The organism is Streptomyces sp. NPDC005195 (genome assembly GCF_040608315.1).
Taxonomy (GTDB): Bacteria; Actinomycetota; Actinomycetes; order Streptomycetales; family Streptomycetaceae; genus Streptomyces; species Streptomyces kaempferi.
Genome location: NZ_JBEXHZ010000024.1, coordinates 1 through 57,256, shown reverse-complemented (window position 1 = coordinate 57,256; position 57,256 = coordinate 1). Strand labels below are relative to the sequence as shown.

Genomic DNA, 57,256 nt, shown 5'->3' with positions numbered 1-57,256 from the left:
ACGGTGCTGGAGTGGCCGTTGTGACCCCGGGGGCCGCTACCGGGAGGCCGCGACCCGGAAGGTGATCCCCGCCGCGCGGAGCCGTGCGAGGAGCGCGTCGCCCATCGCCACCGCCGTCGTGACCTGACCGGCCGTCCGCGGCAGGTCGTCGAAGGCGAGCGACAGCGCGGACTCGGCGAACATCTTGGCGGTCTCGTCGTAGCCGGGGTCACCGCCCGCCACCTCGGTGAACACCCGCTTCCCGCCGCCCTCGCCCACGAACCGCACGGAGAACCAGCTTTTGGCCCGAAGTGCGGCGCTCGGCCCCTCGCCCGGCTTGATCCGGCCGGACAGCCACCGCCGCGCGGGCGGCAGTTGGGCGGCCGCGAACACCGCGCCGACGGCCGCGACCCCGCCCACCGCGATCGGCAGCCGCTGGACGGCCGCGTAGTGGCGGTAGCGGAAGTCGGGCCCGTACCGCGGTAGTGCCCGCGCCGAACGCCGCACGATCTGCGGGTCGATCGTGGGCAGCGGAAGGGCCCAGGCGCCGACCTCCTTGGCGTACCGGGGCGCGCTCACCGGCGCGGACGCACGCCGTTCCATCAGCCGCGGCTCGTGCCGCCCGCGGTCCCGTGCCGCGGTCAGGATCTGCCGGCCGCGCGCGAACTGGGTGAGCGCCGAGGCGAACGTGCCGCCCGAGAACATCGCCTGGGCGCGCACGAATCCGTCGACCCTCAGCGGTACGCCCTCGGGCAGCTGCCGCACCGTGAAGTACGCGCCCAGGTCGTGCGGGACCGAGTCGAAGCCGCAGGCGTGCACGAGCCGGGCCCCGGTCTCCCGGGCGCGCGCGTCGTGCCGGACGTACATCAGGTCCACGAACTCGGGTTCACCCGTGAGGTCCAGATAGTCGGTGCCCGCGTCGGCGCAGGCGGCGACGAGTTCCTCGCCGTGCACGATGTACGGCCCGACCGTCGTGGCCACCACGCGCGCGCCCCGGGCCAGTTCACGCAGCGACGCCGGATCGGAGACGTCCGCCCGGATGACGTCGGGGGTACCGGCCAGCCGTTCGCGCAGCCGCTCCAGTTTCTTCGGGTCGCGCCCCGCGATCGCCCAGCGCAGCCCCTCCGGCGCGTGCGCGGCGAGGTACTCCGCGGTGAGTGCCCCGACGAAGCCCGTGGCTCCGAAGAGCACGATGTCGTACGCGCGATCCGTCTCTTTCGCCCTGGTCATGACACTCCCACTCTCGACCGCGCGCGAGCGGGCGGTGCCCCCGCTGCCGTGCGCGAAGCGCCGTTGTCGGTGGCTGAGGCTAGCGTGAGGTGCGAACAGCCGGACGACGAGGTCGGGCGAAGAGGCCGGAGGTGACCGTGGCCGTGCCGGGGAGCACCGTGAGACGGTGCGCGCGTGTGCGTGAGTCCGGCCGCCCGCTGACGAGAGCCGGCCGGTCCGCCGGCTCCGTCCGCGCCGTGCCGGCCGCTCCGGCCGCCCCCGGCCGTCTCGGATCCGGTCGGACCCGGATATCTCCGCCAGGGGCCGGTGCCGGGGCCGTGGAGTACGGAACCCGCTGATACGCCCGTGTCCGGCGTGTTTCGGCAGGGTACGGACGGCCTCTCCGTGGTTTCCTCCCAGGGATTTAACTAAGCGCTTGCTCGCCAGGGCTTGCCCGGCGTGGAACACGTTCTTAACATCTCTGATGTCACATCAGTGGTGTCACAGTGCTGGGGGCTTGATGGCAGTGGCAGGGACGACGGCGCACGGCCCGCTGGACGGGGTGCGCGTGGTCGAGCTGGCCGGCATCGGTCCCGGCCCGTTCGCCGCCATGCTCCTCGCCGACCTCGGCGCGGACGTCGTCCGCGTGGACCGGCCCGGCGGTCCGGGGCTCGGGATCGATCCGGAGTACGACGTCACCAACCGCAACAAGCGGTCGGTCGTGATCGACCTGAAGTCCGACGACGGTCCGGCCCGCGTCCTCGACCTGGTCGAACGCGCGGACATCCTCGTCGAGGGCTTCCGCCCCGGTGTGGCCGAGCGCCTCGGTGTCGGCCCCGGGGACTGTCACGCGCGCAACCCCCGGCTCGTCTATGGACGCATGACCGGCTGGGGCCAGCAGGGCCCGCTCGCCCAGCGCGCCGGGCACGACATCGCGTACATCGCCCCGACCGGCGTCCTCGGCATGATCGGCGGGCCGGACGAGCCCCCCGCGGTCCCGGCGAACCTCGTCGGGGACTACGCGGGCGGCTCGCTCTACCTCGTCGTCGGTGTCCTCGCCGCGCTCCACCACGCCCGCGCGACCGGCGCCGGACAGGTCGTGGACGCCGCGATCGTGGACGGCACCGCACACCTCTCCTCGATGATCCACGGCATGGTCGCCGCCGGCGGCTGGCAGGACCGGCGCGGCGCCAACCTCCTGGACGGCGGCTGCCCGTACTACGGGACGTACGAGACGTCCGACGGGAAGTACATGGCGGTGGGCGCCCTCGAAGCCCGGTTCTACGACGAGTTCGTGCGGCTGCTCGGCATCGAGGAGCACGCGGGCGCCCGCACGGACGTGGCCCGCTGGGGCGCGCTGCGCGCGACGGCCGCCTCGCGATTCAGGACCCGTACCAGGGAGGAGTGGACCGCTGTCTTCGACGGCTCCGACGCGTGCGTGGCCCCCGTCCTGTCGCTGGGCGAAGCTCCCGCGCACCCCCACCTCGCAGCCCGCGGCACCTTCACCGACCACGGCGGTATCACCCAGCCCGCGCCCGCGCCCCGCTTCTCCGTGACCCGCACGTCCGTCCGCTCCGGCCCCGCCCTGCCCGGTACGGGCGCGGCCGACGTGGCCCGCGACTGGGGCGTACCCCGCCTGGCCGAGGCCGAGGCCGAGGCCGAGGCCGACCGGACGAAGGACGGCGACTGATGCGGCTCGCCCTCCCGGCCGGCCCCGCGGGCGAGGCCCGGCAGGCCCCCGCCGCGGCCGCCGTCCCGAGGAAGGAGGCCGGCGCGGCCGTCCCGGACGCCTGCCGCGAGCCGATCTCACCGCACGGGCCCGAAGGCCACGTACGCGAGCGTGTCGAGGCCTTCCGGGGGGCCGGGGCCGACATGCTCGACGTCATCCCGGTCGGGGTCCGGTACCGGGCCGGCCGGCCGAGACCGTCAAGAGCCGGCTCCAGGAGGGGACACGCATGAAGCGGCAGATCTTCGGTACCGAGCACGACGCGTTCCGCGCGACCGTGCGCACCTTCCTCGCCAAGGAGGTGACGCCTTACTACGAGCAGTGGGAGAAGGACGGCATCGTCTCGCGCGAGGCCTGGCGGGCGGCCGGAAAACAGGGACTGCTCGGACTCGCCGTACCGCAGGAGTACGGAGGCGGCGGCAACGCCGACTTCCGCTACAGCGCCGTACTCGCCGAGGAGTTCACGCACGCGGGAGCCGCGGGTCTCGCCCTCGGCCTGCACAACGACATCATCGGGCCGTATCTGACCGGTCTGGGCACCGAGGAGCAGCGGCGGCGCTGGCTGCCCGGCTTCTGCGACGGCTCGCTGATCACCGCGATCGCGATGACCGAGCCGGGCGCCGGATCCGACCTCCAGGGCATCAGGACCCACGCCGAGGACCGGGGCGACCACTGGCTGCTCAACGGCTCCAAGACCTTCATCTCCAACGGGATCCTGGCCGACCTCGTGATCGTCGTCGCCCGTACGACCCCCGAAGGCGGTGCCCACGGCCTGTCCCTGCTGGTCGTCGAGCGCGGCATGGAAGGCTTCGAGCGTGGCCGCAACCTCGACAAGATCGGACAGAAGGCCCAGGACACGGCCGAGCTGTTCTTCCACGACGTCCGCGTCCCCAAGGAGAACCTGCTCGGCGAGCTCAACGGAGCCTTCGTGCACCTCATGACGAACCTCGCCCAGGAGCGCATGGGCATCGCCGTCGCCGGGATCGCCGCCGCCGAACACCTGCTGGACATCACCACGCGGTACGTCAAGGAGCGCGAGGCCTTCGGGCGGCCGCTGTCCAAGCTTCAGCACGTCCGCTTCGAGATAGCCGAGATGGCGACCGAGTGCGCCGTCACCCGGACGTTCCTCGACCGCTGCATCGTCGACCACTCGAACGGGGAACTCGACGCCGTGCACGCCTCGATGGCCAAGTGGTGGGCCACCGAACTGCAGAAGCGGGTCGCCGACCGCTGCCTGCAACTGCACGGCGGCTACGGCTACATGACGGAGTACCGCGTCGCGCGGGCCTTCACCGACGGCCGCATCCAGACCATCTACGGCGGGACCACCGAGATCATGAAGGAGATCATCGGACGCTCCCTGCTCGGCTGACCCTCCGCACCCTCCCTGAAAGGCTCACCGTGACCACCGAAGCGTACGTGTACGACGCGATCCGCACCCCGCGCGGCCGCGGCAAGGCGAACGGCGCCCTGCACGGCACCAAGCCCATCGACCTGGTCGTCGGGCTCATCCACGAGATCCAGCGACGCCTCCCGGGCCTCGACCCGGCCGCGATCGACGACATCGTGCTCGGCGTCGTGGGCCCCGTCGGCGACCAGGGCTCCGACATCGCCCGTATCTCCGCGATCGCCGCCGGACTGCCCGACACGGTCGCGGGCGTCCAGGAGAACCGCTTCTGCGCCTCGGGCCTGGAAGCCGTCAACCTGGCCGCGATGAAGGTCCGCTCCGGCTGGGAGGACCTGGTGCTGGCGGGCGGCGTCGAGTCGATGTCGCGGGTGCCGATGGCCTCGGACGGCGGCGCCTGGTTCGCCGACCCGATGACCAACATGGCCACCAACTTCGTGCCCCAGGGCATCGGCGCCGACCTCATCGCCACCATCGAGGGCTTCTCGCGGCGGGACGTCGACGAGTACGCGGCCCTGTCCCAGGAGCGTGCCGCCGCCGCCTGGAAGGACGGCCGGTTCGAGAAGTCCGTCGTCCCCGTCAAGGACCGCAGCGGGCTCGTCGTCCTCGACCACGACGAGCACCTGCGCCCCGGCACCACCGCCGACTCGCTCGGCAAGCTGAAGGCGTCGTTCGCGGACATCGGCGAGCTCGGCGGCTTCGACGCCGTGGCCCTGCAGAAGTACCACTGGGTCGAGCGGATCGAGCACGTGCACCACGCGGGCAACTCCTCCGGCATCGTCGACGGCGCCTCGCTGGTCGCCATCGGCTCGAAGGAGGTCGGCGAGCGTCACGGCCTCACCCCGCGCGCCCGGATCGTCGCCGCGGCCGTCTCCGGCTCCGAGCCCACCATCATGCTCACCGGCCCCGCGCCCGCCACCCGCAAGGCGCTCGCCAAGGCCGGACTGACCATCGACGACATCGACCTCGTCGAGATCAACGAGGCCTTCGCCGCGGTCGTCCTGCGCTTCGTGAAGGACATGGGCCTCTCCCTGGACAAGGTGAACGTCAACGGCGGAGCGATCGCGCTCGGCCACCCGCTCGGCGCCACCGGCGCGATGATCCTCGGCAGCCTCGTCGACGAACTGGAGCGCCAGGACAAGCGCTACGGCCTCGCCACCCTGTGCGTGGGCGGCGGCATGGGCATCGCCACCATCGTCGAGCGCGTCTGACCTTTCCCACGGATCAACGGACCCACGCATCTAACGGAGCACCCCTGATGAGCACTGAGCCCACCACCATCCGCTGGGAACAGGACGAGACCGGCGTCGTCACCCTCGTCCTCGACGACCCCAACCAGTCCGCCAACACGATGAACGAGGCGTTCCGCGCCTCCCTCGCCGCGATCACCGACCGGCTGGAAGCCGAGAAGGACTCGATCCGGGGCGTCATCCTCACCTCCGCCAAGAAGACCTTCTTCGCGGGCGGCGACCTGCGCGACCTCGTCCGGGTCACGCCCGAGACGGCCCAGGACCTCTTCGACGGCGGCCTCGCCATCAAGCGCGACCTGCGCCGCATCGAGACCCTCGGCAAGCCGGTCGTCGCCGCCATCAACGGCGCGGCCCTGGGCGGCGGGTTCGAGCTCGCCCTCGCCTGCCACCACCGGGTCGCCCTCGACACCTCCGGCACCAAGATCGGCTGCCCCGAGGTCACACTCGGCCTGCTCCCCGGAGGCGGCGGAATCGTCCGCACCGTGCGCCTGCTGGGCATCGCCGACGCCCTGCTGAAGGTCCTCCTCCAGGGCACGCAGTACAACGCGACCCGCGCCCGGGACAACGGCCTCGTCCACGAGGTGGCCGCCACCCCCGATGAACTGCTCGCCAAGGCCCGCGCGTTCATCGACGCCAACCCCGAGTCCCAGCAGCCCTGGGACAAGCCCGGCTACCGCATCCCCGGCGGCACCCCGTCGAACCCGAAGTTCGCGGCCAACCTGCCCGCGTTCCCGGCCAACCTGCGCAAGCAGACCAACGGCGCGCCCTACCCGGCCCCGCGCAACATTCTCGCGGCCGCCGTCGAGGGCTCCCAGGTGGACTTCGAGACGGCTCAGGCCATCGAGGCCCGCTACTTCGTCGAGCTGGCCGCGGGCCAGACCTCGAAGAACATGATCCAGGCGTTCTTCTTCGACCTCCAGGCCGTCAACTCCGGCGCCAACCGGCCCCAGGGCATCGCACCGCGCCCGGTCCGCAGGGTCGCCGTCCTGGGCGCCGGGATGATGGGCGCGGGCATCGCCTACTCGTGCGCCCGCGCGGGCATCGACGTCGTCCTCAAGGACGTCTCCGCGGAGGCGGCGGCCAAGGGCCGGGCCTACTCCGAGAAGCTCTGCGCCAAGGCCGTGTCCCGGGGCCGTACGACCCAGGAGCAGGCCGACGAGCTCCTCGCCCGCATCACCGCCACCGCCGACCCGAACGACCTGGCCGGCTGCGACGCCGTGATCGAGGCCGTCTTCGAGGACACCGCGCTCAAGCACAAGGTGTTCCAGGAGATCCAGAACGTCGTCGAGCCCGACGCGCTGCTCTGCTCCAACACCTCGACCCTGCCGATCACCGCGCTCGCCGAGGGCGTGGAGCGGCAGGACGACTTCATCGGACTGCACTTCTTCTCGCCCGTCGACAAGATGCCGCTGGTCGAGATCATCAGGGGCGAGCGGACCGGGGACGAGGCACTGGCGCGCGCCTTCGACCTGGTACGCCAGATCAAGAAGACGCCGATCGTCGTCAACGACTCGCGCGGCTTCTTCACCTCCCGTGTCATCGGGCACTTCATCAACGAGGGCGTCGCGATGGTCGGCGAGGGCATCGAGCCCGCCTCCGTCGAGCAGGCCGCCGCGCAGGCGGGCTACCCCGCGAAGGTCCTGTCCCTGATGGACGAGCTGACGCTCACCCTGCCGCGCAAGATCCGCAAGGAGTCGAAGCAGGCCGTCGAGGAGGCGGGCGGCACCTGGACGACGCACCCGGCGGAGGCGGTCATCGACCGCATGGTCGACGAGTTCGGCCGCCCCGGCCGCAGCGGCGGCGCCGGCTTCTACGAGTACGGCGAGGACGGCGGGCGCGGTGGGCTGTGGCCGGGACTGCGCGAGCACTACACCAAGCCCGGGTACGAGATCCCGTTCCGGGACATGCAGGAGCGCATGCTCTTCTCCGAGGCGCTGGACACCGTCCGGCTCGTGGAGGAGGGCGTGCTGACCTCCGTCGCGGACGCCAACATCGGGTCCATCTTCGGCATCGGCTTCCCGGGCTGGACGGGCGGTGTCCTGCAGTACATCAACGGCTACGAGGGAGGACTGCCCGGATTCGTGGCCCGCGCGCGGGAACTGGCCGACCGCTACGGGGAGCGGTTCACCCCGCCCGCGCTGCTCGTCGACAAGGCGGCGAAGGGCGAGCGGTTCAGCGACGGGAAGAGCGCGGCGTCACCCGCCGGAAAGTGATCCGCCACTGAGCGGTACGCCACTCCCGCTCCCCGGGGGCGGGGACCGGACGCCGACCGGCGGGCCGGCTCCCTCCTCCGGGAGTGCTCACGTGGTGTCGCGGTCCGGCACACGCGTGAACCGTGCTGTCGTTCCGGCCTACCCGCTCATCCCGGCAGGCCTGTCGTCCCGGCCTACCCGCTCGTCCCGACCGGCCTGTCGTCCCGACCGGCTCAGGACTCCTCCTCCAGCCACTCCCGCAGCTCCCGCTTGAGGGAGCGCTGGAACGTGGTCAGCAGCGCCTGCACCACCAGCGGCTGCATGTGCGCCGACAGCGATCGCACCGCCGCCGCGGACTCGTGCGGGCCCACCGCCTCCCGCAGCAGCGTGGACAGTTCGTGCGCCACGGCACGCGAGTGCTCCAGCAGGACACCCTGCGCCGCGAGAATCGTCCCGTGCGCCAGCGGTACGTCGAGGAGCTGGACGCCGAGCCCCAGAAGCCCGGGGTCGACCCGGAAGGAGTCCCCGGCCCGCTCGACGACGTTCATCGCCACGAGCCGCTCCAGATGCTCCTCCTCCAGCGGCCGGCCCGCCCGCCGCTCCAGCTCCTCGTGCGTCACGTCCTCCGCCGCGTCCGGTGCCCAGGAGGCCACCACCGCACGGTGGAGAGCGAGATCGCGGGCGCTCAGGTCGGACGGCAGCTGCCGCAGATGACGCTCGATCGCGGCCAGGGTCATGCCCTGGCGCTGCAGCTCCTCGATGAGCGCGAGCCGGGCCAGGTGCTCCTGGCTGTAGTGCCCCACCCGGCGGGGGCCGATCACGGGCGGCGGCAGCAGACCCCTGGTGCTGTAGAAGCGGACCGTACGGACCGTGACGCCCGCGCGCGCGGCCAGCTCGTCGACCGTGAGCGCCGGCCCCTCGGTGTCCGTCGTCATCGCAGGTCCTCGCCTCTTCGGTGGTACAGCGATCAGGTGCAACAGTATTGCTGTACCACCGGTGTTGTGAAAGCGTCCGGAGCGGTTCCCGCCCGACACGCTCCGTGGAACCACCGGCACGCTCCGTACGTTCATCCGTCAGCCCGGCAGGACGGCCGGGACGCGCGATGCCGAGCCGATGGCGCCAGGAGGCGGTCATGACCACGATCCCGCGACTCCCCGGGGAACCAGCCGAACTCACGCTCCCCGCCCTGCTGTTGCGCAACGCCGAGGACCACGGGGATCTCCCGGCCCTGTCCTGGCGCACCGACGCCGGTGCCGGCTGGACCACGCTCACCTGGAGCGAGGTGCGCCGAGAAGCGGCCGTCCTGGCCGCCGGGTACGCGGCACTGGGCGTCGAGCGCGGCGAGCACGTCCTGATGATGATGACCAACCGCCCCGAGCACTGGCTCAGCGACCTGGCCCTGACCCACCTGGGCGCCGTCCCGGTCACCGTCTACGGCACCGCGGCACCCGAACAGGTCGCCCACATCGCGCGGCACAGCCGAGCCCGTTTCGCGATCGTCGAGGGCGCTCGCGAACTCGGCTGCTGGGAGCCGCTGCTGGCGGACCCCGGCACCCGACTGGAGCGCCTCGTGGTGGCAGAGGCGGCACAGGCGGGACCGCACCGGACGTACGAATCGCTCAAAGGGCACGAGATTCTCGGGCCGTGGGGGAATCTGGGCGTCCTGGAGAAGAACGGCGGGGTGCTGGAGCAGAGGGGCCTGCTGAGGGCGGGCACCCAGGGACGGACGGACCTCTTCGAGAAGGCCTGGCGCGAGACCCGTGCCACGGACCCCCTGACCGTCGTCTACACCTCGGGCACCACCGGAGAGCCCAGAGGCGTACGCGTCACCCACCGCAACGTCGTCCTGAACGCGCACGCCCTGAGCCGGCTCGTCGACCTCCCCGACCACGTCGAGCACCTCTGCTACCTCCCCCTCGCGCACATGGCCGAGCGCATGCTCGGCATCTACCTGCCGGTGTTCCGCGCCTCGCACGTGTACCTGTGCCCCGACCCGGCGCGGGTCGGGGCGATCGCCCGGGAGCTGCGTCCGGCCCAGTTCTTCGGGGTCCCGCGGGTGTGGGAGAAGCTCGCCGCGGCCGTACGGACCGCGCTCGCGGGACTCCCGGCGCGACGCCGCGCGGACGTGGACGCGGCCATGGAGACGGCACGCGCGCGCGTGGCGTGCCGTGAACGGGGCGAGGAGCCGCCCGCCGAACTGGAGGAGGCGTACCGGACGGCGAAGGAGCGGGTGCTCGACCCGATCCTCGCCCTCGCCGGATTCGACCGCCTGGTGTGGACGGCGAGCGCCTCGGCGCCGATGCCCCCGGACGTGGCGGACTTCTGGGCGGGCTTCGGCCTGGTGATCATGGATGCCTGGGGGCTGACCGAGACCACAGGCGTCGCCACGGCCAACGGTCCCGCCGCCTTCCGCCGCGGCTCGGTCGGCAGACCTCTGGACGGCCTGGAACTGCGCACCGCCGAGGACGGCGAGATCCTGGTGCGCGGCGCGACCGTCTTCGACGGCTACCTGCGTGCCGACGGCACGGTGGAGGACGCCCGCGACGCGGAGGGCTGGTTCGCCACCGGCGACATCGGGCGGATCGGCGAGGACGGCTTCCTCCGCCTGACCGGCCGCAAGAAGGAGATGATCGTGACCTCGACGGGCAAGAACGTCTCGCCTGCCCATGTGGAGAACACGCTCAAGGAGCATCCGGTCGTCGACCAGGCCTACGTCCACGGCGACGGCCGCCCGTACCTGGTCGCCCTCCTCGTCCCGGACCCCGCCGCGGCGGGGGATCCGGCGGACCTGGCGGAGGCGGTCGCGCACGCCGTGGCGCAGGCGAACACCCGTCTGAGCCGCACCGAACAGATACGGCGCTACCGCGTCCTCGACGCGGAATGGAGCCCCGCGACGGGTGAGCTCACCCCCTCGCTGAAGCTGCGCCGCACGGCGGTACAGGAGCGCTACAGGGACGTGATCGAGCAGCTGTACACCTTCTGACCTGCGGCGGGACCGATTTGATCATCATGTGAGATGTTCCCCGATGTGAGGTGTGCCATCGCGTACAGGTGGTCTCGTGGGGAAGGTGGCTCCTTGGTCCGTGCCGCGACAGGGGAGGTACGGGCCGGGACATGTCCGGACCCGCGTGCACTGTGCGTCGGGCGCACCAGAGAGTGGATCCACCCGTGAGCAAGGACGCCGTAGACACGGCCAAGGCCGCCGCAGCCCGCACCGATGCGGCCCGCACGCCCGCGGACGCGGGCGACGCCGGATACAGCAAGGACCTCAAGCCGCGTCACGTCAACATGATCGCCATCGGCGGCGCGATCGGCACCGGACTCTTCCTCGGCGCCGGCGGACGCCTCCACACCGCGGGCCCCGCGCTGGCGATCGCGTATCTCGTCTGCGGCACGTTCGCCTTCTTCGTCGTACGCGCCCTCGGTGAGCTGGTCCTCTACCGGCCCTCCTCCGGGTCCTTCGTGTCGTACGCGCGCGAGTTCCTCGGCGAGAAGGGCGCCTATGTCGCCGGGTGGATGTACTTCCTCAACTGGTCGACGACCGGCATCGCCGACATCACCGCGATCGCGCTCTACACGCACTACTGGAGCTTCTTCACCGACATCCCGCAGTGGGTGCTGGCCCTGATCGCCCTCGCGGTGGTCCTGGCCGTCAACCTGATCTCGGTGAAGATCTTCGGCGAGATGGAGTTCTGGTTCGCGATCATCAAGGTCGCCACCCTGGTCTCCTTCATGCTGGTCGGCATCTTCCTGCTGGCCACCCACCACGACGTGGACGGCCAGAAGCCCGGCCTGAGCGTCATCACGGACCACGGCGGTCTCCTGCCGCACGGCCTGATGCCCGTCGTCCTCGTGATGCAGGGCGTGATCTTCGCCTACGCGGCCCTGGAACTGGTGGGTGTCGCCGCGGGCGAGACCGCGGAGCCCGAGAAGGTCGTCCCGCGCGCGGTGAACTCGATCATGTGGCGCGTCGGCCTCTTCTACGTCGGCTCGGTCGTTCTGCTCGCGCTGCTGCTCCCCGGCTCGGTCTACTCCGCCGACGAGAGCCCCTTCGTCACGGTCCTGTCGAAGATCGGCGTCTCGGGAGCCGGTGACGTCATGAACCTGGTCGTGCTCACCGCGGCCATGTCGTCGCTGAACTCCGGCCTGTACTCCACCGGCCGCATCCTGCGCTCCATGGCGACGGCGGGCTCCGCGCCCAAATTCACCGCGCGGATGAACCGCAGTCAGGTGCCCTACGGCGGCATTCTGCTCACCTGCGCGGTGTGCGTGCTCGGTGTCGGCCTGAACTACCTCATGCCGGACCAGGCCTTCGAGATCGTCCTGAACGTGGCGTCCCTGGGCATCATCAGCACCTGGGTGATCATCATGATCTGTCACCTGGTGTTCGTCCGCCGCGCCAAGGACGGCCTGCTCACGCGCCCGTCCTTCCGGCTCCTCGGCAGCCCCGTCACGGAGACCGTGACGATCCTCTTCCTGCTGGCCGTGCTCGGCCTGATGTGGAACGACCCCGAGGTCGGCCGCAAGACCCTGGCGCTCATCCCGGTGATCGCGGTCCTGCTGGCCGGCGGCTGGTTCGCCGTCCGGCGCCGGGTCTCGAAGGCCGCGGACGACGAACTGAGCGGGCTCACGAAGTAGCGCCGAACGCGGTCGGCAGCGGCTCGAGGAGCGATGTCAGTGCCGGCCTCTACGGTGGCGTCATGTCGGGGATCACGTATGTCCGGGGTGACGCCACCGTTCCGTCGGTGAAGGGCGTCACGTTGATCGCCCATGTCTGCAACGACATCGGGGGCTGGGGGAAGGGCTTCGTGCTGGCGCTCTCCCGCCGCTGGCCGGAGCCGGAGACGGCCTACCGCGCCTGGCACCGCGACCGCGCACACAACGACTTCGGGCTGGGCGCCGCCCAGTTCGTCCAGGTCGAGCGGTACGTGTGGGTCGCGAACCTGATAGGCCAGCGGGGTATCCGGACGGGCAGTAAGGGGGTCCCCGTCCGGTACGAGGCGATCGACGCGGCGCTCGGACGGCTGGCGGACCAAGCCGTCGCACTCGACGCGTCCGTCCACATGCCACGTATCGGCTGCGGCCTGGCGGGCGGAACCTGGTCGCGTGTGGAGCCCCTCGTGACCGGGCGGCTGGTGTCACGGGATATCGCGGTGACGGTGTACGACCACGAGGGCTGACGGGCGCGAGCCGGGCGACCATCGACTGCCGGACTGCCCAGGTTGCCGGCCTGTCGAGCTGCGGAACTGCCGGACGGGCCGCTCTCCGGCCGTCCGGGCGTTCGGACAGCAGGCGTCCGGGCAGGTGGTGGGTCTCGGCCGAGTCGTCGGTTTCGGCCAACTGTGGCGCGGACGCGCTTGGTTCGTACGCGCGAGCGGGTACATCAAGGTCATGGATCGCGTCCCGCACCCGATCGGCCCGCTCCGCCCCAGGATTCGGGATCTGCTCCGCGCGCTGCCGCTGTTCGCCCTCGTCTGTCTGCTCGTCGCCCGCGTCCTACCCTGGGTGAACCGGCTGCTCGAAGCGCGGGACGACGCGAGCAACGGCACCGGGGAGCGGTCGGAGGCCGTACGCGCTCGCGCCGAGCGTGAACGCGCCCAGACCGAGGCACTCCTCGCCGGGGCCCGTCACGACGCCGACCGGATCCGGCCGCCCGCCCAGGAGCCGGCTGCCGTCGTGATCGTCCCGGCCCGGGAGGACGGGCAGCGCGCTCACGACGACGCGGAGGCCGGGGATCGCGCCCGTATCGAGGCCGACCGGGCGGCCGCCGAGGTCGAACTCCGTATATCGGTGTCCGAGCTGGCCTCGAACCTGGTGAGCCGCATCGTGGGGGAGGGGCTCGGCGCCCCCGTGGAACAGGGCGGCTGAAACCCGTCGTCCGCCGGTCGCCCTTCCCTCGGGACGGCCGTGAAGTCATGCGTCCCTGAACGGCCGCCCCGCCGCCCGCTCCGGGAGGGAACGGGCGGCCGGACAGCAACATCGGACCCAAGACCCAGGACCCAAGACCCAGGACCCAGGACCCAGGACCGCGAACCCCGGCCGGGACCGCGGGTTCAGCCGGAGTGGACGGAGTCCGTCGCCGCGATCTTCTTCCACGACCTGGGCCGCGCGGGGAGCCCCTTCGCGACCCGCGCCCCCGAGAGCGCCGCGCCCGGCTTCGCGCCCCGCGCCGCGGGCTCGGCCGGCTTCGAGGGCTGGAACAGCCAGGTGTCGAAGAGGGAGGCGAGTGACCGGCCGGACACCCGCTCGGCGTACGCGCGGAAGTCCCCGACCGAGGCGTTCCCGTACGGGTGCTCCTTCGGCCAACCCTTCAGCACGGTGAAGAACGCGTCGTCCCCGATCTCGTCGCGCAGCGCCTGGATCGCCAGCGCCCCCCGGTCGTAGACAGCGGCGTCGAACTGGTTGTCCGGACCGGGGTCACCGGGCTTCACCGTCCAGAAGGCGTCGTCCGCCGGGTGCGACGCGTACGTGTAGTCCGCGAGCTCCTGTGTCGTCCCCTCGCCCTCGTGCTCGGACCAGAGCCACTGCGCGTACCGCGCGAAGCCCTCGTTGATCCAGATGTCCTTCCACCCGGCCAGCGACACGTCGTCGCCGTACCACTGGTGCGCCAGCTCGTGGACGACCACGGAGGTGTTGGAACCGCTCGCGAACTGCCGTGGGCTGTAGTAGACGCGCGTCTGCGTCTCCAGCGCGTACCCGGTGGTGGTGTTCGGGACGTAACCCCCCACCGAGCTGAAGGGGTACGGGCCGAAGTAGCCGGTCAGCCAGTCGACGATCTCCCCGGTCCGCTCGACGCTCGCCCGTGCGGCCCCGTCGTTGTCGCCGAGGTCCTTGCTGTACGCGTTGACGACCGGGACGCCGTCGGACGTCTTCCCGGTGGTGATGTCGAACCTGCCGATCGCGAGCGTCGTCAGATAGGTCGCCTGCGGCTTGTTCGAGCGCCAGTTGTAGCGGGTCCAGCCGAGCCGTGAACTCGTCGACTGGAGCGTGCCGTTGGAGATGGCCTGGGTGCCGTCCGGCACGGCCACCGAGACGTCGTAGGTCGCCTTGTCGCTCGGGTGGTCGTTGCTCGGGTACCACCACCAGGCCGACTCGGGCTCGTCCGCCGCGACGGCGCCGTCCGGGGTGCGGTGCCAGGTCGAGAAGCCGTACGCGCTCTTCGTGGAGGGCACCCCGCTGTAGCGGACCACGACGGTGACGGGAGTGCCCTTCGGCAGCGGGGTCGCCGGGGTGATCTCCAGCTCGTGCTGGCCCGAGGTGGTGAACGAGGCCTTCGCGCCGTTGACCCGGACCTCGCTCACGTCGAGCAGGAAGTCCAGATCGAAGCGCGAGAGGTCCTGCGTGGTGGTGGCCAGGAGGGTGGCCGTGCCCTCCAGTTCGTCCGTCGCCGGCTGATAGGTCAGCCGGAGGTCGTAGTGCGAGACGTCGTACCCGCCGTTGCCGTAGGCCGGGTAGTAGGGGTCGCCGATGCCCGGCGCCCCGGCGGTGTAGTCCGCCGCCGATGCCGGGATCGCCAGCAGCAGGGAGGCGGCGAGCGCGCCCGGGGCGATGAGTCTGCGGTGCACGTCAAGCTCCAAGTCGTCGGGGCACGGGGTCTGTTCGGAGCCTATTGAGTCCCTGTGACCCCGGCCGTGTCCATGGCCGCCCCTGTCACACGATCGCCATTCGGCCGACACCTTTCGCCGGAACATCCCACCCGCTTCGTCCGCACCGGACTTTCCCCCTGCGAGGCTTCCAAGTGCCCCCTTTTGCGCAGGAGTTGACCGGGGTACCGTCCGCGCATGCCGATACCAGCGCGCCGCATGCGCTTCACGACCTGGAGATCGCTCGCGACGGTGGCCACGGCCGCCCTGATGGCCGCCTTCCTCACCCCCGCCGCCGCGCACGCCACGGTGCGGGAGAGCGCTCCGGTCTACTCCTACGACAACGCGATCCGTGAATCCGTCTGGGTGGACACCGGCCTCGACGGCGACAGCGACGGGAGAACCGACCGCGTCGCCGTCGACATCGTCCGGCCCCGCGAACCCGCCCAGCAGGGCCGCAAGGTGCCCGTGATCATGGACGCCAGCCCGTACTACTCCTGCTGCGGACGCGGCAACGAGAGCCAGCTCAAGACGTACGACGCGCACGGCGACGTCGTCCAGATGCCGCTTTTCTACGACAACTACTTCGTACCCCGCGGCTACGCCTTCGTCGGCGTGGACCTGGCCGGAACCAATCGCTCCGACGGCTGTGTGGACGTCGGGGGACGCTCCGACATCCAGTCCGCGAAGGCGGTCGTCGACTGGCTGAACGGACGGGCCAGGGCCTACACCACCCGCACCGGCGCCGACCCGGCCAGAGCGACCTGGACCAACGGCCGTACCGGCATGATCGGCAAGAGCTGGGACGGCACCATCGCCAACGGGGTCGCCGCCACCGGCGTCAGAGGCCTGAAGACCATCGTGCCGATCAGCGCCATCTCCTCCTGGTACGACTACTACTTCGCCCAGGGCGCCCCGCTCTACGACTCGGGACCGGACTGGCTCTCCGACTACGTCGACAGCCCCGACGCCCGGGCCAGGTGCGCCGCCGTGCAGCAGAAGATCGTCGCGGGGGCCCCGCGCACCGGCGACCGGACACCGTTCTGGACCGAGCGCGACTACGTGAAGGACGCCGGCAAGGTCAGGGCCAGCGTCTTCCTCGTGCACGGCATGCAGGACCTCAACGTCCGCACCAAGAACTTCGGCCAGTGGTGGGACGCCCTCGCCAAGAACGGCGTCGAGCGCAAGATCTGGCTCTCCCAGACCGGTCACGTCGACCCGTTCGACTTCCGCCGTTCTGCCTGGGTCGACACCCTGCACCGCTGGTTCGACCATGAACTGCTCGGCTACGACAACGGTATCGACCGCGCGCCCATGGCCGACATCGAGCGCCACCCCGACCAGTGGGTCACCACGTCCGTCTGGCCGCCCCGCTCCACCCGGACGGCCACCCTGCACCCCGGCACGGGCACCCAGCAGGGCGTCGGCACCCTCGGGCTGCGCAGGGGGTCCGGAACGGAGACGTTCACCGACGATCCGCGGCTGAGCGAGACCGACTGGGCGGCCGATGTCGACCGGTCCACCGGGGAGAAGGCCGGCTTCGTCACCAAGCCGCTGACCAAGGACCTGCGCCTGTCCGGCTCCTCCAGGGTGACGGTCACCGCCACACCGACCACGTCCACCGCGCACCTCAGCGCGGTCCTGGTCGACCTCGGACCCGACACGATCCGTGACTACGCCGCCGGTGGCGAGGGCATCACCACCCTCACCGACCGGACCTGCTGGGGATCGAGCACCGCCGGCGACAGCTCCTGCTACAAGATCACTCGGGCGACGACGACCGGCGTGGGCGCCACCGTCCTCAGCCGGGGCTGGGCCGACCTCGGTACCTACGCCTCCGCGCGCAAGGGAGTCCCGCTCACGCCCGGCAGGGCCTACACGATCACGCTCGACCTGGCGGCCACCGACCACGTCGTGCCGGCGGGCCACCGGCTCGCACTCGTCGTCGCCGGCACCGACCGCGATCTCATCGACCCGCCCGCCGACACCCCGACCCTGACACTCGACCTCTCCCGTACGTCGGCCCGGGTCCCGGTGGTCGGAGGCGCCGAGGCCTTCGACAGAGCGACGGCGGGGACCGGCACGGCCGCGAGTCCGTCCGTCCACGACGGCGTCGGCGATCCGCGCAGGGCCCAGCGGGTGCCGGGCGACCGCCACTGACGGCGTCCCGGACGCGCGCCGGGGCCGTGCCGGTCACCCACCGTCACGGCCCCGGCCCCCGCCACGAAGGGCACCTGGAGCCTTCGGCGATCCGAAGCCCGTCCGGGTGGCGGGGAGCGACCAGCCTCCACCTGGCGGTCTGTTCGGGCGTCCGGAGTGGAGGACCCTCCACCGGACGTCCGTTCAGGCCGCCGGCCGGCAGCAGGGCCACCGGCCGTGCGTCCACGGCCGTGGTTCAGCCCCCTGCGACCGGGTCCTCTCCGGCCGCGAGCGCGGCCGCCTCCCGCGCGCACCCCCAGGCCACCGTGACCCCCGCGCCGCCATGGCCGTAGTGGTGCACCACGATCCGCCCGTCGGCGCGCACCTCACGCTCCAGTCGCACCGGCGCACGTACCGGTCGCAGTCCCACCAGATGACCGAGGACACGCGCCCCCGCGATCTCGGGGCGCAGGGCGGCACACCGCTCGACGATCCTCGCGGCCGTCGCCGGATCGGGCGTGAGCGACCATTCGTCCTCGTCGGTGGTGCCGCCGAGCACCAGCCGGTCGGGATGCGGGAAGATGTACGTGCTCGTCCCGGCGATCTTGTCGGTCGCGACGATCCAGGAGTCGATGCCGGGGTTCTCCGTGATCACGAGCTGTCCGCGCACCGGCCGTACGGCCGGATCCGGGACGAGTGAGCGCGCCCCCAGCCCCGCGCAGTTGACGACGACCGGCGCCGCCACCCGGGCGAGGTCGGTCACCGTGCGTGTCTCGATGATCCCGCCGGCCGCCGTGAACCTCTCACGCAGCCACCTCAGATGCACCGGCATGTCGATCAGCGGCAGCCGCGCGCGCAGTCCGGTTCCCGCGTACTCCTCGGGCGTGGCCGCCCGCAGCCCCGGCACCCGGGCGGCCCACGGGCCCTGCGTCTCCGGTCGCGACCCCGCCAGTACGCCGTCGACCAGACGTACGCCGGTCGTTCCCGGCCGTTCCGCCAACTTCTCGTACACGGAGAGTGATTGGAGCGCCCATTCACCGGCGAGCGCCTCGGGCTCGATGCGGTAGGGCCACCACAGTGCTCCGGCGACCGCCGAGGTGGCCCGCTCGGCGGGCTCCCGTGTCCACACCCGCACCCGCCGACCGCGTTCGGCCAGGACGACGGCCGTCGTCAGTCCGATGACACCGCTGCCGACCACGATCACGTCGTCGTTCCGCGTGTTCTCCACGTGGGGACGTTAGCGGAACACGTCATGCCGTGCTCACGTCACTCTGCGTCCGGGACCCCCACGGCACGCGCACGGCGGTGAGGGGGCGGACACCCGGCGGTGAGGGCGGCGGACGCACGTGTGCGGGTGGTCGGTCGCGCACGGAACGCGAGGTCTACGGCAGGCCGGCCGGGCCGTTAGGATCGGCCTCCTGATGACTGCCACTCTCGTCGCCAAGAACCTCGCCGCCGGACACGGTGACCGCTCGCTCTTCACCGGGCTCGACCTCGTCGTCGCACCCGGCGACGTGATCGGGCTGGTCGGCGCCAACGGCGCGGGAAAGTCCACGCTGCTGCGGCTGCTCGCCGGGCTGCTCACGCCCGAGGAGGGGGAGCTGCGGCTGTCCCCGCCGTCCGCGGTGGTCGGGCATCTGCCACAGGAGCCGGAGCGCCGGGACGGCGAGACCGTACGGGCCTTCCTCGCGCGGCGCACCGGCGTGGCCGAGGCCCAGCGGGTGATGGACGAGGCGACGCAGTGGCTCGTCGACGGCGCGCCGGGCGCGGACGACGCGTACGCGGAGAGCCTGGAGCGCTGGCTCGGCCTCGGCGGTGCCGACCTCGACGAGCGGGCGGAGGAGGTCACCGACTCCCTCGGCCTCGCGGTCGACCTGGACCAGCCGATGACGGCCTTGTCCGGCGGGCAGGCCGCCCGCGCGGGGCTGGCCTCGCTGCTGCTCTCCCGCTACGACGTCTTCCTGCTCGACGAGCCCACCAACGACCTCGACCTGGACGGGCTGGAGCGGCTCGAACGGTTCGTCTCCGGCCTGCGCGCGGGCACCGTCGTCGTCAGCCACGACCGCGAGTTCCTCACCCGCACGGTCACCAAGGTGCTCGAACTCGACCTCGCGCAGCAGCAGATCACGCTGTACGGCGGTGGCTACGAGGCGTACCTGGAGGAGCGTGACACCGCTCGCCGGCACGCCCGGGAGGACTTCGACGAGTACGCGGACAAGCGGTCCGCCCTCGAAGGACGTGCGCAGATGCAGCGCTCCTGGATGGACAAGGGAGTGAAGAACGCCCGGCGCAAGGCGAACAACGACAACGACAAGATCGGCCGCAAGTTCCGCAGCGAGGCCAGTGAGAAGCAGGCCGCGAAGGCCCGGCAGACCCAGCGCATGATCGAACGGCTCGATGTCGTCGACGAGCCGCGCAAGGAGTGGGAACTGCGCATGGAGATCGCGGCCGCGCCGCGCTCCGGAGCGGTCGTCGCCACTCTGCGGGACGCCGAGGTGCGGCGCGGCGACTTCACCTTCGGGCCGGCCACGCTCCAGATCGACTGGGCGGACCGGGTGGCCGTCACGGGCGCCAACGGCGCGGGCAAGTCGACCCTGCTGGGCGCTCTGCTCGGCCGCGTCCCGCTGGACGCCGGGCACGCCACCCTCGGCTCCGGCGTCGTCGTCGGCGAGGTCGACCAGGCCCGCAAGCTCTTCCACGGCCCGGAGTCCCTGCTCGACGCGTTCTGCGCCGCCGTCCCCGACACCGAACCGGCCGAAGTCCGTACCCTGCTGGCCAAGTTCGGGCTGAAGGCGGAGCACGTGCTGCGTCCGGCCACCAGCCTCTCCCCGGGCGAACGCACCCGTTCGGCGCTGGCCCTGCTCCAGGGGCGTGGGGTCAACCTTCTCGTCCTCGACGAGCCGACCAACCACCTCGACCTCCCCGCGATCGAGCAGTTGGAGTCGGCCCTCGACACGTACGAGGGCACGCTGCTGCTGGTGACCCACGACCGCCGCATGCTCGACGCCGTGCGCACCACGCGCCGCCTGGAAGTGGCCGCGGGCAAGGTGACCGAGCGCTGATGGGCCTGTCCGGGCACGGTACTTACCGGGCCACCGCGAGGCGCCGCGCCATCCTGGGATAGTCGACGACGAATCCGTCCGCGTCGAACTCCAGGTCGCTGCGGTGGTCCCCGGAGGAGAAGCGGACCCGGCCGCGCCCGCCGTCCCTGCCCAGATGGACGTACGTCTGCTGCGACGCCCGCACGGCGAGGTCCGGCACGGACACCCAGGCCATCAGGAACTCGCGCTCGCCCGGGGCGAGATGGAGCCGGTGGCGCAGCACCGGCATGGTGTTCGTCAGCGGGCACAGCCCCAGGTCGCAGTCGAGGGCGCCGCCGAGAGCGGGCAGCCACTCCCCGTCCGCCGACCAGCGGCCCTCACCGTCGTGCCGCAGGTCGAGTGTGCGGGTGCCCGAGGCCGTCTCGGCGCTCACCCACAGCCGCCGGGTCACGAACCCGTCGGCGGTGTCGAGTTCGTAGGAGATCCAGTACGGCTCGGGAACCGTTCCGACGGCACGTCCGCGCGCCCGCAGAGAGCGGGCGCCGGACATGATCCAAGAGGTCTCGAACCCCTTGCTCTCCGTGACTTCCCAGGTAAGGACACGCGAGCCGGCCATACGGTCACTCTAGGAGCGTGGGCTCAGCGGCGCGCCCCTTCGGGGGCGCGGGGAACCGCTCGACCGGCCACGGCTCACCCGCGGTTCAACGACGGCCCTTCTTCGGGTCCGTCAGCCCCGCGCGCCGCAGCGCGTCGGCCATCGCGCTGTTGGCCGGCGGCGGAGCGGCCTGCCGCGAACCGCCGCCCGTCCCGCCCCGCGGCTGACGCTGCTGCTGGCGCTGCTGCGGAGGGCGTCCGCCCCGCTGCGGACGCCCGCCCTCATCCTGCTGGTCCGGCGCGGTCGCCTCGTCGTCCAGGCGCAGCGTCAGCGAGATCCGCTTGCGCGGGATGTCGATGTCGAGCACCTTCACCTTGACGATGTCACCGGGCTTCACGACATCCCGCGGGTCCTTGACGAACGTCTTGGACATGGCCGAGACATGCACCAGACCGTCCTGGTGGACGCCGATGTCCACGAAGGCGCCGAAGGCGGCCACGTTCGTGACGACCCCTTCGAGCACCATCCCGGACGCCAGGTCGGAGATCTTCTCGACGCCCTCCTTGAAGGTGGCCGTCTTGAAGGCGGGCCGCGGGTCGCGCCCCGGCTTCTCCAGCTCCTTCAGGATGTCCGAGACGGTCGGCAGACCGAACGTCTCGTCCACGAAGTCGGCCGGCCTGAGCGAGCGCAGCGCACCGGTGTTGCCGATCAGGGTCGTGACCTCGCTGCCCGCCGACTTCACCATGCGCCGCACCACGGGATACGCCTCGGGGTGCACGCTGGACGCGTCCAGCGGGTCGTCGCCGCCCCGGATCCGCAGGAAGCCCGCGCACTGCTCGTACGCCTTCGGGCCGAGCCGGGCCACGTTCTTGAGGGACGTACGGGAGTGGAAGGGGCCGTTGGCGTCGCGGTGCGCCACGATGTTCTCGGCGAGTCCCGCGGTGATGCCGGAGACACGGGAGAGCAGCGGGGCGGAGGCCGTGTTCACGTCCACGCCCACGCCGTTCACGCAGTCCTCCACGACCGTGTCCAGGGAGCGGGAGAGCTTCACCTCGGACAGGTCGTGCTGGTACTGCCCGACCCCGATGGACTTCGGGTCGATCTTCACCAGCTCGGCCAGCGGGTCCTGGAGCCGGCGCGCGATGGAGACGGCCCCGCGCAGCGACACGTCCATGTCGGGCAGCTCCTGCGAGGCGAACGCGGACGCCGAGTACACCGAGGCCCCCGCCTCGGAGACCATCGCCTTGGTGAGCCGCAGCTCGGGGTGCTTGGTGATGAGCTCACCGGCGAGCTTGTCCGTCTCGCGGGACGCCGTGCCGTTGCCGATCGCGATCAGGTCGACCGTGTGCTCCTTGGCGAGGCGGGCGAGCTTGGCGACGGCCTCGTCCCACTTGTTCGCCGGGACGTGCGGGTAGATGACGTCCGTGGCGACGACCTTGCCCGTCGCGTCGACCACGGCGACCTTCACGCCCGTGCGGAAGCCGGGGTCCAGACCCAGGGTCGAGCGGGTGCCGGCCGGAGCGGCCAGCAGCAGGTCCCGCAGGTTCGCCGCGAAGACGTCGACCGCCTCGTCCTCGGCGGCGGTGCGCAGCCGCAGCCGCAGGTCGATGCCGAGGTGCACGAGCAGGCGGGTCCGCCAGGCCCAGCGGACCGTGTCCTTCAGCCACTTGTCGCCGGGACGGCCGCGCTCGGCGATCCCGAACCGCTGGGCGACGATCCCCTCGTACGACGAGGGAGCGGACGGGGACTCGGCCGGCTCCTCGGGCTCCAGGACGAGATCGAGGACGTCCTCCTTCTCGCCCCTCAGCATGGCGAGGACCCGGTGCGAGGGCAGTTCCTTGAAGGGCTCGGCGAAGTCGAAGTAGTCGGCGAACTTGGCGCCCGCCTCCTCCTTGCCGTCCCGCACCTTGGCCGCCAGGCGTCCACGCACCCACATGCGCTCCCGCAGCTCGCCGATCAGGTCGGCGTCCTCCGAGAACCGCTCGGTCAGGATGGAGCGGGCGCCGTCGAGTGCCGCCTGCGGGTCGGCGACGCCCTTGTCGGCGTCGACGAAGGCCGTCGCCGCGGCGACCGGGTCGACCGACGGGTCGGCGAGCAGGCCCTCGGCCAGCGGCTCAAGACCGGCCTCGCGCGCGATCTGCGCCTTCGTGCGCCGCTTCGGCTTGAACGGCAGATAGATGTCCTCCAGGCGCGCCTTGGTCTCGGCGCCCCGGATCCGGGCCTCGACCTCCGCGGTGAGCTTGCCCTGTTCGCGCACCGATTCGAGGATCGCCGTGCGCCGGTCCTCCAGCTCCCGCAGATAGCGCAGCCGCTCCTCGAGGGTGCGCAGCTGCGCATCGTCGAGCATCTCGGTCGCTTCCTTGCGGTAGCGGGCGATGAAGGGCACCGTCGAACCGCCGTCGAGCAAGTCGACGGCGGACTTGACCTGCCGTTCCCGTACGCCGAGCTCCTCGGCGATCCTGCCTTCGATGGACCCTACGAGGGGTGTCGTCACGATCCCGTACCGCCTTCTCCACAGAGGTTGCGCGGCAATTGTGGCAGGTGACACCGACAACGGGGGATCAGGGCGCCGTTCGGCGGTGTCAGCCCTTGCCGGTCATGCCCTCGGGGAACGCGCCGGCCGCGAGCGCCGTCATGAGCAGTCCCTTCGCCAGTTCGGTGAGGCGCTCCACGCCCGCGGCGCCCAGATGCTCGTACGGGGCCCGGTCCAGCTGATCCGTCCGGACCTCGATCTCCTGGCGCAACGCCGTGCCGGCCTGCGTCAACTCGCCCTCCGCGTCCAGCAGCCCGCGCCCGCGCAGGCGCTCCACCGCCGCCTCCCAGTCGGCACGGGACCAGCCGCGGGTGCCCAGCGCCCACTTCGGGGCCATGCCCTTGCCGGTCGCGGTGTGGCTCACCAGCGCCTCGACCGGATCGAGTTCCGCCGCGAGCAGCACCGCGAGGTGGCCGTCGCCGCGGTGCTCGCGCAGCAGCGTGGCGCCGTGCCAGAGCGCGAGGTGCGGCGCGTCGGGCACGGGCAGGTCCGCGTGCGCGGCGTAGAGCGGACGCGCGGTCCTGGTGCAGGCCTCGGCCGCGCGCAACGCCAGTTCGGCAGCCTCGGCCAGCTCCTTGGAGGCGAGTACGTCCGCGCCGAGCAGCCGCCGCAGCGTCGCGTCGACGGCGCGCGAGCGTGCCGCGAGGACGGTCTCGGGGGAGGCCTTCTCCCACACCCCGGGCACGTGCCGGGCCACCAGTTCGTGGCGGAAGTTGTAGAACGTCGCCGTCACCGTGCCCGGACCCACCGGTCCCATGGCCGCGGCCCGCACCGCGAAGTACGCGCCCCGGCTGTCGTCGATGCCGACCCCGGCGAGCTCACGGCCCAGATCCGGCGAGAAGTAGTGGGTCGAGTGCAGCGGATTGAGGACGTTGTGGCAGCGCCGTCCGGCGCGCTCGGGCAGAGGTGTGGTCATGACCGCAGGTTACCGACTGGTCGGTACGCGGGGAACGGGTGGGCGCCAGAACGTGCGGGGGCGTGGCAGGAAAGGTGGGCTGCCCGTCCTTGCGGCCATCTCCGGTCCCGCCAAGAATCGAGGACATGCGAACCGTCCTGGTCGTCCTCTTCGACGCGGTGCAGAGCCTCGACGTCACCGGTCCCGCGGAAGTCTTCGCGGGCGCCGAGATCTCCCGGGCCGGCTCGTACCGCGTCCGTACCGCCTCCCTGGACGGCGCACCGGTCCGCACCTCCAGCGGTCTGACCCTTGTCCCCGACGGCACCCTCGCCGAGGCGCCCGCCCCGCACACCCTGCTCGTCCCGGGCGGGCAGGGCACCCGGCAGCCGGACCCCGGCCTCACCGACTGGCTGCGAGTCCACGGCCCCCGCGCCGACCGTCTGGTCTCCGTCTGCACCGGCGCCCTCCTGCTCGCCCGCGCGGGCCTGCTCGACGGCCGCCGTGCGACCACCCACTGGGCGTACTGCGACCAGCTCGCCCGCGACCACCCGGCCGTCCAGGTCGACCCCGACCCCATCTACGTACGGGACGGCCGGGTGTCCACCTCCGCGGGTGTCACCTCCGGAATCGACCTCGCCCTCGCGCTCGTCGAGGAGGATCTCGACCGCGAGACTGCCCTCACGGTCGCCCGTCATCTGGTCGTCTTCCTGCGTCGTCCGGGCAACCAGGCCCAGTTCAGCGCGCAGCTCGCGGCGCAGACGGCCCGGCGCGAACCCCTGCGCGAGGTCCAGCGGTGGATCACCGAACACCCCGGCGAGGACCTCCGTGTCGAGTCGCTCGCCGCCCGCGCCCGGCTCTCGCCCCGGCACTTCGCGCGCGCCTTCCACTCCGAGACGGGCGTGACACCCGGCCGGTACGTCGACCGGGTCCGTCTCGAACACGCCCGGCGTCTGCTGGAGGACACCGCCGACGGCGTCGCGGAGATATCCCGCGCCTGCGGCTACGGCACGCCGGAGGCCATGCGCCGCGCCTTCCTCCGGGCGCTCGGCGCGGCCCCGGCCGAGTACCGGCGCCGCTTCCGCCCCGCACCCACGCACTGAACGGGAAAGGACCCGCAATGCAGATCGCCCTCGTCCTCTACGACCGTTTCACCGCCCTGGACGCGGTGGGCCCCTACGAGACCCTCGGCCGGCTGCCCGGCGCGGAGACCGTCTTCGTCGCCGAGCGCACCGGCCCGGTCCGCAACGAGACCGGCAATCTCGCGCTCACCGCCGACCGCGCCCTGGACCAGGTACCGCACCCGGACATCGTCGTGGTCCCCGGCGGCCCCGGACAGACCGCGCAGATGGAGAACCGGGTCCTCCTGGACTGGCTGCGCGCCGCCGACACCACGAGCACCTGGACCACCTCCGTGTGCACCGGTTCGCTGCTCCTGGCCGCGGCCGGGCTCCTGGACGGCCGCCGGGCCACCTCGCACTGGCTGGCCCTCGACACCCTCGGGGAGTTCGGCGCCGAGCCCACGGGGGAGCGGGTGGTCTTCGACGGGAAGTACGTGACGGCGGCCGGCGTGTCGTCCGGCATCGACATGGGGCTGCACCTGCTCGGCCGGATCGCGGGCGACGAACACGCCCAGGCCGTGCAGCTGCTGACGGAGTACGACCCGCAGCCGCCCTACGACGCGGGGTCACCGGAGAAGGCGCCAGCGCACCTGGTGGCGGAGCTCCGCGCGAGGAGCCGGTTCATCCTCCGATAGCCGGGCCGGAACCCGGCGTGGTCCAGGTGAACCGTGACCGGCGGCGCTCCAGGAAGGCGGCGACGCCCTCCGCGGTGTCGCCGCTGCCGCGCGCCTGCTCCGCCCAGTGGGCGTCCCGGTCGGTCCGACCGTTCGCGAACTCCTTGGCGGACGCCTGCGTCAGCAGCGACCGTGCCGCCAGTACCCGGGTGAACTCCGCGACCCGCTTGTCGAGTTCTCCCTCCGCGGGCACCTCGTCCACCAGGCCGGTGCGCAGCGCGCGCTCCGCGTCGATCAACTCGCCCGAGAACAGCAGGTACTTGGCGGTCGCCGGCCCCACGAGCGACACCAGACGCCGGGTGGCGGAGGCCGGGTAGACGATTCCCAGGTTCGCCGGGGTCACCCCGAACAGCGCGCCGGCCTCCGCGAACCGCAGATCGCAGGCCGCCGCGAGCTGCGATCCGCCGCCGACGCAGTACCCGCGGACGGCCGCGAGCGTCGGCTTGGGGAAGGCGGCGAGCGCGTCCTCGGCCCGTACGGCCAGGCCCTGCGCCTCGTCCGAGGAGCCCCGCAGGGTCGAGATGTCGGCCCCCGCGCAGAAGGTGTCGCCCTCCCCGGTGAGCACCAGCGCGCGGACGGCCGGGTCGGCGGCCAGACCGTCGAGCAGGGGCGGCAGCGCCCGCCACATCCCGGCCGTCATGGCGTTGCGCTTGGCCGGGTAGTGGATGACGACGGTGGCGATGCCGTCGCCGACGCTGTGCAGCAGCTGCGGCTCCATACGCCGGATGCTATCCGCACCCTCGAACGCGTGATCAGCGAGGGCGGGCGTGTCCGAGGCCGCCCGTACCGGCGGACACCCGATGCGCCGCGAGACCTCGGCGGCAAACCCGTACAACCCGAATAGTTCTCGAAGTAGACATAAAGAAGGCGAAAGTGGTCGTCCGGTCGACCATGGCGTGCATCGACGGTCGGAAAGCGTCGATAGTCGCTGACTTCTGTTCAGTCATCGGGTCCGGACCAGCGCGTTCCCACACTCGACGTGTGGTGACAATCGAGCGCAAGGGTGGCGACCGGACGATGGAGAACCACGGGCGGGGGTTCGACTCCCGTCCCGAAGGCGGCGGGGACGTGCCTCCCGACCAAAGACCGCCGGGTCCGCTGCCGTACGAGGGGGTGTGGCGGTTCACCGCTCCCGCTGCCGACGCCTCGGTGCCGCAGGCGCGACACGCCGTTCGTGACCTGCTGGCGCGGCAACGGGTGCCCGCCTCGGACGACCTCGTCCAGGGGCTCCTGCTGATCGTCTCCGAACTGGTCACGAACGCCGTCCGGCACGCGGCGCTGCTGTCCCCGACGCTCGCCGTCGAGGTGGCCGTCGGTGCCGAGTGGGTGCGTGTCTCCGTGGAGGACAACCACCCCTACCGCCCGACGGCCCTGGAGGCGGACCACGGCCAGACCGGCGGGCGCGGGTTGCTGCTGGTGCGGGAGGTCACCAGGGAGTCGGGCGGGGTGTGCGACGTCGAGCACACGGCGAGCGGCGGCAAGGTGATCTGGGCCGCCCTGCCGCTCACGCCGAGCGTCGTCTAGGGCCGCGGCGGGCGCCGTTCGCCCTTCGAGGCGCGGCGTCCGGTGCGTGCGACGGGGCGAACGTTGCCCGCCGCGGCACCGGATTCTGCCGGGAAGCCCGGATCCCGCCGGGAGGCGCGGAGGCGTCCCCGCGGGTCCGTCACCAGCCGGCGGACGGGCCCGTCAGCTCCCTGACCGCCGGACGGGCCGCGTCCAGGACGGTCATGAACCAGGACGAGAAGGGATCCTTCTCGTGCCGCTCGGTGAGCTCGGAGGCGGTCACGAAGACCGTGTCGCCGACCTCCTCCGCGTCGGGCCGCAGCGACGTCTGCACCATGCCGACGAAGAGGTGGTTGTACTCCTGCTCCACCAGGCCCGACTCCGGGTCAGGGTGGTTGTAGCGGACCGTGCCCGCCTCCGCGAGCAGCGAGGGGGAGACCCCGAGCTCCTCGTACGTCCGGCGGGCGGCCGCCGCGAAGGGGGCCTCGCCGGGGTAGGGGTGTCCGCAGCAGGTGTTGGACCACACACCGGGGGAGTGGTACTTGCCCAGGGCGCGCTGCTGGAGCAGCAGCCGTCCGCGCTCGTCGAAGAGGAAGACGGAGAAGGCCCGGTGCAGCTGCCCGGGTGGCTGATGGGCGGCGAGCTTCTCCGCCGTGCCGATCGTATTACCGTCCTCGTCGACCAGCTCGAGCAAGATCGCTTCAACGGTGCCGTTCGACGAACTGTGCGTCGCGGTGGCAGGTGTGGTCGGCATACCCATCCTTCGCATCGGTCTTCGAGTCCCAAGTCTGCCGTACGAAACCGGCACTCCCGGCACTTCGCGGCTCCCCGCATGTCCCGCCCCGGACTCCCGGGGCGGGACATGCGGCCGGTCGGCGTCAGGTGCCGGAAGTGGCCGGACACCTGATCGTGCCCGGTGCCGCGGACGAGGAATCGTCCAGGACAGGGGCCGACAGATGTTCGCCTCGCACTCCCCGCCCGGCCCCTGTCGAGGCACTTCGGAGCCGGGCCGGACGCCGTACCCGGAGCGGGTGCGGCGCCTCGCGGCGGTTGGGCCGTACGGTGACGGGAGCGGACGCCGAAGCGGTCCGCGGCCGGACGGGCCGTACGCCGACGAAGGCCGCTCCGCCGTCGGCGAAGGCCGCTCCGCCGTCGGCGAAGGCCGGTCCGTCGTCGGGGAAGGGCGGTCCTCCGCCGGCCCCGCACTCCTGATTCCCGGCCCGGCCGACCGGCCGGAGACGGACCGTCTCCCGGCGCTCGCCCGCTCAGTGGCAGAGCCTCGCCTCGTGCCGTGCGTGTCCGCTCGGCTCCAGCTGGAAGGTGCAGTGCTCCAGGTCGAAGTGGTGGCCCAGGCGGCCCCGGAGCTCGAGGAGCACCTTCTCGTGCCGGCCGGCGTTCAGCACGTCCGTGGCGACGACCACATGGGCGGAGAGGACCGGCATGCCGGACGTGATGGTCCAGGCGTGCAGGTCGTGGACGTCCTCGACGCCGGGCACCGCCACGATGTGGGCGCGCACCTCCGCCATGTCGACATGCTGGGGCGCCGCCTCCAGGAGCACGTTCAGCGTCTCCCGCAGCAGCTTGCAGGTGCGCGGGACGATCATGACGCCGATGAGGATCGAGGCGATCGGGTCGGCGGCCTGCCAGCCGGTGGTCATGATCACCGCCGCGGAGACGACGACGGCCACCGAACCCAGCGCGTCCGCCGCCACCTCCAGGAAGGCGGCGCGCACGTTCAGGCTGTCCCGGCGTCCGCGCGTCAGCAGCGCGAGCGAGACCGTGTTCGCGGCCAGGCCGGCCAGACCGAGGACGACGGCGGGGCCGCCCGCGGTCGCCGCGGGCGTCACGAAGCGCTGGACCGCCTCGTACAGGACGTAGCCCCCGACACCGAGCAGCAGCAGACAGTTGGCGAGCGCGGCGAGGATCTCGGCCCGCGCGTGGCCGAAGGTGCGGTTCGCGCCGGCCGGGCGGTTGGCGAAGTGGATCGCGAGCAGGGCCATGCCCAGGCCCAGCGCGTCCGTCGCCATGTGGGCCGCGTCCGCGACGAGCGCGAGCGAGTCGGCCAGGACCCCGCCGGTGATCTCGACCGCCGTCACGGCCAGCGTGATCGACAGCGCCACCCGCAGTCTCCCGCGGTACGCGGCCGCCGCCGTGCCGGTCGGGGGCCCGTCGTGCGCGTGCCCGTGGTCGTGTCCAGCCCCCATGGAAGCCGCCTCCCCTCCGCTGCCCGGAGGCAACAGTGAACTACGGGTGGGGGGATCGGGCCAAGGCTGCACTGAACACCGTTGTCACCTGCTCTGACCTGCGTGAACGGGATGCAGGTCAGAGCGGGTGAAGATCGTTAATCCTGTGTCGGGGGGTGATGAAGGCGCCATCCGTCCCATGCCGAGGCGACCATCTCGCGCACCCCGCGCCGCGCGCTCCAGTCCAGCTCCCGGGCAGCCAGCGCGGCCGAGGCGACCGCGCGCGGGGCGTCACCGGGACGGCGCGGCTCGACGACCGGCTCCCGGGCGTCACCGCTGACCTCCGCGACGAGCGTGAGCAGCTCACGTACCGAGACGCCCTCGCCCCGGCCGATGTTCACGGTGAGATCGCCCCTCGCGTCACCCGTCAGCCGGCGGGCCGCCGCGAGATGCGCCTCGGCGAGGTCGGCGACGTGGATGTAGTCCCGGACACAGGTGCCGTCAGGCGTCGGATAGTCGCCACCGAAGATCCGCGGGGCCTCGCCACGGGTGAGGCGGTCGAAGACCATCGGGATCACGTTGAACACCCCGGTGTCGGCGAGCTCCGGCGTGACCGCGCCCGCCACGTTGAAGTAGCGCAGGCACACCGTCGCGATGCCGTGCGCCCGGCCCGCCGCCCGCACCAGCCACTCCCCGGCGAGTTTCGTCTCGCCGTACGGGCTCATCGGCGCGCACGGGGTGTCCTCCGTGATGAGGTCCACGTCCGGATTGCCGTAGACGGCCGCGGACGAGGAGAAGAGGAACCTCCGCACGCCCGCCCCGGCCGACGCCTCCAGCAGCGTCGCGAGACCGCCCACGTTCTCCTGGTAGTAGCGCGTCGGCTGCTCCACGGACTCGCCGACCTGCTTGCGCGCGGCGAGATGCACCACACCCGTCACCGCGTGCTCCGCGAGGACCCGCTTGAGCAGGTCCCCGTCCAGAGACGATCCCTGTACCAGCGGGATGCCCTCCGGGAGACGCCGGGCCACCCCGGAGGAGAGGTCGTCCAGAGCGACGACGCGCTCCCCGGCCTCCGCCATCGCGCGCGCCACGTGTGCCCCGATGTATCCGGCCCCGCCGGTGATCAGCCATGTCATGGACGACCACCCTATGCCGGGCCCGGTACCGCGCCCGTCCTGCCGTGTTCCGCACCGGTACGCCGGTTCTCGTACGGTAGGCCGTCAATGGTCCGGTCTGGGGTCGCGGTTTGTCGCGCGGACCCCGGATCGCCGATGATGATCGCGACGGAGACGGTCACTCAGACCAGGTTGATCGGACCGTGAACGGGTGGTGAACACCCGCTTCCCATCATCCGATAGCCTCTGCCGACACGCCGCCCAGCGGCCGCAGGCGCTGTCCGCGCCCTCCCGCCCCGCCCCCGGGGCGGACGACGGAGGACCAGGAAAGGGCCCGGACCCGGGCCGTCCCACCACGCACATGCCGGCGCGAGGCCGCCCGGCACCCAGGGAGTGAGTTCGCTGTCGACCGCCATCCTCACCGGCCAGCCGGTCCCCGGATCGTCGCTCGAGGGCGATCTGCGGTCGCTCGGGTTCGACGTACGGTTCGCCGCCGAAGCCGGTGACGCCGAGACCCTGCTGGCCGCCGTACCGGCAGGTGAGCGGGTCGCCGTCGTCGACGCCCGCTTCGTCGGACACCCGCACGCCCTGCGCCTCGGCCTCACGGACCCCCGGTTCCCGGCCTCCGCGGTGCCCGGCGCCGTGTCCGTGCTGCCCGAGGCCCGCCGGGCACTGACCCGCGCCCTGGCCCGCGAGAGCTCCGCGTCCGGTGGCGTGGCCGTCGCGACCGACAACCTCGAGGGGCGCCTCACCGCGGCCCTCGACGCGGACGGCGTCGCCGTGTACCGCCCCGAGCTGGGCTCACTGGTGGCCGCCGTCCCCGGAGACCCGCAGGAGCGCAACGAGATCCGGCAGGCCGTCTCCGCCGTGGACGACGAGGCCATCCGGCTGCGCAGCGCCGTGAAGGCCCGTGACGGCTTCTTCACCACGTACTGCGTCAGCCCGTATTCCCGCTACCTCGCCCGCTGGTGCGCCCGCCGCGGCCTGACCCCGAACCAGGTCACCACCGCCTCCCTGCTGACCGCCCTGGTCGCCGCGGGCTGCGCCGCCACCGGCACCCGTGCCGGGTTCGTCGCGGCCGGACTGCTGCTGCTGTTCTCCTTCGTCCTGGACTGCACCGACGGGCAGCTGGCCCGCTACTCCCTGCAGTACTCGACGCTCGGCGCCTGGCTGGACGCGACCTTCGACCGTGCCAAGGAGTACGCCTACTACGCCGGCCTCGCCCTCGGCGCGGCCCGTGGCGGCGACGACGTGTGGGCGCTCGCCCTGGGCGCGATGATCCTCCAGACCTGCCGGCACGTCGTCGACTTCTCCTTCAACGAGGCGAACCACGACGCCACCGCCAACACCAGCCCCACCGCGGCCCTCTCCGGCAAGCTCGACAGCGTCGGCTGGACGGTCTGGGTGCGCCGGATGATAGTCCTGCCCATCGGCGAACGATGGGCGATGATCGCCGTTCTCACGGCGCTGACCACACCCCGGATCACCTTCTACGCGCTGCTCGCCGGCTGCGCCTTCGCGGCGACGTACACCACGGCCGGCCGGGTACTGCGCTCGCTGACCCGCAAGGCCCGGCGCACGGACCGGGCGGCACAGGCGCTGGCCGACCTCGCCGACAGCGGACCCCTGGTCGAGCTGCTGGTCCGCCTCGCACGCGGCACCGCCCGGCACACGGCGCCCGTCAGCGCCCTCGTCGGCGGCTTCCTCGTGGTCGCCTCGGCCGTGCTGTGGGGCTCCGGCTGGCAGACCGTCGTGTTCGCCGCCGCCTACACGCTCATGTCCGCCATAGCCGTCGTCCGCCCCCTCAAGGGAGCCCTCGACTGGCTGGTCCCGCCGGTCTTCCGCGCCGCCGAGTACCTCACCGTTCTGGTACTGGCAGTCAAAGCCGACATGAACGGAGTGCTTCCCGCGGCTTTCGGCCTGGTGGCCGCGGTCGCCTACCATCACTACGACACGGTGTACCGCATCCGCGGCAACGCGGGCGCGCCGCCGCGCTGGCTGGTGCGTGCGACCGGCGGGCACGAAGGCAGGACGCTGCTGGTCACCGTCCTGGCCGCGGTGCTCACCGCCGCACAGTTCGAGGTCGCGCTCACGGCGCTCGCCGTGGCCGTGGCCGTGCTGGTGCTCTTCGAGAGCATCCGCTTCTGGGCGTCCTCCGGGGCGCCCGCCGTACACGATGAAGGAGAACCCGCATGATCGGCCTCGTGCTGGCGGCCGGCGCCGGACGGCGTCTGCGCCCCTACACCGACAGCCTCCCCAAGGCTCTCGTGCCGGTTGGTCCCGCGGGCATAGAGGACAGCATCACGGTCCTGGACCTGACCCTCGGCAACTTCGCCGAGATCGGTCTGACCGAGGTCGGCATCATCGTCGGCTACCGCAAGGAAGCCGTCTACGACCGCAAGGCGGCCCTGGAGGAGAAGTACGGCCTCAGGATCACCCTCATCGACAACGACAAGGCCGAGGAGTGGAACAACGCCTACTCCCTGTGGTGCGGCCGTGACGCCCTCACGGACGGGGTGATCCTCGCCAACGGCGACACCGTGCACCCGGTCTCCGTCGAGCGGACGCTGCTCGCCGCCCGCGGCGACGGCAAGCGGATCATCCTCGCCCTCGACACGGTCAAGAAGCTCGCCGACGAGGAGATGAAGGTCGTCGTGGACCCCGCCAAGGGCGTCCGGAAGATCACCAAGCTCATGGAGCCCTCCGAGGCCTCCGGCGAGTACATCGGCGTCACCCTCATCGAGGGCGAGGCCGCGGCCGACCTCGCGGACGCCCTGAAGACGGTGTGGGAGACGGACCCGCAGCAGTTCTACGAGCACGGCTACCAGGAGCTCGTCAACCGCGGCTTCCGGATCGACGTGGCACCGATCGGCGACGTCAAGTGGGTCGAGATCGACAACCACGACGACCTCGCCAAGGGACGTGAGATCGCGTGCCAGTACTGACGAGACTCATCCCCTCGCCGGTCGTCGTCGACATCCGTGCGGGTGCGCTCGACGACCTGGCGAGCGTCCTCTCCGACGAGCGGATCTCCCACTCGGGCAAGCTGGCCGTCGCGGTCAGCGGCGGCTCGGGAACCGGGCTGCGCGAGCGGCTCGCCCCGGCGCTGCCCGGCGCCACCTGGTACGAGGTCGGCGGCGGCACCCTCGACGACGCGATCCAGCTGGCCGGGGACATGAGGGCGGGGCACTACGACGCGGTCGTGGGTCTGGGCGGCGGCAAGATCATCGACTGTGCGAAGTTCGCCGCCGCGCGGGTCGGCCTGCCCCTGGTCGCCGTACCGACGAACCTCGCCCACGACGGCCTGTGCTCCCCGGTCGCGACGCTCGACAACGACGCGGGCCGCGGGTCCTACGGCGTGCCGAACCCGATCGCGGTGGTCATCGACCTCGACGTGATCCGCGAGGCCCCCGTGCGCTTCGTCCGGGCCGGCATCGGCGACGCCGTCTCCAACATCTCCGCGATCGCGGACTGGGAGCTGGCCAACCGCGTCAACGGCGAGAAGATCGACGGCCTGGCCGCCGCCATGGCACGGCAGGCCGGCGAGGCCGTGCTGCGCCACCCCGGCGGCATCGGGGACAACGACTTCCTCCAGGTGCTCGCCGAGGCCCTGGTCCTCAGCGGTATCGCCATGTCGGTCTCGGGCGACTCACGCCCCTCGTCGGGCGCCTGCCACGAGATCAACCACGCCTTCGACCTCCTCTTCCCCAAGCGCGCCGCGAGCCACGGCGAGCAGTGCGGCATGGGGGCGGCCTTCGCGATGTACCTGCGGGGGGCGCACGAGGAGTCGGCGTACATGGCCGAGGTGCTGCACCGCCACGGGCTGCCGGTGCTGCCCGAGGAGATCGGCTTCACGGTGGACGAGTTCGTCCAGGTCGTGGAGTTCGCCCCGCAGACCCGGCCAGGCCGCTACACGATCCTCGAACACCTCGACCTGAAAACCCACCAGATCAAGGACATCTACTCCGACTATGCCAAGGCCATCAGTAGCTGAACTCCGCCCCGTCGTTCATCCCGCAGGGGTGAAGGACCGGCGCAGCGGTGAGCACTGGGCGGGACGCCTGTACATGCGAGAGATCTCGCTGCGCTGCGACCGCTACCTGGTGAACACCAGGATCACGCCCAACCAGCTCACGTACCTGATGACCGTCTGCGGCGTGCTCGCGGCCCCGGCCCTGCTGGTGCCGGGGATCGCGGGCGCGGTGCTCGGCCTGGTCGCGGTCCAGCTGTACCTGCTGCTGGACTGCGTCGACGGCGAGATCGCGCGCTGGAAGAAGCAGTACTCGCTCGGCGGGGTCTACCTGGACCGCGTCGGCGCCTATCTGACCGACGCCGCCGTCCTCGTCGGCCTCGGGCTGCGCGCCGCCAACCTGTGGGGCGGTGGGCGCGTCGACTGGCTGTGGGCCTTCCTCGGCACGCTGGCGGCCCTCGGCGCGATCCTGGTCAAGGCCGAGACCGACCTCGTCGGCGTGGCCCGCCACCAGGGCGGACTGCCGCCGGTCAAGGAGGCCGCGTCCGAGCCCCGCTCCTCCGGAATGGCCTTCGCGCGCCGGGCCGCCGGCGCGCTCAAGTTCCACCGGCTGATCCTCGGCATCGAGGCGACCCTGCTGATCCTGGTTCTCGCGATCGCCGACCAGGTCAGGGGAGACCTGTTCTTCACCCGGCTCGGCACCGCCGTACTCGCGGGCATCGCGCTCGTGCAGACCCTGCTGCACCTCGTGTCCATCCTCGCCTCCAGCAGGCTGAAGTGAGTGCGGGCATGAAGGTCGGCGCGGTCATCATCACCATGGGCAACCGTCCCGACGAGCTCCGGGCCCTGCTGGACTCCGTGGCCAAGCAGGACGGTGACCGGGTCGAGGTGGTCGTGGTCGGCAACGGCTCGCCCGTCCCGGACGTCCCGCAAGGCATACGCACCGTCGAGCTGCCCGAGAACCTCGGCATACCCGGCGGCCGCAACGTCGGTATCGAGGCCTTCGGGCCCGGCGGCGCCGACGTCGACATCCTGCTCTTCCTCGACGACGACGGGCTTCTCGCCACCCACGACACCGCCGAGCTGTGCCGCCACGCCTTCGCGGCCGACCCGGCGCTCGGCATCATCAGCTTCCGTATCGCCGACCCGGAGACCGGCGAGACCCAGCGCCGCCACGTGCCGCGGCTGCGCGCCTCGGACCCGATGCGCTCCTCCCGCGTCACCACCTTCCTCGGCGGCGCCAACGCGGTCCGTACGAAGGTCTTCGGCCAGGTCGGAGGACTTCCGGACGAGTTCTTCTACGCCCATGAGGAGACCGACCTGGCATGGCGGGCCCTCGACGCGGGCTGGATGATCGACTACCGGTCCGACATGGTGCTGTACCACCCGACGACCGCGCCCTCTCGGCACGCGGTCTACCACCGCATGGTGGCCCGCAACCGTGTCTGGCTCGCCCGCCGGAACCTTCCCGCACCGCTCGTGCCCGTCTATCTGGGCGTGTGGATGCTCCTGACGCTGGCCCGCCGCCCCTCCGGACCCGCGCTGAAGGCCTGGTTCGGCGGTTTCAAGGAGGGCTGGACGAGCTCGTGCGGACGGAGGCGTCCCATGAAGTGGCGTACGGTGTGGCGCCTGAGCAGACTGGGCCGTCCTCCTGTCATCTGACAAGCTCGTTCCCGTGAGCATGTGGCCCCGGCTCCGGCCCCGGACCCGTGCCCATGGCCCTGCCCGACCCGGCCGTGCGCATCCGAAGACGAAAGTTTCCCCTTGTGAGTGACACAACGCAGGACGGAGCGGTCGCGGTGAGCGACCGGCCGTCGCCCGATGACGGGCTCTCCGCCGCCGAACTGGCCGGAAAGTACGGACTCGCGGTCAGCGGTGCCCGGCCCGGCCTCGTCGAGTACGTGCGTCAGCTGTGGGGGCGGCGGCACTTCATCCTCGCCTTCTCGCAGGCGAAACTCACCGCCCAGTACAGCCAGGCCAAACTCGGCCAGCTGTGGCAGGTGGCGACGCCCCTGCTGAACGCCGCCGTGTACTACTTCATCTTCGGTCTGATCCTCAAGGCCAGCCGGGGCATGTCCCACGACACGTACATCCCGTTCCTGGTGACCGGCGTCTTCGTCTTCACCTTCACGCAGAACTCGATCATGGCCGGGGTCCGGGCGATCTCGGGCAACCTCGGGCTGGTGCGCGCGCTGCACTTTCCGCGCGCCTCGCTGCCCATCTCCTTCGCGCTCCAGCAGCTTCAGCAGCTGCTGTTCTCGATGCTCGTGCTGTTCGTCGTGGCGATCGCCTTCGGCAGCTACCCGGGTCTGTCCTGGCTGCTGATCGTGCCGGTGCTCGCGCTGCAGTTCCTCTTCAACACCGGGCTCGCTCTCATCGTGGCCAGGCTGGGCGCGAAGACCCCGGACCTCGCCCAGCTGATGCCGTTCATACTGCGCACCTGGATGTACAGCTCGGGTGTGATGTTCTCCATCAGCAACCTGCTCGCCGGCCGCCCGGAGTGGGTCATCCGCGCGCTCCAGGTGAACCCGGCCGCGATCTACATGGACCTGATGCGCTACGCGCTCATCGACGGCTACGGCGCCTCCCACCTGCCCCCGCACGTGTGGGCGATCGCCATCTTCTGGGCCGTGCTCGTGGCCGGGGGCGGATTCGTGTACTTCTGGAAGGCGGAAGAGAGGTACGGCCGTGGCTGACCCGGTGTCCCACATCCCCACTGTCATCGCGGACGAGCTGCACATCGTCTACCGCGTGAACGGCGCCAAGACCGGCAAGGGCAGCGCCACCTCCGCGCTCAGCCGCATCCTCAAGCGCGGCGAGGAACGGGGCGTGCGCAAGGTGCACGCCGTCCGGGGCGTCTCCTTCATCGCCTACCGCGGTGAGGCCATCGGTCTGATCGGCTCCAACGGCTCCGGCAAGTCCACCCTGCTTCGGGCCATCGCCGGACTGCTGCCCGCCGAGAAGGGCAGGGTCTACACCGACGGTCAGCCCTCTCTGCTCGGCGTGAACGCGGCGCTGATGAACGACCTGACGGGTGAGCGGAACGTCATCCTGGGCGGGCTCGCGATGGGCATGTCCCGCGAGCAGGTCAGGGAGCGGTACCAGGAGATCGTCGACTTCTCGGGCATCAACGAGAAGGGCGACTTCATCACGCTGCCGATGCGGACGTACTCCTCCGGCATGGCGGCGCGGCTGCGTTTCTCGATCGCGGCGGCCAAGGACCACGACGTGCTGATGATCGACGAGGCCCTGGCCACCGGCGACCGCTCCTTCCAGAAGCGCTCGGAGCAGCGGATCCGCGAGCTGCGCAAGAGCGCGGGCACCGTCTTCCTGGTCAGTCACAACAACAAGTCGATCCGCGACACCTGCGACCGCGTGCTCTGGCTGGAGCGCGGCGAGCTGCGGATGGACGGGCCGACCGAAGAGGTTCTCAAGGAGTACGAGAAGTTCACGGGCAAATAACCCGTCTCGCCCAGGGCCCCGCCGGAACGATTCGGCGGGGCCTTGCGTCTGCAGAGGGAAAGCCAACTCCTGCTGGCCGTAGGAATCTTGACGCCAATCGGTGTGTTGTTGTGATGTGCAGGACACCCCGACGGACCGTGCAGCGTTGTACAACGTAAGCTGTACCGGTGCTGAATCGCGGCAAGTGGGGCGATATTGCGCGACGTCCGGTACCCGCGCGCTGCGCGGACCTCCGGGCGGCGTGTCCGAAATGGGCAGTATTGGGTCGGCAGTGTAGAACGGGAGATGTGACGGCAATGGCTACGGAAACTCTCCAGCTCCGCGATGCGTGTGCCGTCCCCGCGCCGGGCGGCGAGCGGTGACCGAAGCCGGGACGGCCCGCACCGGAGATCCGGAGCGCGGCACCCTTGACAAGGCGGCGGACGAGAACTTCCCCGTCGCGCCCTTCTTCCTGCCCCGGGCCTGGCGCGACGACCTGATGGCGGTCTACGGCTTCGCCCGCCTCGTCGACGACATCGGCGACGGCGATCTCGCCCCCGGCGGCGCGGACGCCCGGCTGCTCGGCGTGTCGCCCGAGGAGGCCGAGGACCGCCTCGTGCTCCTCGACGCCCTCGAAGCGGACCTCCACCGGGTGTTCGATTCGACCCCGCTCCACCCGTTGCTGCGCCGTCTGCAGCCCACGGTCCGCCGCACCGGTCTCGCCCCCGAGCCCTTTCTGGGCCTGATCGGGGCCAACCGCCAGGACCAGCTCGTCACGCGGTACGAGACGTACGACGACCTGCTGGCCTACTGCGAGCTGTCCGCCAACCCGGTGGGACGCCTGGTCCTCTCGGTCACCGGCACCTCGACGCCCGAGCGGATCCGCCGCTCGGACGCGGTGTGCACGGCGCTGCAGATCGTCGAGCATCTCCAGGACGTGGCCGAGGACCTCGGCCGCGACCGCATCTACCTTCCCGCCGAGGACATGAAGCGCTTCCATGTCCAGGAGGCGGATCTCGCCACGGCCACGGCAGGCGCATCGGTGCGCGCGCTGGTTGCATACGAAGCAGAACGCGCGCTCCACCTCCTGAATGAAGGCACCCCCCTCGTGGGTAGCGTCCACGGCAGGCTGAAGCTGCTGCTCGCGGGGTTCGTGGCAGGGGGAAGGGCGGCGATCCACGCGATCGCCGCCGCTGAATACGACGTACTTCCCGGCCCGCCCAAGCCCGGCAGGCTCCAGCTGCTGCGCGAGGTGGGAGTGACTCTGCGAGGAAAGGGGTGATCCGGACCGTGGAGTCGGAACAACACGTGTCCGCACCGGTACTCGCCGCTTACAGCTACTGCGAGGCAGTGACCGGTCAGCAGGCGCGTAATTTCGCGTACGGCATCCGACTTCTCCCGACGCCCAAGCGTCGTGCGATGTCGGCGCTCTACGCGTTCTCACGGCGTGTCGACGACATCGGCGACGGCACGCTGGCACCGGATGTGAAGGCGGCCCGCCTCCAGGACACCAGGGCGCTGCTCACCCGGGTCCGCGAGGGCCGGGTCGACGAGGACGACACCGACCCGGTCGCGGTCGCCCTCAGTCACACCGCGGCGTACTTCCCGGTGCCGCTCGGCGGCCTCGACGAGCTCATCGACGGCGTCCTGATGGACGTACGCGGTGAGACGTACGAGACCTGGGACGACCTGAAGGTGTACTGCCGGTGTGTGGCCGGGGCGATCGGGCGGCTCTCGCTCGGTGTGTTCGGTACGGAACCGGGGGCGCGCGGCGCCGAGCGCGCGCCGGAGTATGCCGACACGCTCGGGCTCGCGCTCCAGCTCACCAACATCCTGCGGGACGTACGTGAGGACGCCGCGGACGGGCGGACCTATCTCCCCGCCGACGATCTCGCGAAGTTCGGCTGCTCGGCCGGGTTCGACGGGCCGACGCCGCCGGAGGGCTCCGACTTCGCGGGCCTGGTGCACTTCGAGGTGAGACGGGCCCGCACCCTCTTCGCGGAGGGTTACCGGCTGCTGCCCATGCTGGACCGGCGCAGCGGCGCCTGCGTCGCGGCCATGGCCGGCATCTACCGGCGGCTGCTGGACCGCATCGAGCGGGAGCCGGAGGCCGTGCTGCGTGGCCGCGTCTCGCTGCCGGGCCGGGAGAAGGCGTACGTCGCCGTGCGCGGCCTCTCCGGTCTGGACGCGCGGCACGTGTCCCGCCGCACCGTCAGGAGGCGCACCTGATGGACAATCCGGTCCAAGGTGATTCCATCGGAGGAAAGCGGCACGCAACCCTCCGGTGGTCCGTGGCGTCCCTGACTGCGACGGCCGGTCGTACACCGTTCGAAGACCGCGGCGGGCCGAAGGGGGAGGACGCACGATGAGCGAGGCCACGCAGCCGGGGGAGCCCGACGCGGACGGTCCGGCCGGCTCGGACCGCGCCGGGACGCCCGCCGGTGCGACCGGCCACGGCACATCCGCCGTGGTGGTCGGTGGCGGGCTCGCCGGGATCACCGCCGCGCTCTCCCTCGCCGACGCCGGGGTGCGCGTGACGCTGCTCGAAGGCCGGCCGCGGCTGGGCGGGCTGGCCTTCTCCTTCCAGCGCGGCGACCTCACCGTGGACAACGGCCAGCACGTGTTCCTGCGCTGCTGCACCGCCTACCGGTGGTTCCTCGACCGCATCGACGCGACCTCGCTGGCGCCGGTGCAGGATCGTCTCGACGTGCCCGTTCTCGACGCGGACGGCGCTCCGGGACGACGGCTCGGCAGAATCGGCCGCACCGCGCTGCCGGTGCCGCTGCATCTCGCGCGCAGCCTGGCGACCTATCAGCATCTGTCGCTCACCGAGCGCGCCAAGGTCGGCCGTGCCGCACTGGCGCTCAAGGCGCTCGACCTCGACGATCCGGCGCTCGACGACCAGAACTTCGGCAGCTGGCTCGCCGGGCACGGTCAGTCGGAGCGCGCCGTCGAGGCACTGTGGGACCTGGTGGGGGTCGCCACCCTCAACGCGGTGGCCGGCGACTCGTCGCTCGGGCTCGCCGCGATGGTGTTCAAGACCGGTCTGCTGTCCGACCCGGGCGCGGCCGACATCGGCTGGGCGCGCGTCCCGCTGGGCGAACTGCACGACACACTGGCCCGCAAGGCGCTCGACACCGCGGGCGTCCGTACCGAAGTCCGTACACGAGTCACCTCCATCTCCTTCGACGAGAACGGGCGTTGGAGCGTTCAGGTTCCCGGCGAGACCCTCGACGCGGACACGGTGGTGCTCGCCGTACCCCAGCGCGAGGCACACGATCTGCTGCCCGCCGGCGCGCTGGACGCCCCCGAGCGGCTCCTGGAGATCGGCACCGCGCCGATCCTCAACGTCCACGTGGTCTACGACCGCAAGGTGCTCACACGTCCGTTCTTCGCGGCGCTCGGCTCCCCGGTGCAGTGGGTCTTCGACCGCACCGAGGCGTCCGGACTGCGGGAGGGGCAGTATCTGGCCCTGTCCCAGTCGGCCGCGCAGCACGAGATCGACGAGCCCGTGGCCGTGCTGCGCGAGCGCTATCTGCCGGAGCTGGAGCGGCTGCTGCCCGCCGCCCGCGACGCCGAGGTGAAGGACTTCTTCGTGACCCGGGAGCGCACCGCGACGTTCGCCCCCGCCCCTGGCGTGGGGCGGCTGCGTCCCGGCGCCCGTACCAACGCTCCCGGCCTGTATCTGGCCGGCGCGTGGACCGCCACCGGGTGGCCCGCGACCATGGAGAGCGCGGTCCGCAGCGGTGTCGGTGCGGCGGGAGCCGCCCTGGGTGCTCTGGGCCGGCCCCGCGATCACCTCCTCGCGTTCGAGGAGACGGCCCGCACCCGCCCGGGGGACACCCCCCGGGCCTCCGGCCGAACACCGGCGGGATCCGGCGCTTCACCGCGAGGTGGACTCAGGTGAGGGTCGAGCAGCGCGCGGTGGACCCCCGCACCCCCGGTACCGCAACAAGAGGAGAGACTGTGCCCACTGTGCCCCCGGCCGAATCGGCTGCCGACGCGGTGGACGTGACCGCGCTCCTGGAGCGCGGCCGGACCCTGGCCACACCGGTGCTGAAGGCGGCCGTCGACCGCCTGGCGTCGCCCATGGACACCGTCGCGGCGTATCACTTCGGCTGGATCGACGCGGCGGGCAACCCCGCGGACGGCGACGGCGGCAAGGCCGTGCGCCCGGCGCTGGCCGTGCTGTCCGCGCAGGCCGCGGGTGCCGCCCCGGAGGTCGGGGTGCCCGGCGCGGTCGCGGTGGAGCTGGTCCACAACTTCTCGCTGCTGCACGACGACCTGATGGACGGTGACGAGCAGCGGCGCCACCGCGACACCGTCTGGAAGGTGCACGGCCCCGCCCAGGCGATCCTGGTCGGCGACGCCCTGTTCGCGCTGGCCAACGAGATCCTCCTCGAACTCGGCACCGCCGAGGCCGGCCGCGCCACCCGCCGTCTGACCACCGCCACCCGCGCCCTCATCGACGGCCAGGCACAGGACATCTCCTACGAGCACCGCGACCGGGTCAGCGTCGAGGAGTGCCTGGAGATGGAGGGCAACAAGACGGGCGCCCTGCTCGCCTGCGCCTGCTCGATCGGCGCGGTCCTCGGCGGCGCGGACGACCGCACCGCCGACACGCTGGAGAGGTACGGCTACCACCTCGGCCTGGCCTTCCAGGCCGTCGACGACCTCCTCGGCATCTGGGGCGACCCGGAGGCCACCGGCAAGCAGACCTGGAGCGATCTGCGCCAGCGCAAGAAGTCCCTGCCGGTCGTGGCGGCGCTCGCCGCGGGCGGCCCCGCCTCGGAACGGCTCGGCCAACTGCTCGCCGAGGACGCCAAGGCCAGCGACTTCGAGAACTTCTCCGAAGAGGAGTTCGCGGCCCGCGCCGCGCTCATCGAGGAGGCGGGCGGCCGTGAGTGGACCGCCCAGGAGGCACGCCGTCAGCACACCATCGCCATCGAGGCCCTGGACGCCGTCGAGATGTCCGACCAGGTGCGGGCCCAGCTCGTGGCGCTCGCCGACTTCGTCGTCGTACGAAAGAGATGATCACTATCGGTCGAATAAACCTCGCGTAGTCGCCGGCCGGTGTCTCCCCCCAGGTTCTCCGTTTCGTACGAGAAGGGGGGACCCCATGAGAGCGACGCACCGGCCGACGGCGGACCCACAGCAGAGACGTACCACTGCACGAAGGGGAAGCCATGACAGCGACGACCGACGGAAGCACCGGGGCACTGCCGCCCCGCGCTGCCGCGGCCAGCGAAATCCAGCCAGAGACGACTCCCGTGGCGGCCGGGACAGTCGAGACCCGAGACGTCGCCGAGCACGCCATACAGCGTGCCACCGGCTACCTGCTCGCGCGGCAGGACGCCGAGGGCTGGTGGAAGGGCGACCTCGAGACGAACGTCACGATGGACGCCGAGGATCTGCTCCTGCGCCAGTTTCTGGGAATCCTCGACGAGACGACCTCCCACGCCGCCGGTCTGTTCATCCGGGGCGAACAGCGTGAGGACGGAGCCTGGGCCACTTTCTACAAGGGTCCCGGAGACCTCTCCGCCACCGTCGAGGCGTACGTCGCCCTGCGGCTGGCCGGGGACGCCCCCGACGCGCCGCACATGGCGAAGGCCGCCGCGTGGGTCCGTGAGCGGGGCGGCATCGCCTCGGCGCGCGTCTTCACCCGGATCTGGCTCGCCCTGTTCGGCTGGTGGAAGTGGGACGACCTCCCCGAACTCCCGCCGGAACTCATCTACTTCCCGAAGTGGATGCCACTCAACATCTACGACTTCGGATGCTGGGCGCGACAGACGATCGTGCCGCTCACCATCGTCTCGGGGAAGCGCCCGGTGCGGCCCGCGCCGTTCCCGCTGGACGAGCTGCACACCGACCCGGGCAATCCCCATCCGGTCAGGCCCACGGCCCCCGTGGCGAGTTGGAACGGGGTCTTCCAGCGGCTGGACAAGGCGCTGCACCGGTACCGCAAGGTCGCACCGGGGCCGCTGCGCAGGGCCGCCATGAACGCGGCGGCGCGGTGGATCATCGAACGGCAGGAGAACGACGGCTGCTGGGGCGGCATCCAGCCGCCCGCGGTGTACTCCGTCATCGCGCTCCACCTGCTCGGCTACGACCTCGACCACCCGGTGATGCGTGCCGGGCTGAAGTCCCTGGACCGCTTCACGGTGTGGCGCGAGGACGGGGCCCGGATGATCGAGGCCTGTCAGTCGCCCGTGTGGGACACCTGCCTGGCGACCATCGCGCTCGCCGACGCGGGCCTGCCCGCCGACCATCCGCAGCTGGTCAAGGCCGTGGACTGGATGCTCGGCGAGGAGATCGTCAGACCCGGCGACTGGTCGGTGAAACGCCCTCATCTCCCCCCGGGCGGCTGGGCGTTCGAGTTCCACAACGACAACTACCCCGACATCGACGACACCGCCGAGGTGGTCCTCGCGCTGCGCCGGGTGCGCCACCACGACCCGGAACGCGTGGAGAAGGCGATCGGGCGCGGCGTGCGCTGGAACCTCGGCATGCAGTCCAAGGACGGCGGCTGGGGCGCGTTCGACGTCGACAACACCAGCTCCTTTCCCAACCGGCTGCCGTTCTGCGACTTCGGCGAGGTGATCGACCCGCCGTCCGCGGACGTCACCGCGCACGTCGTGGAGATGCTCGCGGTGGAGGGACTCTCGCACGACCCACGTACCCGCCGGGGCATCGAGTGGCTGCTCGCCGAACAGGAGCCCAACGGCTCGTGGTTCGGGCGCTGGGGCGTCAACTACATCTACGGCACGGGGTCGGTGGTGCCCGCGCTGACGGCCGCCGGCCTGCCCGCCTCGCACCCGGCGATCCGCCGGGCGGTCGGCTGGCTGGAGACCGTCCAGAACGAGGACGGCGGCTGGGGCGAGGACCTGCGCTCCTATGACGACGCCGCCGAGTGGAGCGGCCGGGGCGCCTCGACCGCCTCCCAGACCGGGTGGGCGCTGCTCGCGCTGCTCGCGGCCGGGGAGCGCGACTCCAAGGCCGTGGAGCGCGGTGTCGCCTGGCTCGCGGAGACCCAGCTGCCCGACGGCTCCTGGGACGAGCCGTACTTCACCGGCACCGGGTTTCCGTGGGACTTCTCGATCAACTACCACCTCTACCGGCAGGTCTTCCCGCTCACCGCGCTCGGCCGCTATGTCAACGGCGAGCCGTTCGCCGAGGCCAAGGGGGGTTGATGAGTACGAAGCCCGAACCGGCCCCGCTGCTGATCGCCTGTGCGCTCGGCATCGAGCGCCTCGCCCTGCGCAGTGGCGACCTGAGCGGTTCCGACGGGCCCGTCACCGTCCTGCGCACCGGCATGGGCCCCACGGCCGCGGAGCTCTCGCTCCGCCGGGTCCTCGCCGACCCCGCGCTGCGCGAGGCCGCGGTCCTGGCCACGGGCTTCTGCGCGGGGCTCGCCCCGGGCATGCACCCCGGCGACCTGGTGGTCGCCGAGGAGACCCGGGATCCGCGCGGCAGCACTCCGTGCGTGGGCACCGAACTGCTGGTCAAGGAGCTGGTGCGCGTCGTACCCGGGCGCACCGTCCATACGGGGCCGCTCACCGGCTCCGATCACGTCGTCCGCGGTCACGAACGGTCGGACCTGTTCGCCACCGGGGCCGTCGCGGTCGACATGGAGTCCGCGGCGACGCTGCACAGCGCCGTCCTCGCGGGTCCACGTCCGGTTGCGGCCGTCCGGGTGGTCGTGGACGCTCCAGAACATGAACTCGTCCGTATCGGCACGGTGCGCGGTGGAATATCAGCTTTCCGTGTTCTCCGTGCCATCCTTCCCGCTTTCTTTGAATGGCACCGTTCTTTGCTGCTCCCTCGGAGGTGAGCCAGATGGCCATGCCGCTTCGGCAGTCCATGAAGGTCGCTGCGTATCTGTTTGAACAGAAGCTCAGGAAGCGGGAGAAGTTCGCCCTGCTCGTGGAGTTGGAACCGCTCTTCGCGTGCAATCTCAAATGCGAGGGCTGCGGGAAGATCCAGCACCCCGCGGGGGTGCTCAAGCAGCGGATGCCGGTGGCCCAGGCCGTCGGCGCGGTGCTGGAGTCCGGTGCCCCGATGGTGTCCATCGCGGGCGGCGAGCCTCTGATGCACCCGCAGATCGACGAGATCGTGCGGCAGTTGGTGGCCAAGAAGAAGTTCGTCTTCCTCTGCACCAACGCACTCCTCATGCGCAAGAAGATGGACAAGTTCAAGCCCTCGCCGTACTTCGCCTGGGCCGTGCACATCGACGGCCTGCGTGAGCGGCACGACGAGTCCGTGGCCAAGGAGGGCACCTTCGACGAGGCGGTCGAGGCCATCAAGGAGGCCAAGCGACGCGGCTTCCGGGTCACCACCAACTCGACCTTCTTCAACACCGACACCCCGCAGACCGTCATCGAGGTCCTGAACTTCCTCAATGACGACCTGAAGGTCGACGAGATGATGCTCTCGCCCGCCTACGCCTACGAGAAGGCTCCTGACCAGGAGCACTTCCTCGGCGTGCAGCAGACCCGCGAGCTGTTCAAGAAGGCCTTCTCGGGCGGCAACCGGCGCCGCTGGCGGCTCAACCAGAGCCCGCTCTTCCTGGACTTCCTGGAGGGCAAGGTCGACTTCCCGTGCACCGCGTGGGCGATCCCGAGCTACTCGCTCTTCGGCTGGCAACGGCCCTGCTACCTGATGAGCGACGGGTACGTGCCGACGTACCGGCAGCTCCTGGAGGAGACCGACTGGGACTCCTACGGCCGTGGCAAGGACGAGAGGTGCGCCAACTGCATGGCGCACTGCGGCTACGAGCCGACGGCCGTCCTCGCCACCATGGGCTCCCTCAAGGAGTCCCTGCGTGCCGCTCGCGAGACGTTCACGGAGAGCAAAGGGTGACGTCATGACCGCCGTTTCCCTGGGCCTGCCCGAGGTGCCGGTCCGGCCGATCGCGGAGCGCCGTGTGTCACGGCGGATCCAGGTCGGACCGGTGGCGGTCGGGGGAGGAGCACCCGTCTCCGTGCAGTCGATGACGACGACGCGTACGTCGGACGTCGGCGCCACCCTGCAGCAGATCGCGGAACTCACCGCGTCCGGCTGCCAGATCGTCCGGGTCGCCTGTCCCACACAGGACGACGCGGACGCCCTCGCGACCATCGCCCGCAAGTCGCAGATCCCGGTGATCGCCGACATCCACTTCCAGCCGAAGTACGTCTTCGCCGCCATCGACGCGGGCTGCGCGGCGGTGCGGGTCAACCCGGGCAACATCAAGCAGTTCGACGACAAGGTGAAGGAGATCGCGCGCGCCGCCTCGCAGGCGGGCACGCCCATCCGGATCGGTGTGAACGCGGGCTCGCTCGACCCGCGCCTGCTCCAGAAGTACGGCAGGGCGACGCCGGAGGCGCTCGTCGAGTCGGCGCTGTGGGAGGCGTCCCTCTTCGAGGAGCACGGGTTCCGGGACATCAAGATCTCGGTCAAGCACAACGACCCGGTCGTCATGGTCAACGCCTACCGCCAACTGGCGGCGGCCTGCGACTACCCGCTGCATCTGGGCGTCACGGAGGCCGGGCCGGCGTTCCAGGGGACCATCAAGTCGGCGGTCGCCTTCGGGGCGTTGCTCGCCGAGGGCATCGGGGACACCATCCGGGTCTCCCTGAGCGCGCCGCCCGCCGAGGAGTGCAAGGTCGGTATCCAGATCCTGGAGTCCCTGGGCCTGCGCCAGCGGCGCCTGGAGATCGTCTCGTGCCCGTCCTGCGGGCGCGCCCAGGTGGACGTCTACAAGCTGGCCGACGAGGTCACGGCCGGTCTGGAGGGGATGGAGGTCCCGTTGCGCGTCGCGGTCATGGGCTGCGTCGTCAACGGCCCCGGAGAGGCGCGGGAGGCGGACCTGGGGGTCGCCTCCGGCAACGGCAAGGGGCAGATCTTCGTCAGGGGCGAGGTCATCAAGACCGTGCCCGAGTCGAAGATCGTCGAGACCCTCATCGAGGAGGCGATGAAGATCGCCGAGCAGATGGAGAACGACGGCGTCGGGTCCGGGGAACCGGCCGTCACCGTGAGTTGATCACCACGGATCGAGAGGGGGCCCGAGCGTGACGATTCTGGAGAGCATCCGGGGACCACGCGACCTGAAGGCGCTGTCCGAGGCGGAGGTCGGTGAACTGGCCGATGAGATCCGGGAGTTCCTGGTGCAGGCGGTCGCCAGGACCGGTGGACATCTCGGGCCCAATCTGGGGGTGGTGGAACTCTCCATCGCCCTCCACAGGGTCTTCGAGTCACCCGTCGACCGCATCCTGTGGGACACCGGTCACCAGAGCTATGTACACAAGCTGTTGACGGGACGTCAGGACTTCTCCAAGCTGCGCGGGAAGGGGGGCCTGTCCGGCTACCCCTCGCGCGAGGAGTCCGAGCACGACATCATCGAGAACAGCCACGCCTCCACGGCGCTCGGCTGGGCGGACGGCCTCGCCAAGGCCCGCCAGGTGCAGGGGGAGAAGGGTCATGTCGTCGCGGTCATCGGCGACGGCGCGCTGACCGGCGGGATGGCGTGGGAGGCGCTGAACAACATCGCCGCCGCGAAGGACCGTCCGCTGATCATCGTCGTCAACGACAACGAACGCTCGTACGCGCCGACCATCGGCGGCCTCGCCAACCACCTCGCCACCCTGCGGACGACGGACAGCTACGAGAAGGTGCTGGCCTGGGGCAAGGACGTGCTGCTGCGCACCCCCGTCGTCGGACCCACGCTCTACGAGTCCCTGCACGGCGCCAAGAAGGGCTTCAAGGACGCCTTCGCCCCGCAGGGCATGTTCGAGGACCTCGGACTCAAGTACGTCGGCCCGATCGACGGACACGACACCGGAGCCGTGGAGTCCGCGCTGCGGCGCGCGAAGCGATTCCACGGGCCGGTGCTGATCCACTGTCTGACGGAGAAGGGCCGCGGCTACGAACCGGCACTCGCCCACGAGGAGGACCGCTTCCACACGGTGGGCGTGATGGACCCGCTGACCTGCGAGCCGCTCGCGCCCTCCAACGGGCCGTCCTGGACCTCGGTGTTCGGCGACGAGATCGCCCGGATCGGGGAGGAGCGCGAGGACGTCGTGGCGATAACGGCGGCGATGCTGCACCCGGTGGGACTCGGCAGGTTCGCCGAGCTGTTCCCCGACCGGGTGTGGGACGTGGGGATCGCCGAGCAGCACGCCACGGTCTCCGCGGCCGGACTCGCCACGGGCGGCCTGCATCCGGTCGTCGCCGTCTACGCCACCTTCCTCAACCGGGCCTTCGACCAGCTCCTGATGGACGTCGCGCTGCACCGCTGCGGCGTCACCTTCGTACTGGACCGGGCCGGTGTCACCGGCGTCGACGGCGCCTCGCACAACGGCATGTGGGACTTGTCCGTGCTCCAGGTCGTGCCGGGCCTCAGGATCGCCGCGCCGCGCGACGCCGACCAGCTCCGCGCCCAGCTGAGGGAGGCGGTCGCCGTCGACGACGCGCCGACGCTCATCCGGTTCCCGAAGGAGTCGGTCGGGCCCGCGGTCCCGGCGACCGACCGGGTGGGCGGCCTCGACGTCCTGCACCGGTCCGCGGCGACCCCGGAGGCGCTCCTGGTGGCCGTCGGCGTCATGGCGCCGGTCTGCCTCCAGGCCGCCGAACTGCTGGAGGCCCGGGGCATCGGCTGCACCGTCGTCGACCCGCGCTGGGTGAAACCCGTCGACCCGGCGCTGCCCGGCCTCGCGGCCGAACACCGGCTCGTGGCGGTCGTCGAGGACAACAGCCGGGCGGCCGGCGTCGGCTCGGCGGTCGCACTGGCACTCGGGGACGCCGAAGTGGACGTACCCGTAAGGAGGTTCGGAATCCCGGAGCAGTTCCTCGCGCACGCCAAGCGCGCGGAGGTGCTGGCCGACATCGGGCTCACGCCCGTCGAGATCGCGGGGCGGATCGGGGCCGCCCTGGCAGTCAAGGACGAGTTGTCCAAGGAGAAACAGGAATGACCACCCCTTCCGGGAAACGGGAGTTCGACCTCGGCGCGCTGCTGGCCGAGCGCGGGGCCGAGCGCTACGAGCTGCACACCAAGTACCTGAACCACCAGCTCCCGCGCATGCTGCACACCATCGGCTTCGACAAGGTGTACGAGCGGGCCGAGGGCGCGCACTTCTGGGACGCGGACGGCAACGACTACCTGGACATGCTCGCCGGGTTCGGGGTGATGGGCCTGGGCCGCCATCACCCCGTCGTCCGCCAGGCGCTGCACGACGTCCTGGACGCCTCGCTCGCCGACCTCACCCGCTTCGACTGCCAGCCCCTGCCCGGGCTGCTGGCGGAGAAACTGCTCACGCACAGCCCGCACCTGGACCGGGTGTTCTTCGCCAACAGCGGTACGGAGGCGGTGGAGACCGCCCTGAAGTTCGCCCGGTACGCCACCGGCAGGCCGAGGATCCTCTACTGCTCCCACGCCTTCCACGGGCTGACCACCGGGTCGCTGTCCGTGAACGGCGAGGACGGGTTCCGCGACGGTTTCGCCCCGCTGCTGCCCGACACCGCCGTCCCGCTCGGCGACCTCGACGCGCTGGCCGGCGAGCTGAAGCGGGGCGACGTCGCGGGGCTCATCGTCGAGCCCATCCAGGGCAAGGGTGTGCACGAGGCCCCGCCCGGCTATCTGCGTGCCGCCCAGGAACTGCTGCACCGGCACAAGGCGCTGCTCATCGCGGACGAGGTGCAGACGGGCCTGGGGCGGACCGGGGACTTCTACGCCTACCAGCACGAGGACGGCGTGGAACCCGACCTGGTGTGCGTGGCGAAGGCGCTGTCCGGCGGCTATGTGCCGGTCGGCGCCACCCTCGGCAAGGACTGGATCTTCAAGAAGGTCTACTCGTCGATGGACCGGGTCCTCGTCCACTCGGCGAGCTTCGGGTCCAACGCGCAGGCCATGGCGGCCGGGCTCGCCGTGCTCTCGGTGATGGAGAACGAGCAGGTCGTCGCGAACGCGCGGGCGACGGGAGAGCAGCTGAAGACCCGGCTCGCGGCGCTCGTCGACACCTACGAGCTGCTCAGTGACGTCCGTGGCCGGGGCCTGATGATCGGCATCGAGTTCGGGCGGCCCAAGTCGCTGAAGCTGCGCAGCCGCTGGACCATGCTGCAGGCAGCGCGCAAGGGGCTCTTCGCGCAGATGGTCGTCGTCCCGCTGCTGCAGCGGCACCGCATCCTGACCCAGGTCTCCGGGGACCACCTGGAGGTGATCAAACTGATCCCGCCGCTGATCGTGGGCGAGCGGGACGTGGACCGGTTCATGGAGGCCTTCGTCGCCGTGATGGACGACGCGCACAGCGGCGGCGGGCTGATGTGGGACTTCGGGAAGACACTCGTCAAGCAGGCGGTGGCGAACCGCTAGAGCATGTCCGTCCGGTCCCGTCGGGCGCCGCCTGTCCGACGGGACCGGACGGACGCGCCTGGGAGGGGTACGGTGCGCGAGGGTGGGCTCGCACGGCGGAAGGCCCCCTGATCCGGCACCGTCGACGAGATCTTTGCCTCTGAGGCAACAAATTTGCCCGAGAGGCAATAATGCGGCTCAATGGAGTGCATGAGCCCCATCGAGCCGGGGGCGGCGGACACGCCGCCCGAGACCGGGACAGCCGATCTGCTGCCCATCGTCGCGCCGCAGCTGCGTGAGCTGCGCCGCCGTGCCTCCCTGACCCTGGAGGCCGCGGCCCGCGCCGCCGGGCTCTCGGCCGCTCACCTCTCCCGGCTGGAGACGGGGCAGCGCCAGCCCTCGCTGCCGATGCTGCTCGCTCTCGCCCGTATCTACAGTACGACGGTCTCGGAGCTGCTGGGCGAGAGGGCCGCCGAACGGGACGCCATCGTCCGGGCCACCGACATGGAGCCGACCGCGGCGGGCGGCTGGACCTACTGGCAGGCCGGCTCCCCGGGCCGCGGGATGCAGGCGCTGCGGGTGCACGTCCCCTACGGCTCCCAGGGCGACATCGTGCGCGTCCATCCCGGCGAGGAGTGGCTCCACGTCCTCCAGGGACGGCTGCGGCTGCGCCTCGGGGACACCACGCAGGTGCTCGCGCCCGGGGACAGCGCGCACTTCGACTCGCTGACCCCGCACCGTATAGCCGCCGCCGACCAGGCGGGGGCCGACCTCCTTTTCGTACACACCCTGCTGCAGAGCCCCGCCGCCGCGCTGTGCCTCGGCCCGGCGGCGCCGCACCCGACCCTAGGAGAGACGTCATGACGGAACCCACGGAGCCCGGCCACCGGCGGTCCATGGAGGACAAGCTCCCCCGTGCGCTGTGGGTGCGGCTGATCATCTACGTGGCCGTCGGCCACCTCTTCGCGGCCTTCATCTACCTGCTGTTCACGCTGGGGGCGCAGAACCAGTAGACCCGGCGCACGGCCACGGCCGCGGGGCGCACGGCCGTGGGCCGCACGGCCCGTGGACGTCAGTCGAGGAGCCTGTCGCGCAGCCGGTCCCGCAGCTCGGGGGTGAGACGCAGGGCCTCCTCCAGATAGCCGTCGACGCCGCCCCAGGTCTCCTCGATCGTCTCGAAGGCCGCCGTCAGGTACTCGGCCCGCGCGTCGAACAGCGGGCTGAGCAGCTCCATGACCTCGGGGGAGCTGGGCGTGTCCGAGGTGCCGTTGCGGTGCACCTTGTAGCGGCGGTGGCGCGCGTTCGACTCCAGGTAGTCGGCGACGATGGCGTCGCGCTCGACGCCCACGGCGAGCAGCGTCACGGCTATGGACAGGCCCGCGCGGTCCTTGCCCGCCGCGCAGTGCATGAGCGCGGGCACGCTGTCCTCGGCCAGGGCGTGCAGCACCTGGGAGTGCTCGGCCGTCCGCTCGGTGACGATCGTCCGGTACGAACCGATCATCCGGTCCGCCGCCCGGCCGTCGCCGAGGTGGGCACGGAGCTGGTCGAGCTCGCCGTCACGGACCATCTTCCAGAACTCGCTGCCGTCGGCCGGGTCGGTCAGCGGAAGATTCACGTTCCGTACGCCGGGCAGCTCGACGTCCGGCCCCTCCAGTTTCTGGTCCGAGGCGTTGCGGAAGTCGAAGATCGTGTGCAGCCCGAGGGAGGAGAGGAACGCGGCGTCCTCCTTCGTGGCGTGCGCGAGGTGGCCACTGCGGAACAGCCGCCCGGACCGCACCCGCCGGCCGTCCACGGTGGGCAGGCCGCCCACGTCTCGGAAGTTGCGCACTCCGGCCAGCTCCGGCTCGGTCGACGGGACCTGCTGCGTCACGGGGGCTCCTCCCATAGGGCCGTCGGCACCGCTCGTCGTCGCTCGCCGACGGGAATCGCCTCTCGACGATACGACATGGGTACCTCGGGCGATGAGTTGTCCACAGGCGTCGCCTCCGAGGTGGGACGGCCTTGACGACCTCCGCGCCGGAGCACCTCACGACCCCCGTCCTCGCGCGGCAGCGGAGCGACGGAGGGGTCCGCGCGGCGGCCGCGGAACCGTGTGGGGATCTCGATGCGTCAGTCGTCAGATTTCGTAACGTGTGACCGGTGTGGGGGAAATGTCGCTTTCAGTCCAACTCGTCCCGAGAAAGGGCCCTCTGGGGTGTCGTGCGTGAGCAGCGTCATATACGTGACGATGCGTTGCGACCTTCGTCCCCCGGGGTGCCGCGCGGCCCGGGGGATCGCCGGGGTCGAAAGGGGCACCGCGCACGGAGGGTGACGGACAATCAGGACATCGATCAAGAAAGGTGGTCGTACGGAGATCGCGGACAGTTGTCGACGCGCTGTTCTCTCGCCTACGTTCGCCCTCAATCCGGACGGACGCCCAATCCTGCCGCCGCCCGGAATCCGCACTCACCCGTACGCGGCAGGAGCGGGGGACCCACAGGTACGACGCCTGTTCCGGTCTCCGGAACGGCTAGGGGTACAGCCGCGCCCGCGCGGCCGGGCATCTCCAGCCCGCACCCGACAGCTCACCTCGCAGGCGCCGGAGAGGAATGCGTCATGCCCGCGAAGGGTAAGCACCGTCGTCCCAGGTTTCTGCGCCTGCCCCGCTCGATCGCCCTGGCCGGCACCGGTGGTGCCGCGCTCGCCCTGCCGCTGATGGGCGCCGTCTGCGCCCATGCGGCGGCCCCGGCGGCAGCCGTCCCGTCCGCCGTGCAGAAGATCACGACGGTCTCCGCGCCCGCCGCGGCCGACGGGGAGAAGACCTATGTCGTGAAGTCCGGTGACACGCTCGCGAAGATCGCGGACCGGCAGCACGTCAGCGGCGGCTGGAAGAAGCTCTACGCCGACAACCGCGCGGTCGTCGGCGGTGATCCGAAGCTGATCCGTCCCGGCCTGAAGCTCACGATCGTGGGGCGGAGCGCCGCGGCCGGCGCCACGCCGCAGGCGGCGGAGTTGTCGTCCGTCTCGTCCGTGGGCTCCGCCACCGCGCTCTCCGTGCGGCCCGCCGTCGAGACGGCCACCGCGACCGACACCACCGCGGCCAAGGCCGCCCAGGCCGCCGACGCGGGGTACACCCTGCCCGTCGAGGGAGCCACCATCGGCACCGGCTACAAGGTGCCCGGCAGCATGTGGTCCAGCGGCTACCACACCGGTGTGGACTTCGTGGTCCCGACCGGCACCACGGTCAGGTCCGTCGCCGCGGGCACCGTCGTCTCGGCCGGCTGGGGCGGCGCGTACGGCAACCAGGTCGTCGTCCAGCACGCCGACGGGCGGTACTCGCAGTACGCCCACCTGTCCGCGCTCTCCGTCTCGGCGGGGCAGACCGTGACCGCGGGGCAGCGGCTCGGCCTCTCCGGCGCGACCGGCAACGTCACCGGACCGCACCTGCACTTCGAGATCCGCACGACCCCCGTCTACGGCTCGGACGTGGACCCGGTCGCGTACCTGCGCGCCCACGGCGTCGTCGTCGCCTGACGCCCCCACACGTCCCGAGGGCCGGACCCCACGCTTCACGGGGTCCGGCCCTCGGTGTCTCGTCAGTGCCGCGCCGCCGCCCTTTCCGGATCTCGGGCGTCCAGGCGCGGTGGCTGTTCAACCACGCCTGAGAGAGCCCTATTCCGGATTTCGGCCAATTTTTATGAGTGGCTTATCTCACCACCCGTCAACCCATTCCTACGGTCGCGTAGCTCACATCCCAAGGTGAATCATGGCTCGATGTGGCAAACGATTCGAAGAGTGACAACAGAGCGGTGATCGGGTCGTACGTGGCGGTGGGGGACAGCTTCACCGAAGGCGTCGGCGACCCCGGCCCCGAAGGAGCCTTCGTCGGTTGGGCGGACCGTTTCGCGGTGCTGCTCGCGGACCGGCAGCCGGAAGGCGACTTCACCTACACCAACCTCGCCGTGCGCGGGAAACTGCTCGACCAGGTCATCGACGACCAGCTCCGGCGGGCCAAGGAACTCGCCCCGGACCTGGTCTCCTTCTGCGCGGGCGGCAACGACATCATCCGGCCCGGCACCGACCCCGACGAGGTCGCGGAGCGCTTCGAGCGCGCGGTCGCCGACCTCACCTCCGCCGTCGGCACCGTCATGGTGACGACCGGCTTCGACACCCGCGGCGTCCCGGTGCTGAAGCACCTGCGCGGCAAGATCGCCACGTACAACGGGCATGTACGGGCCATCGCGGACCGCTACGGCTGTCCGGTCCTCGACCTGTGGTCCCTCAAGACGGTCCAGGACCGGCGCGCCTGGGACGGCGACCGACTGCACCTGTCGCCGGAGGGCCACACCAGGGTCGCGCTGCGGGCCGGCCAGGTCCTCGGCCTCGACGTGCCCGCCGACCCGGACCAGCCCTGGCCTCCCCTGCCGCCCCGCGGCACGCTGGAGGTGCGGCGCGACGACATCCACTGGGCACGCGAGTACCTCGTGCCGTGGATCGGACGAAGGCTGCGCGGGGAGTCCTCGGGCGACCACGTGGCGGCCAAGGGCAGCCTCTCGCCGGACGACATCAAGATGCGGATCGGGACCGTCGCCTGAGCGGGGTGACACCGCGGGCGGCCGACGGGCGGGACCGTGGGGAAGGCCGCCCCGACGGCGGCGGTGCGCCGGGGCGGGCGCCTCAGCGCACCGCCGCCGTCAGGGCGGCCCGGTCGAGCCCCAACTCCCGCGCGAGCGCGTCGTCCACCCACTCCTGGGCCCGCGCCCGCGACACCGCTCCCGCGTAGGAGGTCATCTGCACCGCAAGACCGTCGAGCAGCGCCGTCAGCCGCAGTGCGGTCCCGGCGGGATCCGGGCACCGGAACTCGCCGCCGGCCACTCCCTCCGCGATGACCTCGGTGATCGCGGCCTTCCACTGCGTGTCGAGATCACGGGTGACCTCGCGCAGCGCGGGCTCGCGCAGGGCCGCGCCCCAGCCCTCGATCCACAGTCGCCAGCCCTTGGCCTGGCCGGTGGGCGCGTACCAGCGCACGGCCGCGCGCAGCCGTCGCAGCGCGGACGTACGACGGCCGAGCAGCTTGCTCAGATGGGCGAGGTCGTCCTCGGCGGCATGGGTGAACGCGGCCGCGACCAGCTTCTCCTTGGTGGAGAAGTGATACAGCACCAACGCGTTGCTCACACCGAGCGACGAGGCGACGTCGGCGATCCGTACCGCCGCCACGCCCCGCGCCTCGATCTGTCCGATGGCGGCCCGCAGCAACTCCTGCCGCCGCTCCGCCACGCTCAACCGCACCCTCGCCACGCGGCAACCCTAGTGTGATGCGCCAGAAATCCTGAGGGTTAGTTCTGCTCTGTTTTCTGGTCGGTGGTTCCGATCTTGGTGAGGTAGTCGGCGAGGGAGTTGAG

General features: G+C 71.4%; 50 protein-coding genes and 1 riboswitch (1 of these 51 cut by a window edge). Of the genes, 37 read left to right on the top strand and 13 right to left on the bottom strand.

Annotated elements, in window-relative coordinates; translation table 11 throughout:
• Positions 1-24, top strand: the end of a protein-coding gene (locus tag ABZV34_RS23495) for a hypothetical protein (protein WP_356279891.1). It extends 141 nt beyond the left edge of the window; only the last 24 of its 165 coding nucleotides appear in the window; its start codon lies off the left edge, out of view; its stop codon occupies positions 22-24.
• Between the two features lie 12 nt (positions 25-36).
• Here ABZV34_RS23495 and ABZV34_RS23490 read toward each other — a convergent pair whose 3' ends face one another.
• Complete coding sequence (locus ABZV34_RS23490; protein WP_356279888.1) at positions 37-1,209, bottom strand: saccharopine dehydrogenase NADP-binding domain-containing protein; 1,173 nt, start codon at positions 1,207-1,209, stop codon at positions 37-39.
• A 499-nt stretch (positions 1,210-1,708) separates the two neighbouring features.
• Between ABZV34_RS23490 and ABZV34_RS23485 the strand changes: the two genes are divergently transcribed.
• The 5 genes from ABZV34_RS23485 to ABZV34_RS23465 are packed head-to-tail and all read left to right on the top strand — an operon-like array spanning position 1,709 to position 7,782.
• Positions 1,709-2,878, top strand: a complete 1,170-nt coding sequence (locus tag ABZV34_RS23485; RefSeq protein ID WP_356279885.1) for a CaiB/BaiF CoA-transferase family protein — start codon at positions 1,709-1,711, stop codon at positions 2,876-2,878.
• A complete protein-coding gene (locus ABZV34_RS23480; RefSeq protein ID WP_356279882.1) occupies positions 2,878-3,147 on the top strand; it encodes a hypothetical protein in 270 nt (89 codons plus the stop codon). The genes ABZV34_RS23485 and ABZV34_RS23480 overlap by 1 nt, the downstream gene beginning before the upstream one ends.
• Positions 3,144-4,286: an acyl-CoA dehydrogenase family protein gene (locus tag ABZV34_RS23475; RefSeq protein WP_356279879.1), complete on the top strand. Its 1,143-nt coding sequence runs from the start codon at positions 3,144-3,146 to the stop codon at positions 4,284-4,286. The genes ABZV34_RS23480 and ABZV34_RS23475 overlap by 4 nt, the downstream gene beginning before the upstream one ends.
• 29 nt (positions 4,287-4,315) lie before the next feature.
• Positions 4,316-5,530: an acetyl-CoA C-acetyltransferase gene (locus ABZV34_RS23470; protein WP_356279876.1), complete on the top strand. Its 1,215-nt coding sequence runs from the start codon at positions 4,316-4,318 to the stop codon at positions 5,528-5,530.
• A gap of 47 nt (positions 5,531-5,577) precedes the next feature.
• Complete coding sequence (locus ABZV34_RS23465) at positions 5,578-7,782, top strand: 3-hydroxyacyl-CoA dehydrogenase NAD-binding domain-containing protein (protein ID WP_356279874.1); 2,205 nt, start codon at positions 5,578-5,580, stop codon at positions 7,780-7,782.
• Positions 7,783-7,994: 212 nt separating this feature from the next.
• Here the strand turns inward: ABZV34_RS23465 and ABZV34_RS23460 are convergent, their stop codons facing one another.
• Entirely contained in the window at positions 7,995-8,696 is a 702-nt protein-coding gene (locus tag ABZV34_RS23460) for a MerR family transcriptional regulator (protein ID WP_356279871.1), read from the bottom strand.
• Positions 8,697-8,893: 197 nt separating this feature from the next.
• Here ABZV34_RS23460 and ABZV34_RS23455 point away from each other — a divergent pair, with 197 nt between their 5' ends.
• The 4 genes from ABZV34_RS23455 (at position 8,894) to ABZV34_RS23440 (ending at position 13,629) form a co-directional block, all read left to right on the top strand.
• The gene (locus tag ABZV34_RS23455) at positions 8,894-10,744 is read left to right on the top strand and encodes an AMP-binding protein (protein WP_356279868.1); all 1,851 of its coding nucleotides are present in this window, start codon (positions 8,894-8,896) and stop codon (positions 10,742-10,744) included.
• A gap of 185 nt (positions 10,745-10,929) precedes the next feature.
• On the top strand, positions 10,930-12,399 hold the full coding sequence (locus tag ABZV34_RS23450) for an amino acid permease (RefSeq protein WP_356279865.1): 1,470 nt from the start codon (positions 10,930-10,932) through the stop codon (positions 12,397-12,399).
• A gap of 62 nt (positions 12,400-12,461) precedes the next feature.
• Complete coding sequence (locus ABZV34_RS23445) at positions 12,462-12,941, top strand: macro domain-containing protein (protein ID WP_356279863.1); 480 nt, start codon at positions 12,462-12,464, stop codon at positions 12,939-12,941.
• Between the two features lie 211 nt (positions 12,942-13,152).
• A complete protein-coding gene (locus tag ABZV34_RS23440) occupies positions 13,153-13,629 on the top strand; it encodes a hypothetical protein (RefSeq protein WP_356279860.1) in 477 nt (158 codons plus the stop codon).
• 185 nt (positions 13,630-13,814) lie between these two features.
• Here ABZV34_RS23440 and ABZV34_RS23435 read toward each other — a convergent pair whose 3' ends face one another.
• Positions 13,815-15,326, bottom strand: coding sequence for a M1 family metallopeptidase (locus ABZV34_RS23435; protein WP_356279858.1), 1,512 nt, complete (start codon positions 15,324-15,326; stop codon positions 13,815-13,817).
• Positions 15,327-15,542: 216 nt separating this feature from the next.
• On the opposite strand from ABZV34_RS23435, the gene ABZV34_RS23430 reads away from it, so the two are divergent.
• A complete protein-coding gene (locus ABZV34_RS23430; protein WP_356279855.1) occupies positions 15,543-17,504 on the top strand; it encodes a Xaa-Pro dipeptidyl-peptidase in 1,962 nt (653 codons plus the stop codon).
• 235 nt (positions 17,505-17,739) lie between these two features.
• On the opposite strand, the gene ABZV34_RS23425 is transcribed toward ABZV34_RS23430, so the two are convergent.
• Positions 17,740-18,711: an FAD-dependent oxidoreductase gene (locus tag ABZV34_RS23425; RefSeq protein WP_356279852.1), complete on the bottom strand. Its 972-nt coding sequence runs from the start codon at positions 18,709-18,711 to the stop codon at positions 17,740-17,742.
• Positions 18,712-18,904: 193 nt separating this feature from the next.
• On the opposite strand from ABZV34_RS23425, the gene ABZV34_RS23420 reads away from it, so the two are divergent.
• Entirely contained in the window at positions 18,905-20,545 is a 1,641-nt protein-coding gene (locus ABZV34_RS23420) for an ABC-F family ATP-binding cassette domain-containing protein (protein WP_356279849.1), read from the top strand.
• A gap of 22 nt (positions 20,546-20,567) precedes the next feature.
• Here ABZV34_RS23420 and ABZV34_RS23415 read toward each other — a convergent pair whose 3' ends face one another.
• From ABZV34_RS23415 to ABZV34_RS23405, 3 genes are all read right to left on the bottom strand, one after another.
• Entirely contained in the window at positions 20,568-21,140 is a 573-nt protein-coding gene (locus ABZV34_RS23415; protein ID WP_356279846.1) for a putative glycolipid-binding domain-containing protein, read from the bottom strand.
• Positions 21,141-21,225: 85 nt separating this feature from the next.
• On the bottom strand, positions 21,226-23,613 hold the full coding sequence (locus tag ABZV34_RS23410; protein ID WP_356279843.1) for a Tex family protein: 2,388 nt from the start codon (positions 23,611-23,613) through the stop codon (positions 21,226-21,228).
• 88 nt (positions 23,614-23,701) lie between these two features.
• Positions 23,702-24,568, bottom strand: a complete 867-nt coding sequence (locus ABZV34_RS23405) for a hypothetical protein (protein ID WP_356279841.1) — start codon at positions 24,566-24,568, stop codon at positions 23,702-23,704.
• 125 nt (positions 24,569-24,693) lie between these two features.
• Between ABZV34_RS23405 and ABZV34_RS23400 the strand changes: the two genes are divergently transcribed.
• Positions 24,694-25,647 (top strand): GlxA family transcriptional regulator, encoded by a 954-nt coding sequence (locus tag ABZV34_RS23400; RefSeq protein ID WP_356279838.1) that lies wholly within the window; start codon positions 24,694-24,696, stop codon positions 25,645-25,647.
• 17 nt (positions 25,648-25,664) lie between these two features.
• Positions 25,665-26,300 (top strand): DJ-1/PfpI family protein, encoded by a 636-nt coding sequence (locus ABZV34_RS23395; RefSeq protein WP_356279835.1) that lies wholly within the window; start codon positions 25,665-25,667, stop codon positions 26,298-26,300.
• Here ABZV34_RS23395 and ABZV34_RS23390 read toward each other — a convergent pair.
• Entirely contained in the window at positions 26,287-27,057 is a 771-nt protein-coding gene (locus ABZV34_RS23390) for an enoyl-CoA hydratase/isomerase family protein (RefSeq protein ID WP_356279832.1), read from the bottom strand. The genes ABZV34_RS23395 and ABZV34_RS23390 overlap by 14 nt on opposite strands.
• Positions 27,058-27,356: 299 nt before the next feature.
• Between ABZV34_RS23390 and ABZV34_RS23385 the strand changes: the two genes are divergently transcribed.
• On the top strand, positions 27,357-27,863 hold the full coding sequence (locus tag ABZV34_RS23385) for an ATP-binding protein (RefSeq protein ID WP_168534261.1): 507 nt from the start codon (positions 27,357-27,359) through the stop codon (positions 27,861-27,863).
• Between the two features lie 139 nt (positions 27,864-28,002).
• Here ABZV34_RS23385 and idi read toward each other — a convergent pair whose 3' ends face one another.
• The 3 genes from idi to galE form a co-directional block, all read right to left on the bottom strand.
• Positions 28,003-28,596, bottom strand: coding sequence for an isopentenyl-diphosphate Delta-isomerase (gene idi / locus ABZV34_RS23380; RefSeq protein WP_356279829.1), 594 nt, complete (start codon positions 28,594-28,596; stop codon positions 28,003-28,005).
• A gap of 511 nt (positions 28,597-29,107) precedes the next feature.
• Positions 29,108-30,046: a cation diffusion facilitator family transporter gene (locus ABZV34_RS23375; RefSeq protein WP_356279826.1), complete on the bottom strand. Its 939-nt coding sequence runs from the start codon at positions 30,044-30,046 to the stop codon at positions 29,108-29,110.
• 137 nt (positions 30,047-30,183) lie between these two features.
• Complete coding sequence (galE, locus tag ABZV34_RS23370; RefSeq protein ID WP_356279823.1) at positions 30,184-31,161, bottom strand: UDP-glucose 4-epimerase GalE; 978 nt, start codon at positions 31,159-31,161, stop codon at positions 30,184-30,186.
• A gap of 381 nt (positions 31,162-31,542) precedes the next feature.
• On the opposite strand from galE, the gene ABZV34_RS23365 reads away from it, so the two are divergent.
• The 20 genes from ABZV34_RS23365 to ABZV34_RS23270 all read left to right on the top strand — a co-directional run bounded on the left by ABZV34_RS23365 (position 31,543) and on the right by ABZV34_RS23270 (position 52,888).
• The gene (locus tag ABZV34_RS23365; protein ID WP_356280003.1) at positions 31,543-33,336 is read left to right on the top strand and encodes a DUF5941 domain-containing protein; all 1,794 of its coding nucleotides are present in this window, start codon (positions 31,543-31,545) and stop codon (positions 33,334-33,336) included.
• Positions 33,333-34,085, top strand: a complete 753-nt coding sequence (locus ABZV34_RS23360; RefSeq protein ID WP_356279820.1) for a phosphocholine cytidylyltransferase family protein — start codon at positions 33,333-33,335, stop codon at positions 34,083-34,085. The genes ABZV34_RS23365 and ABZV34_RS23360 overlap by 4 nt, the downstream gene beginning before the upstream one ends.
• A complete protein-coding gene (locus ABZV34_RS23355; protein WP_356279817.1) occupies positions 34,073-35,134 on the top strand; it encodes an iron-containing alcohol dehydrogenase family protein in 1,062 nt (353 codons plus the stop codon). The genes ABZV34_RS23360 and ABZV34_RS23355 overlap by 13 nt, the downstream gene beginning before the upstream one ends.
• On the top strand, positions 35,112-35,891 hold the full coding sequence (locus tag ABZV34_RS23350; RefSeq protein WP_356279814.1) for a CDP-alcohol phosphatidyltransferase family protein: 780 nt from the start codon (positions 35,112-35,114) through the stop codon (positions 35,889-35,891). The genes ABZV34_RS23355 and ABZV34_RS23350 overlap by 23 nt, the downstream gene beginning before the upstream one ends.
• On the top strand, positions 35,888-36,772 hold the full coding sequence (locus tag ABZV34_RS23345; protein ID WP_356279811.1) for a glycosyltransferase: 885 nt from the start codon (positions 35,888-35,890) through the stop codon (positions 36,770-36,772). Before ABZV34_RS23350 ends, ABZV34_RS23345 begins: the two co-directional genes overlap by 4 nt.
• 104 nt (positions 36,773-36,876) lie before the next feature.
• A complete protein-coding gene (locus ABZV34_RS23340) occupies positions 36,877-37,806 on the top strand; it encodes an ABC transporter permease (protein WP_356279808.1) in 930 nt (309 codons plus the stop codon).
• Positions 37,799-38,572 (top strand): ABC transporter ATP-binding protein, encoded by a 774-nt coding sequence (locus tag ABZV34_RS23335; RefSeq protein WP_356279805.1) that lies wholly within the window; start codon positions 37,799-37,801, stop codon positions 38,570-38,572. The genes ABZV34_RS23340 and ABZV34_RS23335 overlap by 8 nt, the downstream gene beginning before the upstream one ends.
• Before the next feature lie 358 nt (positions 38,573-38,930).
• Entirely contained in the window at positions 38,931-39,833 is a 903-nt protein-coding gene (gene hpnC, locus ABZV34_RS23330) for a squalene synthase HpnC (protein ID WP_356279802.1), read from the top strand.
• Complete coding sequence (gene hpnD, locus ABZV34_RS23325; protein WP_356279799.1) at positions 39,830-40,780, top strand: presqualene diphosphate synthase HpnD; 951 nt, start codon at positions 39,830-39,832, stop codon at positions 40,778-40,780. Before hpnC ends, hpnD begins: the two co-directional genes overlap by 4 nt.
• Entirely contained in the window at positions 40,780-40,920 is a 141-nt protein-coding gene (locus tag ABZV34_RS23320) for a DUF6380 family protein (protein WP_356279796.1), read from the top strand. The genes hpnD and ABZV34_RS23320 overlap by 1 nt, the downstream gene beginning before the upstream one ends.
• Positions 40,917-42,458: a hydroxysqualene dehydroxylase HpnE gene (gene hpnE, locus ABZV34_RS23315; protein WP_356279793.1), complete on the top strand. Its 1,542-nt coding sequence runs from the start codon at positions 40,917-40,919 to the stop codon at positions 42,456-42,458. The genes ABZV34_RS23320 and hpnE overlap by 4 nt, the downstream gene beginning before the upstream one ends.
• Positions 42,455-43,585 (top strand): polyprenyl synthetase family protein, encoded by a 1,131-nt coding sequence (locus ABZV34_RS23310; RefSeq protein WP_356279790.1) that lies wholly within the window; start codon positions 42,455-42,457, stop codon positions 43,583-43,585. Before hpnE ends, ABZV34_RS23310 begins: the two co-directional genes overlap by 4 nt.
• Before the next feature lie 152 nt (positions 43,586-43,737).
• On the top strand, positions 43,738-45,741 hold the full coding sequence (gene shc, locus ABZV34_RS23305) for a squalene--hopene cyclase (protein WP_356279787.1): 2,004 nt from the start codon (positions 43,738-43,740) through the stop codon (positions 45,739-45,741).
• On the top strand, positions 45,741-46,382 hold the full coding sequence (locus ABZV34_RS23300) for a 1-hydroxy-2-methyl-2-butenyl 4-diphosphate reductase (protein ID WP_356279784.1): 642 nt from the start codon (positions 45,741-45,743) through the stop codon (positions 46,380-46,382). Before shc ends, ABZV34_RS23300 begins: the two co-directional genes overlap by 1 nt.
• A 5-nt stretch (positions 46,383-46,387) precedes the next feature.
• The gene (gene hpnH / locus ABZV34_RS23295; RefSeq protein ID WP_356279781.1) at positions 46,388-47,410 is read left to right on the top strand and encodes an adenosyl-hopene transferase HpnH; all 1,023 of its coding nucleotides are present in this window, start codon (positions 46,388-46,390) and stop codon (positions 47,408-47,410) included.
• A 4-nt stretch (positions 47,411-47,414) separates the two neighbouring features.
• Positions 47,415-48,572 (top strand): flavodoxin-dependent (E)-4-hydroxy-3-methylbut-2-enyl-diphosphate synthase, encoded by a 1,158-nt coding sequence (gene ispG, locus ABZV34_RS23290; RefSeq protein WP_356279778.1) that lies wholly within the window; start codon positions 47,415-47,417, stop codon positions 48,570-48,572.
• A 28-nt stretch (positions 48,573-48,600) separates the two neighbouring features.
• The gene (gene dxs, locus ABZV34_RS23285; protein ID WP_356279775.1) at positions 48,601-50,499 is read left to right on the top strand and encodes a 1-deoxy-D-xylulose-5-phosphate synthase; all 1,899 of its coding nucleotides are present in this window, start codon (positions 48,601-48,603) and stop codon (positions 50,497-50,499) included.
• Positions 50,496-51,896: an aspartate aminotransferase family protein gene (locus ABZV34_RS23280; RefSeq protein ID WP_356279772.1), complete on the top strand. Its 1,401-nt coding sequence runs from the start codon at positions 50,496-50,498 to the stop codon at positions 51,894-51,896. The genes dxs and ABZV34_RS23280 overlap by 4 nt, the downstream gene beginning before the upstream one ends.
• Positions 51,897-52,085: 189 nt before the next feature.
• Entirely contained in the window at positions 52,086-52,739 is a 654-nt protein-coding gene (locus tag ABZV34_RS23275) for an XRE family transcriptional regulator (protein WP_356279769.1), read from the top strand.
• The gene (locus ABZV34_RS23270; RefSeq protein ID WP_356279767.1) at positions 52,736-52,888 is read left to right on the top strand and encodes a DUF6126 family protein; all 153 of its coding nucleotides are present in this window, start codon (positions 52,736-52,738) and stop codon (positions 52,886-52,888) included. Before ABZV34_RS23275 ends, ABZV34_RS23270 begins: the two co-directional genes overlap by 4 nt.
• A 59-nt stretch (positions 52,889-52,947) precedes the next feature.
• Here the strand turns inward: ABZV34_RS23270 and ABZV34_RS23265 are convergent, their stop codons facing one another.
• Positions 52,948-53,745, bottom strand: coding sequence for a tyrosine-protein phosphatase (locus ABZV34_RS23265; RefSeq protein ID WP_356279764.1), 798 nt, complete (start codon positions 53,743-53,745; stop codon positions 52,948-52,950).
• A 566-nt stretch (positions 53,746-54,311) separates the two neighbouring features.
• Positions 54,312-54,466: riboswitch (cyclic di-AMP (ydaO/yuaA leader) on the top strand.
• Positions 54,467-54,470: 4 nt separating this feature from the next.
• Here ABZV34_RS23265 and ABZV34_RS23260 point away from each other — a divergent pair.
• Both ABZV34_RS23260 and ABZV34_RS23255 read left to right on the top strand, forming a co-directional pair.
• The gene (locus ABZV34_RS23260) at positions 54,471-55,388 is read left to right on the top strand and encodes a LysM peptidoglycan-binding domain-containing M23 family metallopeptidase (protein ID WP_356279761.1); all 918 of its coding nucleotides are present in this window, start codon (positions 54,471-54,473) and stop codon (positions 55,386-55,388) included.
• A 275-nt stretch (positions 55,389-55,663) separates the two neighbouring features.
• Positions 55,664-56,449: an SGNH/GDSL hydrolase family protein gene (locus ABZV34_RS23255; protein WP_356280000.1), complete on the top strand. Its 786-nt coding sequence runs from the start codon at positions 55,664-55,666 to the stop codon at positions 56,447-56,449.
• 82 nt (positions 56,450-56,531) lie between these two features.
• On the opposite strand, the gene ABZV34_RS23250 is transcribed toward ABZV34_RS23255, so the two are convergent.
• Positions 56,532-57,152 (bottom strand): TetR/AcrR family transcriptional regulator, encoded by a 621-nt coding sequence (locus tag ABZV34_RS23250; RefSeq protein WP_356279758.1) that lies wholly within the window; start codon positions 57,150-57,152, stop codon positions 56,532-56,534.
• Between the last annotated feature and the right edge of the window lie 104 nt (positions 57,153-57,256).

Excerpts from the sequence above, each read along its gene's own strand:
- ispG (WP_356279778.1), top strand. The coding sequence starts at position 47,415 with ATGACCGCCGTTTCCCTGGGCCTGCCCGAGGTGCCGGTCCGGCCGATC.
- ABZV34_RS23455 (WP_356279868.1), top strand. The coding sequence starts at position 8,894 with ATGACCACGATCCCGCGACTCCCCGGGGAACCAGCCGAACTCACGCTC.
- ABZV34_RS23280 (WP_356279772.1), top strand. The coding sequence starts at position 50,496 with ATGACCACCCCTTCCGGGAAACGGGAGTTCGACCTCGGCGCGCTGCTG.
- shc (WP_356279787.1), top strand. The coding sequence starts at position 43,738 with ATGACAGCGACGACCGACGGAAGCACCGGGGCACTGCCGCCCCGCGCT.
- hpnH (WP_356279781.1), top strand. The coding sequence starts at position 46,388 with ATGGCCATGCCGCTTCGGCAGTCCATGAAGGTCGCTGCGTATCTGTTT.
- ABZV34_RS23460 (WP_356279871.1), bottom strand. The coding sequence starts at position 8,696 with ATGACGACGGACACCGAGGGGCCGGCGCTCACGGTCGACGAGCTGGCC.
- ABZV34_RS23275 (WP_356279769.1), top strand. The coding sequence starts at position 52,086 with ATGAGCCCCATCGAGCCGGGGGCGGCGGACACGCCGCCCGAGACCGGG.
- ABZV34_RS23260 (WP_356279761.1), top strand. The coding sequence starts at position 54,471 with ATGCCCGCGAAGGGTAAGCACCGTCGTCCCAGGTTTCTGCGCCTGCCC.
- ABZV34_RS23350 (WP_356279814.1), top strand. The coding sequence starts at position 35,112 with ATGCCAAGGCCATCAGTAGCTGAACTCCGCCCCGTCGTTCATCCCGCA.
- ABZV34_RS23475 (WP_356279879.1), top strand. The coding sequence starts at position 3,144 with ATGAAGCGGCAGATCTTCGGTACCGAGCACGACGCGTTCCGCGCGACC.
- ABZV34_RS23300 (WP_356279784.1), top strand. The coding sequence starts at position 45,741 with ATGAGTACGAAGCCCGAACCGGCCCCGCTGCTGATCGCCTGTGCGCTC.
- ABZV34_RS23465 (WP_356279874.1), top strand. The coding sequence starts at position 5,578 with ATGAGCACTGAGCCCACCACCATCCGCTGGGAACAGGACGAGACCGGC.
- ABZV34_RS23440 (WP_356279860.1), top strand. The coding sequence starts at position 13,153 with ATGGATCGCGTCCCGCACCCGATCGGCCCGCTCCGCCCCAGGATTCGG.
- ABZV34_RS23400 (WP_356279838.1), top strand. The coding sequence starts at position 24,694 with ATGCGAACCGTCCTGGTCGTCCTCTTCGACGCGGTGCAGAGCCTCGAC.
- ABZV34_RS23270 (WP_356279767.1), top strand. The coding sequence starts at position 52,736 with ATGACGGAACCCACGGAGCCCGGCCACCGGCGGTCCATGGAGGACAAG.
- ABZV34_RS23480 (WP_356279882.1), top strand. The coding sequence starts at position 2,878 with ATGCGGCTCGCCCTCCCGGCCGGCCCCGCGGGCGAGGCCCGGCAGGCC.
- idi (WP_356279829.1), bottom strand. The coding sequence starts at position 28,596 with ATGCCGACCACACCTGCCACCGCGACGCACAGTTCGTCGAACGGCACC.
- ABZV34_RS23445 (WP_356279863.1), top strand. The coding sequence starts at position 12,462 with ATGTCGGGGATCACGTATGTCCGGGGTGACGCCACCGTTCCGTCGGTG.
- ABZV34_RS23385 (WP_168534261.1), top strand. The coding sequence starts at position 27,357 with ATGGAGAACCACGGGCGGGGGTTCGACTCCCGTCCCGAAGGCGGCGGG.
- ABZV34_RS23490 (WP_356279888.1), bottom strand. The coding sequence starts at position 1,209 with ATGACCAGGGCGAAAGAGACGGATCGCGCGTACGACATCGTGCTCTTC.
- ABZV34_RS23420 (WP_356279849.1), top strand. The coding sequence starts at position 18,905 with ATGACTGCCACTCTCGTCGCCAAGAACCTCGCCGCCGGACACGGTGAC.
- ABZV34_RS23390 (WP_356279832.1), bottom strand. The coding sequence starts at position 27,057 with ATGGAGCCGCAGCTGCTGCACAGCGTCGGCGACGGCATCGCCACCGTC.
- galE (WP_356279823.1), bottom strand. The coding sequence starts at position 31,161 with ATGACATGGCTGATCACCGGCGGGGCCGGATACATCGGGGCACACGTG.
- ABZV34_RS23320 (WP_356279796.1), top strand. The coding sequence starts at position 40,780 with ATGGACAATCCGGTCCAAGGTGATTCCATCGGAGGAAAGCGGCACGCA.
- ABZV34_RS23375 (WP_356279826.1), bottom strand. The coding sequence starts at position 30,046 with ATGGGGGCTGGACACGACCACGGGCACGCGCACGACGGGCCCCCGACC.
- ABZV34_RS23360 (WP_356279820.1), top strand. The coding sequence starts at position 33,333 with ATGATCGGCCTCGTGCTGGCGGCCGGCGCCGGACGGCGTCTGCGCCCC.
- ABZV34_RS23485 (WP_356279885.1), top strand. The coding sequence starts at position 1,709 with ATGGCAGTGGCAGGGACGACGGCGCACGGCCCGCTGGACGGGGTGCGC.
- ABZV34_RS23405 (WP_356279841.1), bottom strand. The coding sequence starts at position 24,568 with ATGACCACACCTCTGCCCGAGCGCGCCGGACGGCGCTGCCACAACGTC.
- ABZV34_RS23415 (WP_356279846.1), bottom strand. The coding sequence starts at position 21,140 with ATGGCCGGCTCGCGTGTCCTTACCTGGGAAGTCACGGAGAGCAAGGGG.
- ABZV34_RS23395 (WP_356279835.1), top strand. The coding sequence starts at position 25,665 with ATGCAGATCGCCCTCGTCCTCTACGACCGTTTCACCGCCCTGGACGCG.
- hpnE (WP_356279793.1), top strand. The coding sequence starts at position 40,917 with ATGAGCGAGGCCACGCAGCCGGGGGAGCCCGACGCGGACGGTCCGGCC.
- ABZV34_RS23430 (WP_356279855.1), top strand. The coding sequence starts at position 15,543 with ATGCCGATACCAGCGCGCCGCATGCGCTTCACGACCTGGAGATCGCTC.